Origin of the sequence: Xaviernesmea rhizosphaerae, from assembly GCF_001938945.1 — a bacterium.
GTDB classification, from domain to species: domain Bacteria; phylum Pseudomonadota; class Alphaproteobacteria; order Rhizobiales; family Rhizobiaceae; genus Xaviernesmea; species Xaviernesmea rhizosphaerae.
Genome location: NZ_MKIO01000027.1, coordinates 56,782 through 114,452, shown reverse-complemented (window position 1 = coordinate 114,452; position 57,671 = coordinate 56,782). Strand labels below are relative to the sequence as shown.

At 65.5% G+C, this 57,671-nt stretch carries 47 protein-coding genes and 1 riboswitch (1 of these 48 running past the window's edge); of the genes, 19 read left to right on the top strand and 28 right to left on the bottom strand.

The features are described from left to right. The 5 genes from BJF92_RS10150 to BJF92_RS10130 form a co-directional block, all read right to left on the bottom strand. A protein-coding gene (locus tag BJF92_RS10150; protein WP_075634637.1) for an efflux RND transporter permease subunit crosses the window boundary here: on the bottom strand, nt 1-2,345 show its 5' portion. Its footprint begins 790 nt before the window's first position; only the first 2,345 of its 3,135 coding nucleotides appear in the window; it begins with the start codon at nt 2,343-2,345; its stop codon lies off the left edge, out of view. Then, entirely contained in the window at nt 2,342-3,520 is a 1,179-nt protein-coding gene (locus BJF92_RS10145) for an efflux RND transporter periplasmic adaptor subunit (RefSeq protein WP_078057967.1), read from the bottom strand. Before BJF92_RS10145 ends, BJF92_RS10150 begins: the two co-directional genes overlap by 4 nt. A gap of 173 nt (nt 3,521-3,693) precedes the next feature. Then, a complete protein-coding gene (locus BJF92_RS10140; RefSeq protein WP_078057966.1) occupies nt 3,694-4,446 on the bottom strand; it encodes a Crp/Fnr family transcriptional regulator in 753 nt (250 codons plus the stop codon). Nucleotides 4,447-4,641: 195 nt separating this feature from the next. Further along, a complete protein-coding gene (locus tag BJF92_RS10135; RefSeq protein ID WP_075634636.1) occupies nt 4,642-5,319 on the bottom strand; it encodes an energy-coupling factor ABC transporter permease in 678 nt (225 codons plus the stop codon). A 118-nt stretch (nt 5,320-5,437) separates the two neighbouring features. Then, nucleotides 5,438-5,712, bottom strand: a riboswitch (cobalamin riboswitch). A gap of 123 nt (nt 5,713-5,835) precedes the next feature. Then, complete coding sequence (locus BJF92_RS10130; RefSeq protein WP_078057965.1) at nt 5,836-6,459, bottom strand: hypothetical protein; 624 nt, start codon at nt 6,457-6,459, stop codon at nt 5,836-5,838. 226 nt (nt 6,460-6,685) lie between these two features. Between BJF92_RS10130 and BJF92_RS10125 the strand changes: the two genes are divergently transcribed. From BJF92_RS10125 to BJF92_RS10085, 9 genes are all read left to right on the top strand, one after another. Further along, nucleotides 6,686-7,159, top strand: a complete 474-nt coding sequence (locus BJF92_RS10125) for a DUF2946 family protein (protein WP_075634635.1) — start codon at nt 6,686-6,688, stop codon at nt 7,157-7,159. Between the two features lie 379 nt (nt 7,160-7,538). Then, the gene (locus tag BJF92_RS10120; protein WP_245294717.1) at nt 7,539-8,219 is read left to right on the top strand and encodes a copper chaperone PCu(A)C; all 681 of its coding nucleotides are present in this window, start codon (nt 7,539-7,541) and stop codon (nt 8,217-8,219) included. Next, nucleotides 8,216-8,965: an SCO family protein gene (locus BJF92_RS10115; protein ID WP_075634634.1), complete on the top strand. Its 750-nt coding sequence runs from the start codon at nt 8,216-8,218 to the stop codon at nt 8,963-8,965. Before BJF92_RS10120 ends, BJF92_RS10115 begins: the two co-directional genes overlap by 4 nt. Before the next feature lie 388 nt (nt 8,966-9,353). Continuing rightward, nucleotides 9,354-11,270 carry a HAMP domain-containing methyl-accepting chemotaxis protein gene (locus BJF92_RS10110; protein WP_075634633.1) on the top strand — a complete coding sequence of 639 codons (1,917 nt, stop codon included), beginning with the start codon at nt 9,354-9,356 and terminating at the stop codon, nt 11,268-11,270. 750 nt (nt 11,271-12,020) lie between these two features. Beyond that, entirely contained in the window at nt 12,021-14,327 is a 2,307-nt protein-coding gene (locus BJF92_RS10105) for a sensor domain-containing protein (RefSeq protein WP_075634632.1), read from the top strand. Nucleotides 14,328-14,672: 345 nt separating this feature from the next. Continuing rightward, nucleotides 14,673-15,446: a L,D-transpeptidase family protein gene (locus BJF92_RS10100; protein WP_075634631.1), complete on the top strand. Its 774-nt coding sequence runs from the start codon at nt 14,673-14,675 to the stop codon at nt 15,444-15,446. 537 nt (nt 15,447-15,983) lie between these two features. Then, complete coding sequence (locus BJF92_RS10095) at nt 15,984-20,000, top strand: Pls/PosA family non-ribosomal peptide synthetase (RefSeq protein WP_245294721.1); 4,017 nt, start codon at nt 15,984-15,986, stop codon at nt 19,998-20,000. A 31-nt stretch (nt 20,001-20,031) separates the two neighbouring features. After that, nucleotides 20,032-20,814 (top strand): 4'-phosphopantetheinyl transferase family protein, encoded by a 783-nt coding sequence (locus tag BJF92_RS10090; protein WP_075634630.1) that lies wholly within the window; start codon nt 20,032-20,034, stop codon nt 20,812-20,814. A 200-nt stretch (nt 20,815-21,014) separates the two neighbouring features. Continuing rightward, nucleotides 21,015-21,641 carry a LysE family translocator gene (locus BJF92_RS10085; protein ID WP_075634629.1) on the top strand — a complete coding sequence of 209 codons (627 nt, stop codon included), beginning with the start codon at nt 21,015-21,017 and terminating at the stop codon, nt 21,639-21,641. Between the two features lie 412 nt (nt 21,642-22,053). Here the strand turns inward: BJF92_RS10085 and BJF92_RS10080 are convergent, their stop codons facing one another. The 11 genes from BJF92_RS10080 to BJF92_RS10030 form a co-directional block, all read right to left on the bottom strand. After that, nucleotides 22,054-22,458 (bottom strand): curlin, encoded by a 405-nt coding sequence (locus BJF92_RS10080; RefSeq protein WP_075634628.1) that lies wholly within the window; start codon nt 22,456-22,458, stop codon nt 22,054-22,056. 229 nt (nt 22,459-22,687) lie between these two features. Beyond that, nucleotides 22,688-23,098 carry a curli-like amyloid fiber formation chaperone CsgH gene (gene csgH, locus BJF92_RS10075; RefSeq protein ID WP_075634627.1) on the bottom strand — a complete coding sequence of 137 codons (411 nt, stop codon included), beginning with the start codon at nt 23,096-23,098 and terminating at the stop codon, nt 22,688-22,690. Nucleotides 23,099-23,246: 148 nt separating this feature from the next. Beyond that, a complete protein-coding gene (locus BJF92_RS10070; protein ID WP_075634626.1) occupies nt 23,247-23,684 on the bottom strand; it encodes a curlin in 438 nt (145 codons plus the stop codon). A 218-nt stretch (nt 23,685-23,902) separates the two neighbouring features. Then, nucleotides 23,903-24,979 carry an ABC transporter ATP-binding protein gene (locus tag BJF92_RS10065; protein WP_075634625.1) on the bottom strand — a complete coding sequence of 359 codons (1,077 nt, stop codon included), beginning with the start codon at nt 24,977-24,979 and terminating at the stop codon, nt 23,903-23,905. 4 nt (nt 24,980-24,983) lie between these two features. Beyond that, nucleotides 24,984-25,814 carry a carbohydrate ABC transporter permease gene (locus BJF92_RS10060; RefSeq protein WP_075634624.1) on the bottom strand — a complete coding sequence of 277 codons (831 nt, stop codon included), beginning with the start codon at nt 25,812-25,814 and terminating at the stop codon, nt 24,984-24,986. A 5-nt stretch (nt 25,815-25,819) separates the two neighbouring features. Beyond that, nucleotides 25,820-26,752 (bottom strand): carbohydrate ABC transporter permease, encoded by a 933-nt coding sequence (locus BJF92_RS10055; protein ID WP_075634623.1) that lies wholly within the window; start codon nt 26,750-26,752, stop codon nt 25,820-25,822. A gap of 154 nt (nt 26,753-26,906) precedes the next feature. After that, nucleotides 26,907-28,166 (bottom strand): ABC transporter substrate-binding protein, encoded by a 1,260-nt coding sequence (locus BJF92_RS10050; RefSeq protein ID WP_075634622.1) that lies wholly within the window; start codon nt 28,164-28,166, stop codon nt 26,907-26,909. 41 nt (nt 28,167-28,207) lie between these two features. Next, nucleotides 28,208-29,383, bottom strand: a complete 1,176-nt coding sequence (locus BJF92_RS10045; protein WP_075634621.1) for a PLP-dependent transferase — start codon at nt 29,381-29,383, stop codon at nt 28,208-28,210. Next, nucleotides 29,380-30,099: a FadR/GntR family transcriptional regulator gene (locus BJF92_RS10040; RefSeq protein ID WP_075634620.1), complete on the bottom strand. Its 720-nt coding sequence runs from the start codon at nt 30,097-30,099 to the stop codon at nt 29,380-29,382. The genes BJF92_RS10045 and BJF92_RS10040 overlap by 4 nt, the downstream gene beginning before the upstream one ends. A gap of 320 nt (nt 30,100-30,419) precedes the next feature. Beyond that, a complete protein-coding gene (locus BJF92_RS10035; protein ID WP_075634619.1) occupies nt 30,420-31,199 on the bottom strand; it encodes an SDR family oxidoreductase in 780 nt (259 codons plus the stop codon). After that, entirely contained in the window at nt 31,196-31,525 is a 330-nt protein-coding gene (locus tag BJF92_RS10030; protein ID WP_075634618.1) for a nuclear transport factor 2-like protein, read from the bottom strand. The genes BJF92_RS10035 and BJF92_RS10030 overlap by 4 nt, the downstream gene beginning before the upstream one ends. A gap of 138 nt (nt 31,526-31,663) precedes the next feature. On the opposite strand from BJF92_RS10030, the gene BJF92_RS10025 reads away from it, so the two are divergent. Continuing rightward, on the top strand, nt 31,664-32,560 hold the full coding sequence (locus BJF92_RS10025; protein ID WP_075634617.1) for a LysR family transcriptional regulator: 897 nt from the start codon (nt 31,664-31,666) through the stop codon (nt 32,558-32,560). Nucleotides 32,561-32,680: 120 nt separating this feature from the next. On the opposite strand, the gene BJF92_RS10020 is transcribed toward BJF92_RS10025, so the two are convergent. From BJF92_RS10020 to BJF92_RS09970, 11 genes are all read right to left on the bottom strand, one after another. Beyond that, nucleotides 32,681-33,928, bottom strand: a complete 1,248-nt coding sequence (locus BJF92_RS10020) for an SfnB family sulfur acquisition oxidoreductase (protein WP_075634616.1) — start codon at nt 33,926-33,928, stop codon at nt 32,681-32,683. A gap of 34 nt (nt 33,929-33,962) precedes the next feature. Then, nucleotides 33,963-34,739, bottom strand: a complete 777-nt coding sequence (locus BJF92_RS10015; RefSeq protein ID WP_075634615.1) for an ABC transporter ATP-binding protein — start codon at nt 34,737-34,739, stop codon at nt 33,963-33,965. A 108-nt stretch (nt 34,740-34,847) separates the two neighbouring features. Further along, the gene (locus BJF92_RS10010) at nt 34,848-36,191 is read right to left on the bottom strand and encodes an ABC transporter substrate-binding protein (protein ID WP_075634614.1); all 1,344 of its coding nucleotides are present in this window, start codon (nt 36,189-36,191) and stop codon (nt 34,848-34,850) included. A 108-nt stretch (nt 36,192-36,299) separates the two neighbouring features. After that, nucleotides 36,300-37,349 (bottom strand): branched-chain amino acid ABC transporter permease, encoded by a 1,050-nt coding sequence (locus tag BJF92_RS10005; RefSeq protein ID WP_075634613.1) that lies wholly within the window; start codon nt 37,347-37,349, stop codon nt 36,300-36,302. A 3-nt stretch (nt 37,350-37,352) separates the two neighbouring features. Then, nucleotides 37,353-38,249, bottom strand: a complete 897-nt coding sequence (locus BJF92_RS10000; RefSeq protein ID WP_075634612.1) for a branched-chain amino acid ABC transporter permease — start codon at nt 38,247-38,249, stop codon at nt 37,353-37,355. Next, entirely contained in the window at nt 38,249-39,166 is a 918-nt protein-coding gene (locus BJF92_RS09995; RefSeq protein ID WP_075634611.1) for an ABC transporter ATP-binding protein, read from the bottom strand. Before BJF92_RS09995 ends, BJF92_RS10000 begins: the two co-directional genes overlap by 1 nt. 235 nt (nt 39,167-39,401) lie before the next feature. After that, nucleotides 39,402-40,505 (bottom strand): dimethylsulfone monooxygenase SfnG, encoded by a 1,104-nt coding sequence (sfnG, locus tag BJF92_RS09990; RefSeq protein WP_075634610.1) that lies wholly within the window; start codon nt 40,503-40,505, stop codon nt 39,402-39,404. 50 nt (nt 40,506-40,555) lie between these two features. After that, nucleotides 40,556-41,164 (bottom strand): NAD(P)H-dependent oxidoreductase, encoded by a 609-nt coding sequence (locus tag BJF92_RS09985; protein ID WP_075634609.1) that lies wholly within the window; start codon nt 41,162-41,164, stop codon nt 40,556-40,558. 668 nt (nt 41,165-41,832) lie between these two features. Beyond that, complete coding sequence (locus tag BJF92_RS09980) at nt 41,833-43,095, bottom strand: cytochrome b/b6 domain-containing protein (protein ID WP_075634608.1); 1,263 nt, start codon at nt 43,093-43,095, stop codon at nt 41,833-41,835. Nucleotides 43,096-43,267: 172 nt separating this feature from the next. Next, nucleotides 43,268-43,873, bottom strand: coding sequence for a YceI family protein (locus tag BJF92_RS09975; RefSeq protein ID WP_075634607.1), 606 nt, complete (start codon nt 43,871-43,873; stop codon nt 43,268-43,270). A gap of 331 nt (nt 43,874-44,204) precedes the next feature. Next, nucleotides 44,205-45,128, bottom strand: a complete 924-nt coding sequence (locus BJF92_RS09970; RefSeq protein WP_075634606.1) for a LysR family transcriptional regulator — start codon at nt 45,126-45,128, stop codon at nt 44,205-44,207. 272 nt (nt 45,129-45,400) lie between these two features. Between BJF92_RS09970 and BJF92_RS09965 the strand changes: the two genes are divergently transcribed. The 4 genes from BJF92_RS09965 to BJF92_RS09950 all read left to right on the top strand — a co-directional run bounded on the left by BJF92_RS09965 (nt 45,401) and on the right by BJF92_RS09950 (nt 51,309). Next, the gene (locus tag BJF92_RS09965; RefSeq protein WP_075634605.1) at nt 45,401-46,567 is read left to right on the top strand and encodes an MFS transporter; all 1,167 of its coding nucleotides are present in this window, start codon (nt 45,401-45,403) and stop codon (nt 46,565-46,567) included. 353 nt (nt 46,568-46,920) lie between these two features. Then, a complete protein-coding gene (locus tag BJF92_RS09960; RefSeq protein ID WP_075634742.1) occupies nt 46,921-47,940 on the top strand; it encodes a GlxA family transcriptional regulator in 1,020 nt (339 codons plus the stop codon). Between the two features lie 277 nt (nt 47,941-48,217). Continuing rightward, complete coding sequence (locus BJF92_RS09955; protein WP_075634741.1) at nt 48,218-49,147, top strand: substrate-binding domain-containing protein; 930 nt, start codon at nt 48,218-48,220, stop codon at nt 49,145-49,147. A 20-nt stretch (nt 49,148-49,167) separates the two neighbouring features. Continuing rightward, nucleotides 49,168-51,309, top strand: coding sequence for a methyl-accepting chemotaxis protein (locus BJF92_RS09950; protein ID WP_075634604.1), 2,142 nt, complete (start codon nt 49,168-49,170; stop codon nt 51,307-51,309). Between the two features lie 435 nt (nt 51,310-51,744). On the opposite strand, the gene BJF92_RS09945 is transcribed toward BJF92_RS09950, so the two are convergent. Continuing rightward, nucleotides 51,745-52,668: a helix-turn-helix domain-containing protein gene (locus tag BJF92_RS09945; RefSeq protein ID WP_075634603.1), complete on the bottom strand. Its 924-nt coding sequence runs from the start codon at nt 52,666-52,668 to the stop codon at nt 51,745-51,747. A gap of 243 nt (nt 52,669-52,911) precedes the next feature. On the opposite strand from BJF92_RS09945, the gene BJF92_RS09940 reads away from it, so the two are divergent. From BJF92_RS09940 to BJF92_RS09920, 5 genes are all read left to right on the top strand, one after another. Further along, on the top strand, nt 52,912-54,342 hold the full coding sequence (locus tag BJF92_RS09940; RefSeq protein WP_075634602.1) for an extracellular solute-binding protein: 1,431 nt from the start codon (nt 52,912-52,914) through the stop codon (nt 54,340-54,342). A 130-nt stretch (nt 54,343-54,472) separates the two neighbouring features. Next, complete coding sequence (locus BJF92_RS09935) at nt 54,473-55,351, top strand: carbohydrate ABC transporter permease (RefSeq protein ID WP_075634601.1); 879 nt, start codon at nt 54,473-54,475, stop codon at nt 55,349-55,351. Then, a complete protein-coding gene (locus tag BJF92_RS09930) occupies nt 55,348-56,181 on the top strand; it encodes a carbohydrate ABC transporter permease (RefSeq protein WP_075634600.1) in 834 nt (277 codons plus the stop codon). The genes BJF92_RS09935 and BJF92_RS09930 overlap by 4 nt, the downstream gene beginning before the upstream one ends. A gap of 4 nt (nt 56,182-56,185) precedes the next feature. Next, a complete protein-coding gene (locus BJF92_RS09925) occupies nt 56,186-56,389 on the top strand; it encodes a DUF2160 family membrane protein (protein ID WP_075634599.1) in 204 nt (67 codons plus the stop codon). A 4-nt stretch (nt 56,390-56,393) separates the two neighbouring features. Then, complete coding sequence (locus tag BJF92_RS09920) at nt 56,394-57,434, top strand: NAD(P)-dependent alcohol dehydrogenase (RefSeq protein ID WP_075634598.1); 1,041 nt, start codon at nt 56,394-56,396, stop codon at nt 57,432-57,434. Nucleotides 57,435-57,671: the final 237 nt, after the last annotated feature.

Here is a 57,671-nt window from a genome sequence, read left to right as displayed (position 1 = left end):
AGCGTGGCGATATCGCGCTGGAGATTGGGCAGCACCTCCAGCACCACATGGAACGTATCGGTCTGCGTGGAATAGGAGGCCACCTGGCGCTGGCCGAAGGCGTCGTACAGCGTCTCGTCGATGGTGGCCGGCAGCACGCCATAGAGGCTGGCGGCGGCACGGTCGATGCGGATGGCAAGGGTGGGCGCTTCCGCCTGCCGGTCGCTGCCGACATCGCGCAGCTCCGGCATGGCCTGTAGGGCCGCGGTGATCTTGCCGGACCAGGCGGCCAGTTCGCTGATATCGCCATCCTGCAGCGTATATTGATACTGCGTTTTCGCAGGGCGTGCGCCGATATTGATGTCCTGCGCCGACTGCATGAACAGCTGGATGCCCTGCTGCGCGTTAAGCGCCGTGCCCAGCCGGTCGATCACCTCCCGAGCGCTGGCGTCGCGCTCGCCGCGCGGCTTGAGCGTGATGTTGACATGGCCCTGGTTCATGGCATTGCCGCCATTGCCGCCGCCGATATCCATGAACACGCTGTAGACAGCAGGGTCTTTCAGGATGATGGCGCTGACCTTTTCCTGAAGCTTCGCCATCTCGCTATAGGAAATGTCCGGCGAGGCCTGGGAAAGCCCCGCGATGAAGCCGGTGTCCTGTTCGGGAAAGAAGCCCTTGGGGATGGTGACGAAGAGATAGGCCGTCAGCCCGATGGTGGCGAGGAAGATGGCGAGCGTCACGTAGCGATAACGGATTGCCGGCGTCAGGCTGCGGGCATAGAGCGAAAGCAGCCCGTCGAAGAAGGCCTCGCCCATCCGGTAGAGCCGGCCATGCGCCTCCTTTGGCACCACACGGATGAAGCGCGCGGCGAGCATTGGCGTCAGCGTCAGCGACACGAAGGCGGAGAGCGCGATGGCGACCGTCAAGGTCAGCGCGAACTCGCGGAACAGACGCCCGACAATGCCGCCCAGCAGCAGGATGGGGATCAGCACCGCGATCAGCGACAGGCTGATGGAGACGATGGTGAAGCCGATCTCGCCCGCGCCGCGCCGCGCGGCCTCCATCGGGGCCACGCCCTCCTCGATATGGCGGCTGATGTTCTCGAGCATGACGATGGCGTCGTCCACCACGAAGCCGACCGCCACCACCAGAGCCATCAGCGAGAGATTGTCGAGACTGAAGCCGAGCAGCCACATGGGCGCCAGCGCGCCCACCAGCGCGATCGGCAGGGTGACGGCCGGGATCAGCGTCGCCCTGACATTGCGCAGGAACAGGAAGATCACCAGCACCACCAGGCCGATGGTCAGCACGAGGGTGAACTGCACGTCCTCGACCGAAGCGCGGATCGTCGTGGTGCGGTCCGTCACCAGCTCCAGCTTGATCGAGGGCGGCAGCGCGGCCTGGAGCGCCGGCAGCTGGGCCTTGATGGCATTGACGACCTCGATGACATTGGCGCCCGGCTGGCGGAACACGTCGAGCGCAATGCCGCGCTGTCCGTTGGTCCAATGCGCCATCTTGGCGTCCTCGGCGCCGTCCACCGCCCGGCCGATATCGCGAATGCGCACCGGCCCGCCATTGCGATAGGCAATCACCGCATCGTTCCACTCGGCCGAAGAGGTAATCTGGTCGTTGGTGGTGATGGGAAAGGTGCGCGTCGGGTCGTCGATATTGCCCTTGGGCGCGCTGAGGCTCAAATAGCCGATGGCGGTGCGCACATCCTCCAGCGTCACGTCGGCCTGGGCCAACCGGCCGGGATCGACGGCGATGCGGATCGCCGGCTTCTGCTTGCCGCCGATATTGACATAGGCGACGCCGGAGACCTGTCCGATCCGGGTGGCGACGTTGCGCTCGATATATTCGTCGAGCTGCGGCAAGGTCAGGAGATCGGAGGTGGCCGAAAGCTGCATGACCGGCGCATCGGCCGGATTGACCTTATGCACGGTCGGCGCCGACGGCATGTCCTTGGGCAGCGAGCCCGAGGCCTCGCTGATCGCCGTCTGCACGTCGCTCGCCGCGGTCTGGATGTCCTGGTCCAGCGCGAACTGCACGGTGATGGAGGTGGTGCCGAGCGAGCTGTTGGAGGTCATTTCGGTGATGCCGCTGACGCGCGAGAGCGCCTGCTCGATCGGCTGGGCAACGCTTGCCGCCATGGTATCGGGCGAGGCGCCCGGCAGGCTCGCCTCGATCTGGATCGTCGGAAAATCGATCTGCGGCAGGGCCGAGACCGGCAGGAAGGGATAGCAGACCGCCCCGATGACGAAGATGCCGACCATGATCAGAAAGGTGGCGACGGGATGATCGATGAAGAAGGCGAAGAAGCCGGAAGTGCGCGCGCCCGAGAGCTTGTCCTGCGCCGTCGAGTTCATGGGGAGACCCCCGCTTGCGGCGCGCCCGCTGGCAGCTCGCCCTCCGGCGTGCCTTTCCAAGGGCTGACGCTGACGCGCGCGCCGTCACCGATGCGCGACTGGCCGTCCATCACCACCTGCTCGCCCGTCGCGATGCCTTTGGTCACCAGCGCCCGCGCATCCGTCACGAAGGCTGTGGTGACCGCGCGCTTCTCCACCCTGCCGTCCTTGACCACATAGGCGTAGAGACCGGCGGGGCTGCGTGCCAGCGCCTTGTCCGGCACGACCACGCCTGCGCGCCGCTCGACGGTCAGCCGTGTGGCCACGGGCAGGCCGGGCCACAGATTCTGCCCGGCATTGTCGAACTCCGCGCGCAGATGGATCGAACCATTATCGGCGTCCACCGCATTGTCCATGATCTTCAGCTCGCCCGTGGCAAGCCGGCGGGTGCCATCGGTGGTGGAAACCTCGACGGTGGCGATCCCTTCGCGCATGGCCTCGCGGATTTCGCCGAAGCGGTCGCCCGGCGCGACGAAGGACACGCCGATCGGGTTCATCTGGGTGATGGTGACGATGCCGGTGGAGGCGCTGGCGCTGATGACGCTGCCGGGATCGACCTGACGGAAGCCGGCGCGGCCGGTGAAGGGCGCGGTGACCGTAGCGAAACTCAGCTGCGTCTCGGCATTCTTGATGATGGCATCGTCATAATCGACGGCGGCGGAATATTGCTGCAGGGAGGCGCGCTTCTGGTCGAGCGTCGCGGCCGCGGCCACGCCCTTCTGCGCCAGCATCTCGTAGCGCTCGGCATCGGCTTGCGCATTCTTCAGCTGCGCCTCGTCCTGCGCGCGCTTGGCGCGGGTGGAATTCAGCTCGGAGCGCAGCTGGCTGTCGTCGAGCCGCAGCAGCACCGCGCCCTTCTCGACGATCTGCCCTTCCGAAAAAGGGACATCGAGCACGAGACCGTCGATGCGCGGGCGCACGGTCACCGACTGGAGCGGCGCCACCGTGCCGATGCCGTCGATCACCCGCGCAAGCGTCTCGTTCGTCGCGGCGATCGCGGTCACGGGAATGGCCGGGGGCTCGGCAGCCGTCTTGTTCTCCTCGTGGGCCGCAGCCAAAGGCGCAAGGCAGACAAAGCCCGAGAGAAATATCGGCCATCCCCGCGAGGATGACCTGTTGCGTGACACAAAGCCCATCAATCAATCTCCCGTGAGCGGCGAGAGAATGAATCTCACGTAATTTTGTTCCAAGGCATGAAAGAAAATTCTGAAATAGGGGCTGACGGTGTCCCCCGCGCGGTGCGCCGACCCGCCTCATCCAAGTGTCGACGAGAGACCCCTGGGACAGGCGGACCAGGCGACGTCAGCTGTCAGAAGGCGCCCAGCAGCCGGCGATATTCCGCCTCGGCCTGGCCGTAGATATCACCAGCGAAGGTTTCCAGCGCCGCGCGGTCGCGCATCAGGATCACGCCGCGCTCGGCGCGGATCCAGCCGCGCCCCTCCAGAATATGCAGCGCGGTGGTCACGCTTGGCCGGCGCACGGCCAGCATCAGCGCGATGAAGTCGTGGGTCAGGTGCATCGCCTCGCCCTCCAGCCGGTCATGGCACATCAAAAGCCAGCGGGCGAGGCGCTCCTCCACCGGCGCGCTGGCATTGGCGAGCGCGGTGAAGGAGACCTGCATGGCCAGGTGATGCGCCGCCCGCATCAGCCGCGCGGTCAGATGCGGGCAGGACGGCAGGACCTCGCGAAAGACATCGATCGGCAGGCGCCAACCATGGCCGGCGATCTGGGCGATCACCCGGTGCAGGCTCACCTGCGCGCCCGCCAGCGGCGCGACGGGGGTGAAGCCCTCGCGCCCGATCATGCCGGCTTCCGCCTTGCGGCCGCCGGGAGACACGGCAATGACCGAGGCCAGTCCCTGATCGGGAAAATAGACATGCTCGATCACCTCGCCCGCCTCGATGAAGACGAAGCCGCGCGGCAGATCCACATGTTCGAGATGGGGCTTGAGCAGGGCGCGCTCCTCTGCCGGCAGCGGCGCCAGCATCCGGTTGACAATTCCGGCACCCTCGTCCGGCCCGTCGAGATCGGCTGGCTTGAGCGGCAGGGCGGATATGGTCATGAACTCTCTCCTCGAAACGTCAAACACGCGACTGTCCGGCAGCGGACCGAGCGGCCGCATCGAGAGGAGAACTGGGCCAGAGCCGAAAGGATGCCAGAGAGCCGGAGAAAAGAGGGCAGAGAAAAGCGTCGGGAGAAAGCGGCCGGAGAAGGAAGACCATGCGCCGGCCGGCGTCTTGCGCCGGCCGGCATGTCCTTACGCTTTCAGATGCAGGCGGGGCGTGAAGAGCGGGCCGCGCGTGGCGCCCGCTGCCGCCTTGGCGGCGGCCAGCACCGCGAGGTCGATCAGCGGTTCGACGAGCACGACGCTCATATAGGCCGCACCGAAGGCGCCGACGCTGGCGAGATTCTCCGCGCTGAAGCCATGGCCGTAAAGCGCCCAGAAGGCGACCCAGCCGACGATGCCGCCCTGATAGGCGACCGACAGGGCAAGCGCCTGGCGATAGCGGAGGTCGACATAGGCGGTGCCCGCCGGCACGATGCGGGCGGCGAGCCGGTGGATGGCCCAGAGCGGCACCAGGAGCGTGGTGACGTTCATGCCATATTGCGGCAGGTCGAAGGGCGCGAAGAACAGGCCCTGGATCAGGAGCCCCAGCGCCAGGCCGATGGCCGCCGGCCCCGCGCCGAACAACAGGAGCAGCGTTGAGCCGAGGATCAGATGTACCTCGGAAACGCCGACCGGGTGATGCGGCAGCACCTCGAAGAAGCAGAAGACCAGCGCCGTCGTCGCCAGGCTGCGCAAGGCGAGCGGCACTGCGCCATCCCGCCGAACGGTTTGCCGGGCCATGCCGCCCGTCAGCACCAGGGCGCCCGCCGCCGTGGCATAGCTCAGAATGATCTTGGCGCCGTCCACGACGCCGGGTTCGATATGCATGAAAGTCCCTCCCCGCGCCCACCGCGCGGTTCATCGGCTGAAGAAAGGCATCAGCGCGGCCCCCGGCGATGCGCGGCAGGCCGAAAGGACGGGCCGCAGGCGACGAGACCGGCGCGTTCCGCCCGGCTTGTCGATGGCAGGTCTCCTGGCTTGCGGGTCAACACGGCATCCGCCTTCCCGGCGTCCTGTCCTTCCCGGTCGAAGCGGCAGCGCTTCGGCGTCGATAAGGCGACGCAAACCGAAAAAAGACGCCAGTGGCCGTCTGGATGTCGTTCACCGCTCACAGTTGCGGGGGCAGCTGCGGTTTCGGCCCCATCAGGGTCATCCTCACCGCATTCCCTTTTCATCCCGCGGCACGTCATGACCGCAGGAACCATCGGCCCTCAGCTAAGCGCAAGGCAGGGCGCGGCGCAAGAGGCGCCGGGTCGGGCGGACGCGGGTGGTTGTGGAAACGGTCCCTGTCGCGGGACCCCGTCGCTGCGGCGCGACGGATGCAATTTCGTTCCCGCCATTCCTCTACTTACGCGCTTCGCGGCGGTTTCTCTCCCGCCACCAGCCATTCTGCGCCGGACTATAGCCGAGCAGCAGGCCCTCGATCTCCTCGGCAGCCTCGCTCCAGGGGCGGGCTTCAGCGCGCAGCGCGCCAAGCACCGGCACGCGCCAGCCTTCGCCCGGCAGGTAATAGAACAGGTCGACCATCGTGATCGACCGGCCGTCAAAGGTCATCGTCCGCCCCTGCTCGACAAGGACGATCCGCCCTTGCGCGACGAAGGGCGCGAACCGCGCTCTGGTATCCGTGATGACCGCGCTGTCGGAAAGGTCCGAGAAGACGGCGAGCGGCTTGAGGCCATCAAGCATTAGGGGAAGCTCGAACCCTGTGTGGATGAGATAAGGCACATCCCGGAGGGGAGAATGCGCCTCGACCCGCACGCAATAGTCTTGCGGCCTCTGTTCGCAAACACCGAAGGCCGCGTCGAGAAGTGTGGCATGCTCGGCATAATCACAGGGCGCGAGGCAGCGGCGCTGGCGCAGATGCACGAGATCGTCGGGATAGCGCTCAAAGAGCGGATGCTCAGCGCCGATCCGCGTTTCGAGCACGGGCCGTTGCTCGTGCAGCTCGATCTTGATCAGGTAATACATCGCGCTTCCCAGTGGAATGAATTTGACATTTGATATCCACCTGCAGCGATCTTGAGGATCGTATGTCAAAATGCCCTTGGCGCGCGGGGGGGCGCCGCGCGACCACAGCGAAGCCATGGCAAGATGGCCGCGCCGGGGCAAGCGCGATAGGCTGCGTGGAAATATGTCGCATTGCGGCAGCGCGCATGGCTCTATAGGCGGGAGAGGAGCGGATCTGGAGAGGGCAATGGCGAAAGCGAGGGTCGACAGGTTTTCGACCAGATGCTGGCACCGTCTGGCGCTGCGCCTTGTGTGCGCGCTGGCGCTGATCTGCGTCGGGCTGTCCCATCGCGTTCCGGTCCTTGCGGGCGAGAGCCTTCAGGCGGCGTCCTCCATCCTGATCGCACCGGCGGAGCGCTTCGCCTATCTCCTGCCGGATGGCAGCCTGCCGCAGCTCTGCCATGAGACGGCCGCTTCCGCAGCCGGGCCGGCCGATGCCGGTCACGAGCAGGATGGTCGGCACGGCCCGTGGCATAATTCCGCTCGCTGCGACGCCTGCCGCCTCTGCGCGGCCATCCTGCTTCCCCCGCCACCCGATCTAATCGGCCAGCGCCTGCGTCCCGCGCTGGCGGCGCCGCTGCCGGCAATGACCGCGCTGCCCGAGATCCGGCGGATTCCGCGCGAAAGCCAGCCGCGCGCCCCGCCAGTACTGCCGGCCTGAGCGCAGGCCTCCGGCGGGCGACCCGGCACCCACACAAGCGAGCCGGAACGCGTGACCGAAGTGGCTGACCGGGACGCTCGACAGGACAGGCGCCCGCGCGCGGGCATGCCCGGCAGGCATCCTCCCGGCGCCGCCTGCAGCCAGGTCTGCCGATCGTCGCCCGGTCCTCTCCCGATCCTCTCCGGGGCCGCGGCCTGCCCGAGCCCGGCGAGCTCTCCCCTTACCCGCCAGACCTCTGCGGCTCATCCGCGGCATGGCTTGGCAGCAGGGCGCGGCAGAGGGCGCCGCTCGATCCCGTTCCATATTGGCCGGCGCAGGACATGCGCCGCCCTCCCGCCCTTCGATCTTGCTCCCTTTCGTCTCCAGAGGAGATTTCGCCATGACGCTGTCCAAAACCCTTCGCGCGGCCTTCACCGCACCCTCCCTGCCTTCGGCTGCCACCCTTGCGGCCCCTTGCGCTACGCTGATGCGCCGTCCCGTCCAGACCCTTGCTGTCGCCGGCGCGCTGCTCGTGGGCGTGAGCCTTGCCGCGCCGGCCTCGGCCGAGCCGCCGGTGACGCTCGGCGATCTGACGATCGAGCAGCCGGTGGCGCGCGCCATGCTGCCGGGGGCCAAGGTGGGCGGCGGCTATGTCACCATCGTCAACTGCGGCCAGACGGCCGACCGCCTCGTCTCCGCCGCCTCGCCCTTGGCCGGCAGCGTGCAGATCCATTCCATGACGATGGATGGCGGGGTGATGCAGATGCGCGAGATGAAGGAGGGCCTGGAGATCCCTGCCGGCGGCACGCTGGCGCTCAAGCCCGGCAGCTATCACCTGATGTTCGTCAACCCCAAGGCCCCCTTCAAGCAGGGCGATCACGTCAAGGCCAGCCTGACCTTCGAGAAGGCCGGGACGGCCGAGGTGGAGTTCCTGGTCGGCCCGGCGGCAGGCGCGCTGCCCGGCGCGGACGGCAAGACCATGGATCATAAAAGCATGGATCACGGGAGCATGGACCATGGGGCAATGAATCACGGGACGATGGATCACGGAGCGATGAACCATCAGGAGAACGGGCAATGACGCTCTCGCCGCTGGCAAAGCTGGCCGCCGCCGTCACCGCGCTGTTCGTGGCCGCGCTCGTGGGCGTGATGATCTGGGTCTCGGCCGACGATGTGCGCCCCGGCCGCTTCCAGGCACGCTTCGCGCTGGTCAATGATCGCGGCCAGCCCGTGGACGAGACGATCTTCCACCGCGCGCCCTCGCTCGTCTATTTCGGCTACACCCACTGCCCGGAGGTTTGCCCGACCACACTGTTTGAAATGGCGGACTGGCTCAACGCGCTTGGGCCTTCGGGCGAGAGCCTGCAGGCGCTGTTCTTCACCGTCGACCCTTCGCGCGACACGCCCGAAGTCATGAATGGCTATGTCAATGCCTTCACCGACCGCATCACCGGCATCACCGGCAGCGACGCCGAGATGAAGAAGGTGGTGGAGGGCTGGATGGTGCATGCCTCGCGGCTGCCGGGCGAGATCGACGATTACCACATGAGCCACACCACCGCGCTGCTGCTGATCGGCGCCGACGGGCGGCTGAAGGACATGATCGCCTATGGCAGCGACCGCGACGAGGCGCTGGAGAAGCTGCGCCGCCTGCTGCGGCAGTCCGGCGGCGCGACATCGCGCCCTGCCCCATCCGCCAGTGCCCCATCCGCCAGTGCCCCATCCGGCAGCGCGACATCCGGTCGCGCCGCACAGGCGGGCGGCNCCAGTGCCCCATCCGGCAGCGCGACATCCGGTCGCGCCGCACAGGCGGGCGGCGACGCCTGAGCGTCGACCGGGACCGCAGCGCTCCGGATTTCTCTCCTGCATCGGCTTTTTATAAGAGCTGATACCGGGGGGGGGGGGTCGGTCCGGCGCTTAAAGATGTCGGACCAGCAGGCGGAAGCCAATTGCGGGCAAATCCTGCCGGGAAACAAGAGAGTGGCTCATCGCGCCGCCGGCGGTCTGCGGCGCGATGGCTCCTTCATCGTCTGTCGGCGCTCGGCCGCGGCAAGGCCGGCGGCGCCCAAAGGGCACGGCGCGCATCCTGCGGATGAAAAACCCGCACTCCCCTCGAATGTGGCGGGTAAATGTAAGATTTTCTTCAGATAACTCGGTCCATTTATTGCGACGCAATAGGGAGGAATTGCGGTTTTTTTAATCGAGATCCTGACCCATGTTTTCCAGTATCCGCACCAAAACACTGCTTGTCCTCCTCTTCGGGCTGATGACGGCCCTGGCGCTCCTGCAGGGAAGCTTCGCGATCTATTCCGTCATGGGCCTTCGCGAGCGGACGAGCGATATGAGCTTCCGCATCGACAGGGCGCATCAGATGGCGGAATTGGACCGCCTGTTCGGCGATGTCAGGCGCGGCTATGCCCTGCTCGCCGGTGCAAAGACGGACGAGCAGCGCACCGCCATGCTTTACACGCTGCAGAAGAGCCGGGACGACCGTCGCAAGGCCTTTGACGCCTTCGGCGCCACGATCAAGACGCCGGAGATGCGTGAGAAATTCGGGCCCGCCGTGACCGCCATCGACGAGTATGAGCGTCTTGGCGCCCAGCTGATCAGCGCGGCGATGGCAGGCGACACCGATGGCGTACAGAAAAAGGTCAGCGAGATGATCGCCCAGGGCGGACGCGCCGTCTCGCTTTTCAGCGCCGTTCTGGCCGTAAACCGGAACAATGCGGAGGTCGTGAAGAACGAGGCCATGGGGATGGCCGACAACACGTTGATGCTCACCTCCGTGCTCAGCCTGATCGTTCTTCTCATCGGCCTTGGCGCGGCCATCTACTGCTTCCGCCGCATCGCCCGGCCGATCGCCGGCATTACCGCCGCCATGACGACGCTGTCGCAGGGTGATCTGGCGCAAGAGATCCCCTTCACCGGGCGCAAGGACGATATTGGCGACATGGCCAGGGCCGTCGGCGTGTTCCGCGACAATGCGCTGGAGCGGAGCCGGCTGGAGCGCGAGGCCGAGGCCAATCGCAGCCTGTCGGAACAGGAGCGGCTGGAGCGCGAGGCGCAGAAGGCCCGGGAGGCCGACGACTTGCAATTTGCCGTGCGCAATCTCGGCGCGGCGCTGGACAGGCTCGCCCACGGCGATGTCGGACAGCACCTGCCGGAGCCTTTCGTCGGTCAGCTCGACACGCTGCGCGTCAACTTCAACCAGTCGCTCGAACGGCTGCAGGGCGTGCTGCGCGCGGTCGGCGAGACTGCCAGCACGATCGACGCGGGCACACAGGAGATCAGGTCGGCCACGGACGACCTCTCGCGCCGCACCGAGCAGCAGGCGGCATCCGTGGAGGAAACGGCCGCGGCGCTGGAACAGCTGACCACCACGGTCAAGGAAGCGGCCACACGCGCCGGCAAGGTCAGCGCGCTGGTCGACCAGACCCGCGAGGGCGCCGAGCGCTCGGGCGATGTCGTGCGCCGGGCGGTGAGCGCCATGACCGAGATCGAGAAGTCCTCCGCCGAGATCAGCGAGATCATCACCGTGATCGACGAGATCGCCTTCCAGACCAACCTTCTGGCGCTGAATGCCGGGGTGGAGGCCGCGCGCGCCGGCGAAGCCGGCAAGGGCTTCGCCGTTGTGGCGCAGGAGGTGCGCGAGCTTGCCCAGCGCTCGGCCAACGCCGCCAAGGAGATCAAGGGGCGCATCACCCGTTCCGGCGATCAGGTGCGCAATGGCGTGGCGCTCGTCGGCGAGACCGGCGCGGCGCTGGAAACGATCGTCACCGAGGTGCAGGAGATCAACCGCAACATCGCCGCCATCGTCTCCTCCACGCGCGAGCAGTCGGTCGGCCTGTCGGAGATCAACTCGGCCATCGCCCAGGTGGATCAGGGCACGCAGCAGAATGCCTCGATGGTGGAACAGACCACGGCGGCCACCCATGGCCTGGCCGGCCAGGCTGCGGCGCTGAACGAGCTGCTCGGCCAGTTCCAGCTCGGCGAGGATCGCGCCCCCCGCGCCGCCACCGAACGCACGCCGCCTGCCGCCTCGCCGGCCCGCACCCTGCACGGCCGCCTCGCCTCCGCCTTCGCCGGCAATGCGGCCCGGGCGCTGCCTCAGGAAAGCTGGGAATCCTTCTGAGCAGACGATCGCCTTGACGCAAACATCGGGGACGCAAACATCAGGCTGATCCCCTTTTCAGCCCCGTGATCCCTCAGTGATCCAGGACGCCCGCGGCCTCCCAGCCGCGGGCTTTTTGCCGCCATGGCGCGGGACTCGGCCATACCGGGCTTCCCCCTGCGATGCCGGAACATCGGCCGGAAATGATCCCCGGTCCGATATGGTTGTCTCTTCATCGGATTTTTCCAAAGACACGATTCGGCATTCCCGTGCGATGCTCCGGCCGGACCCGAAGCGGTGATACGGTTTCCGGTTGATCAGACCGGAAACCGTATTCCGTCCATCGAAAATCTGGCCTGCCGGCCAGAGATTTTCGTTGGTTCTTGTTTCCGGTTCGCGAAGCGATCAGCCGGAAACCGTTTGACAGGCCGGGCGAGCGGGAGAGACCTGAGCCGACGTTCGGTGCAGCACGCTCCGCCGCGCCGTCCCGCGCCCTTCTTCAGAGAAGGCTGTGAAATGGCACGAAAGCGAAAAAAATAGTCGGCTTGGCGCAATGAACCTGTGAAATGAAAGGATACGATCGAGTAACTAAGCCGAACGAGAAGTCGCGGCTGGAAATTATTGCCTGAGTGATGTGTGTCATACTCGTCAAGAGGCGGTCTCAGGCTTATCCCCTGCGCTGTCAAGGACAGGACATGCACGGTCCCCGCCGGGCAAACGAAAGGACAACAGGTGACGAAAGGCAAGCCATCGATAGACCGAACCGATGTCATGCGTTCGCGCCCGGACGAGACGAAGAGCCTTCTCGACGCCACGCGCAAGCTGGCGGCGCACCTGAGCCAGCGTGCCTTGGAGGAGAATGCCAAGGGCCATGACCTCGTCCAGCGGTTTTACTGGATGGAGGAGATGGTCAACCACATCCCCGACTATCTCTATGCCAAGGACCGTGAGGGCCGCTTTCTGATCGCAAACCGGGTGACGGCGCGCGACAACGGCTTTGAAGATGCCAGCCAGCTGGTCGGCCTGAGCGACCTCGACCTGCATCCGCGCGAGGCGGTCCAGGCGATCATCGACAGCGAGCGCCATGTGATCGAGACCGGCGAGGCCATCCTCGACATGGAGGAGCGCGGCCTGGTGGAGCCGCGGGGCGAGCGCTGGCTGATGACCTCGAAGGTGCCGCTGCGCGACGTCTCAGGCAATATCGTCGGCATCGTCGGCATCTCGCGCGACATTACCGACAAGCGCCGCGCCGACAAGCTGGTGCGCGACCAGAGCCGCCTTCTGGAAATGATCGCCAAGGGCGCCACGCTAACGAGCTTTCTCGATACGCTGCTGCTCACGGCCGAGGATTACGTGCCGGGGATCTACGGCTCGATCCTGCTCCTGAGCGACGATGGCCACAATCTTCTGACCGGCGCCGCCCCGTCGCTGCCCCCGGACTATGTGCAGGCGACCAGCTGCGTTCCCATCGGCCCGAAAATGGGCTCCTGCGGCACGGCGGCCTGGCGCGGCGAGCCTGTCGAGGTGAGCGACATCGCCACCGATCCGCTCTGGGACGATTTTCGCCACCTGGTGCTGCCGCTGGGGCTGCGCGCCTGCTGGTCGACGCCGATCATCAACCATCTGGGGCAGACGCTCGGAACCTTCGCCATCTATTCCAAGACGACCGGCCTGCCGACGACGGAGCTGCGCGAACTCATCAACATGACCGTGCATCTGTGCGGCATCGCCATCGAGCGGCACAGAACGGAACAGCGCATCGCCTATATGGCGCATCACGATGTGCTCACCGGCCTGCCAAACCGGATGATGTTCGACAGCGCGCTCAGCGAAACGCTGCTGCGCGCGCGCATGAACGACGATGTCGTCACGCTCGCCTTTCTCGATCTCGACGAATTCAAGCTGATCAATGACAGTCTCGGCCATCATGTCGGCGACCGGGTGATCGAGGCGGTGGCGCGGCGCATCCGCCGCTGCCTGCGCCAGGGCGACCTCGTGTCGCGCATCGGCGGCGACGAGTTCACCGTCATGCTGCGCAGCGCCGCCGACGAGCCGGCGCAATTGACGCTGCGCCGCACGGAGCTGATCCGCCGTGTCATCGCCCGTCCGCTGACGATCGAAGGCAGCCAGCTGCGCATGTCCTGTTCCATGGGCGTGGCCAGCTTTCCCGAGGGCGGCACCACGGCACGCGAACTGATCGCCAATGCCGACGTGGCCATGTATGCCGCCAAGCGGCGCGGGCGCAACACGCTGGTGCAGTTCCGCCCGTCCATGGCGCTGGAGGCGCAGGCCAAGCTGCGCAATATCGAAGAGCTGCGCCAGGCCATCGCCCAGCAGCAGTTCCAGCTGGAATATCAGCCGCTGATCGAGCTGGAGACCGGCCATATCTTCGGTGTGGAAGCTTTGCTGCGCTGGATGCATCCCTTGCGCGGCCGCATTTCGCCCGCCGATTTCATTCCGCTGGCCGAGGAGACCGGGCTGATCGTGCCGCTGGGCGCCTGGATCCTGCAGACGGCCTGCGCGCAGGCGGCGGCCTGGAGCGCGAAGGGCCTTCCGCCGGTCACCATGGCCGTCAATGTCTCGGCCCGACAGTTTCGCGAGAAGGGGCTGCAGGCCGACGTGGCGGCCGCGCTCGCCTCGAGCGGCCTGCCGGCCGAGCGGCTGGAACTGGAGCTAACCGAAAGCGCGATCATGGAGGATGTCGGCGCGGCGACGGCGACGATGAACGCGCTGCGCGGGCTTGGTGTGCATCTGGCCATCGACGATTTCGGCACGGGCTATTCGAGCCTCAGCGTGCTGAAGACCTTCCCCGTGCGGCGGCTGAAGATCGACCGCTCCTTCGTGCACGACATTCCCGCCGACCAGGACGACATCGCCATCACCGCCGCGATCATCTCGCTCGCGCGCACGCTGCATCTGGAGGTCATCGCCGAAGGGGTAGAGACGCAGGCGCAGTTCATGATGCTCAAGCAGATGGGCTGCATGGCGGCGCAGGGCTTCCTCATCGGCCGCCCCATGGCCGCCGCCGCCATGGCGGAGCGGCTGGCCTGCGACCACGCAAGCCTGACGCAGCGCTGATATGTCAGAAGCGCAGGCAGGCCGGGCTTTGCGGCGTGGCCTTGCTGCGCTATGTCCTTGCGCATCGGGCCGAAACGGGGCAACCGGTTTTCGCTCCGCTGCATGATACGGTTTCCGGCTGATCGCTTCGCGAACCGGAAACAAGAACCATGGAAAATCTCTGGCCGGAAGGCCAGATTTTCGATGGACGGAATATGGTTTCCGGTCTGATCAACCGGAAACCATATGACAGGGCGGCCGGCAGGCCGGACGCCCTGTCCGTCCGACAAGACCGACGACCATGTCCGGCGCCCGCTGCACCGGCCATGATGCATGGCTTCACCGCGTGAGCGAAACCAGGAATCGATGCGCTTGCCCAACACTCTCTCCCGCCGCCAGTTTCTGAGCCTTTCGGGCGTCACCATCGCCTCGGCCGGCCTCGCCTCCTGTGCCACCTCCACGGCCGAGTTCCGCCAGCAGACAACGCCCTATTTCCGGCCTGTGCCGGGACAGGTGACGATCACCTATCAGGAGCCGATGGCCACAGCCTGGCGCGGCGGCCCCGTCGATACCGGCCTGCCGCCGCAATCGGCCTATTATGCCGAGATCTACGGCCCCGTCTTCGATGGCGGCTTCGCGCTTCCGGCCATTCCCTACCAGCAGATCGATCCGCGCTTCTACCGCCAGCAGGTGGCCGATCCCTTCGGCGAGGCCCCGGGTACGATCATCGTCGACACCAAGGACCGCTTCCTCTATCTGGTCCAGCCGGGCGGGCGCGCTATGCGCTACGGCGTCGGCATCGGCCGCGAAGGCTTTGCCTGGTCGGGCCGCGGCGTGATCCAGTGGAAGCAGAAATGGCCGCGTTGGCGCCCGCCGAACGAGATGGTGGCCCGCCAGCCGCATCTGGCCGAATATTCCATCGCCAATGGCGGCATGGCCCCCGGCCTCAACAATCCGCTCGGCGCGCGCGCCATGTATATCTTCAAGAACGGCCAGGACACGCTCTACCGCCTGCACGGCTCCCCGGAATGGAAGTCGATCGGCCGGGCCGTTTCCTCCGGCTGCGTTCGCCTGATGAACCAGGACGTGATCGACCTCTATGATCGCGTGCGCGTGAAGTCGCCGATCCTGGTGGTCTGAGCGAACTCATCGCCCTGCACATTGCCTATCGGATTGACGACACGACGGGTCTCCCGTTGTGTCGTCCGCCCCATGAGGCTTGTGACATTCCCTCCCGGGCCGCCGGCAAGGCCCCGGATGCAGAGGCGATGGACGCGGGGGCGACGCATCCTTTCCCGATTTGCTTAAGGCCCCGCCGAACAAGCCAGCGCGCCAACCCCTCGCAACCGCCCCGATCCTGCCTTGTTTCAGCCGCCTTTGGCGCGGCCGGACCCTGCCGAAACCGGCAGAACCTGTCGCTTTGCGGTCAAGGGTACCGGAAAAAATCCCGGAAACGCAGCCCTTTGCGCGAAGGGCACTTGAACTTCATGATGAATCAATAAATTAAGGCAACCGCTCAAAATATTTGCAGCCGATGCCAAAAATTTGCATCTTTCCTACACAATCGAAGCGTAGACCCCGGCGCGGCAAGAGATTTCTTCCTTTGCCCGTTGCCGCCGCTCGCAAGAACGCGGCCCGCCGGGCAAAAACGCCATGCTGGACTCTATCATGACCCTGATGATGACGATGCGCGACGAGGCAGGTGCCGGCGCGAGCGCGAACGGTTTGCCGAACCTCCTGATCGGCGCCGATTTCCCCACCAAGCCACGCGCGGGCGAGCGGCTTTCCGGCCTGTTCGAGCGGCTGGCCGAGCAGCATGGCGCGACCACCGCCGTGATCGGCCCGGACCGGTCCTGGACCTATGCCGAGATGGACGCGCAGGCCAACCGCTTCGCCCGCCTGCTGGTGGCGCGCGGCGTGCGCCCCGGCCATCGCGTGGCCCTGCTGCTCGGGCGCTCGGCCGAGACCTATATCGCCATTCTCGGCGTGATGAAGGCCGGCGCGGCCTTCGTGCCGCTGGCGCCGGCCTTCCCTCCGGAGCGCATGGCGCTGATCGTCGAGGATGCGGGGGTCAGCACCGTCGTCACCATCGCCGATTATGCCGGGCGCGCCGCCGAGCTGTCCGTGCCGCATCTGGTGATCGACGCCAATGGCCCGGAGCTTGCCGCCGAAAGCGACCGGCCGCTCGACCTCGCCACCATCGGCGACGATCTCTGCTATATTCTCTACACCTCGGGAACCACCGGCCGGCCGAAGGGCGTGGCCGTGCGCCATGAGAGCATCTGCAATTTCGTGCGCGTGGCCGCCGCCTCCTATGGCTACCGCCCGGGAGACCGCGTCTATCAGGGCATGACGATCGCCTTCGACTTCTCCAGCGAAGAGATCTGGGTGCCCTTCGCCGCCGGCGCCACTGTGGTGCCGGCATCGGGCCCGATGACGCTGGTCGGCGAGGAGCTGAGCGACTTCCTGCGCGCCCATGCCATTACCTGCATGGCCTGCTCGCCGACGCTGCTCTCCTCCATCGAAAGCGACGTCCCGAGCCTGCGCACCATCCTGGTCGGCGGCGAGGCCTGCCCGCAGAGCCTGGTGGCGCGCTGGGCGGCCCCTGGCCGGCAGATCCTCAACACCTATGGCCCGACCGAGGCGACCGTCACCGCCACGATGACGGAGCTCGCGCCCGAGCGCCCGGTGACCATCGGCCGCCCCCTGCCCACCTATTCCATCGTGCTGCTCGACCCGGCTGCGCCGAAGCTGGTGGAAGCAGGCGAATTCGGCGAGATCGGCATTGCCGGCATCGGCCTGGCGGTCGGCTATCTCAACCGCGCGGACCTGACGGCCGAGAAGTTCATCGAGGACTTCATCGGCCTGCCGAACAATCCCTCAAAGCGGATCTACCGCACCGGCGACCTCGGCCGCATCAACGAGGCGGGCGAGATCGAATATCACGGCCGCACCGACATGCAGGTCAAGATCCGCGGCTATCGCATCGAGCTGGGCGAGATCGAGGCGGCGCTGCTGGATCAGCCGGGCATTGCCCAGGCCGCCGTCACCACCTGGGAGATCGAGCCCGGCCGCGTCGAGCTGGTCGGCTATTACGCGCTGAAATCCGGCTGCCAGCCGGTGGCCCGCGCGACCCTTGCCCAGGAGCTGCGCCGCCGCCTGCCGGATTATATGGTGCCGGCCTTCCTGGAAGAGCTGCCGGCTTTGCCGATGACGGTCTCCGACAAGATCGACCTGCGCAAGCTGCCCAAGCCCTCCAGCCTGCGCATCGAGACCGTGCGCCGCGAGATCCTGCCCTCCACCGATGACGAGCGCTTCATGGCTGAGGTGCTGGCCGAGGTGCTGAAGATGGAGGCGATCTATGCGGAGGACCATTTCTTCGACGATCTCGGCGCCAATTCGCTGCTGATGGCGCGCTTCTGCGCAAGGCTGCGCACCCGCAAGGGCTGGGCGACCACCTCGATGCGCGACATCTACATGCATCCGACCATCGCAGCGCTGGCGCGCCATCTGCGCGGGCCGGAAGAGGCGGTGGAAGCGGTGGCGGAGCCGGTGCTGACCCATCGCGCCTCGAACTTCGCCTATTGGGCCTGCGGCGCGGGCCAGCTCGCCTTTTACGGGGTCTACAGCTATCTGGCGCTGTGGTTCCTCAATACGGGGCTGAACTGGGTCTATGAAGCGCTTGACGAGCCGCTGAACCTCTATCTGCGCTGCGCCGGCCTGTCGGCTGCCGCCTTCTTCGGCCTGTCGGGCTTCTCGGTGGCGATGAAATGGCTGCTGATCGGCCGCTGGAAGCCGGAAAGCATCCCGATCTGGAGCCTGGGCTATTACCGCTTCTGGGTGGTGAAGACGCTGATCCGCGCCGCACCCGTTGTGCTGTTCCGCGGCAGCCCGCTCTATACGCTCTATCTGCGCCTGCTCGGCGCCAAGCTCGGCCGGGACGCGGTGATCGAATGCCGCGCGGTGCCTGTCTGCACCGACATGATCACCATCGGCGACCACACGATCCTGCGCAAGGAATCGCTGATTCTCGGCTATCACGCCCGCGCCGGCATGATCCATATCGGCCCGATCACGATCGGCCGCGATGCCTTTGTCGGCGTCGGCAGCGTGATCGACATCGACACGGAAATGGGCGACCGCGCCCAGCTCGGCCATGCCTCCTCGCTGCAGCGCGGCCAGAGCATTCCGGCGGATGCGCACTGGCATGGCTCGCCAGCCGTGCCGACCACGGCCGATTACTGCGCGCTGCCGCAGATGACGCTGTCGAAGACCCGCCATGTGATCTACGAGGCGATCCAGCTCTTCACGCTCTTTGCTGTGGTCACCCCGCTGCCCCTGCTCTTCCACAGCTTCTGGGAAAATGTCAGCGACAATTACGACGAGACCATCGGCATCGTCGCCATCGGCACCACGGTCACGCTCTTCGCCGTGATCGTGCTCGGCCTTTTCGCCGCGCTCGGCCTGCCGCGCCTGTTCCGCATCCTCTTGAAGCCAGGCGAGACGCACCGGCTCTATGGCCTGCATTTCTGGCTGCAGTCCGTCATCGAGGTCTGCACCAATTTCCGCTTCCTCAACGTGCTGTTCGGAGACAGCTCGGCCATCGTCCACTATATCCGCGCGCTCGGCTGGAACCTCAACACCGTGGTCCAGACCGGCTCGAACTTCGGCAGCAACCAGCAGCAGGACCATCCGCTGATGTGCGAGATCGGCTCGGGCACCATGGTCTCGGACGGTCTCTACATGATCAACATGCAGAAATCGGCCTCGGCCTTCCGACTGGAGCACACCAAGGTCGGTGAGCGCAATTATTTCGGCAACAACATCTTCTTCCCGCCGGGCGGCCGCACGGGCGAGAACGTCCTGCTCGGCACCAAGGTCATGGTGCCGGTGGACGGGCCGCTGCGCGAGAATGTCGGCCTGCTCGGCTCGCCGCCCTTCGAGATCCCGCGCATGGTCAAGCGCGACAAGGATCTGATCCAGGGCGTCAGCGACGAAGAACGCCGCGCCCGCCTGCCGCACAAGAACCGGCACAATTTCGTGACCATGAGCCTCTATCTGGTCGTGCAATGGGTGGCGCTGTTCGTCACGCTCGCCATTCTTGACCGGGCGCTGAACTACTACACCGAATGGGGCGCGACCGCGCTGTTCGGCGAGGTGGTGCTGACGGCCACGCTCACCATCCTGTTCTACATCATCGTGGAGCGGGCAAGCCTCGGCTTCCGCCGGTTGAAGCCGCGCACCACGACGATCTACGACCGCGACTTCTGGCAGCATGAACGCCACTGGAAGCTCGCCGACTCGCCGATCGTCCAGCTCTTCGCCGGCACGCCGTTCCGGCCGATGATCCTGCGCGCACTCGGCGTCAAGGTCGGCCGCCGCGTCTTCGACAATGGCGCCAACCTGACGGAACGCTCGCTGGTGGAGATCGGCGATGACGCCACGCTTAACGAAGGCTGCGTCATCCAGGCCCATTCGCTGGAGGAAGGCGCTTTCAAGTCGGATTACATCCGCATCGGCAATGGCTGCACGCTGAGCCCTTCCGCCTTCGTCCATTATGGCGTGGTGATGGGCGATGGTTCGGTGGCCGACACCGACAGCTTCGTGATGAAGGGCGAGATGCTGGAAGAGAACACGGTCTGGCGCGGCAATCCGGCGAAGCTGCACCGCTTCGTCGCCCCTGTCGAAGCCTGATCGCGAGCGACGTCATGGCCGGAGACAGGTCATGATCGAGGAGCAGGAGGCCGCGCTTGCCGCGGCCTTTCGCATGACGATCGACGGTCTTGGCCCCTGGTGGGGCCAGCCGATTGCCCTGCCCGGCCTGCGGCTCGGCTGCCGGGCGATCCGCCCCGGCGACGAGGCGCATCTTCTGCCCGGCGAGCGGGAGCGCGCCGGCGCCGCCCCTTCCACGCCCGGTTCGCCCGCCGAACCGCTGCCCGCAGCCGCCCCGCTTTCACCCCATCGCCGCGCGGCACTTCGGGCCAGCGGTGCCGCCCGCAGGCTGGCGCGCGAGATGATGGTGGCGTCAGGCCATCCGGCCGCGCCGATCCCGCGCGCCGCCTCCGGCGCTCCGCTCTTTCCCTCGGGCCTGATCGGCTCGCTTGCCCATGACGAAGAGATGGCCGTGGCGGCGCTGGCGCCGGCGGGCCCCGGCCTGTCGCTCGGCATCGATGTGGAACCCTTCGCGCCGCTGACGAACGAGATCGCCGCGCTGGTGCGCCAGCCGGGCGACATCATGCCCCGCGAGCTGGATCCGGCCCATGCCGCCCGCCTGCTCTTCAGCGCCAAGGAAGCCATCTACAAGGCGAGCTTTCCCCTGACAGGAGAGGTGCTGGGCTATGAGCACATTGCCTGCGATCTCACGCAGGGCACCGCGCTGATCGCCAGCGGGCAAAGGCTGCGCCTCGCCTTCCGCCTGTCGCCGCGCATCGTCGTTCTGGCGGTGGCGGGGATGGCGGAGGGGCCGGCGGCGAGAGGCTGGCGGCGGATCTTCCAGCGGGGCGGCTGATCCGGAAGCATCGGACCGCGCGGGATGATCCGTCCGGCGCGCCACAGGGCATGAAGGCCGCCAGCGGGAGATGAAGGCGAAACCCCATAGGCAGTCGCGCGGCAGCGGCCACATCGCGCTGGAAATTTTCGCCGGCATCGGGGAGACTGTGCGCGAGGCGGCAGAAGCAAAGGCCGCGCGCAAATCTTGATGGTGATGCCATGCCCTTGGAAACCCTGCTGCTCTTCGTTCCCGCCTGTTTCGCGCTCAACATGGCCTTCGGCCCGAACAACCTGCTGTCGATCACGCTGGGCGCGCGCCATGGCCTTCGCACGCCGCTGCTGGCGGCCACGGGCCGGCTTGTGGCCTTTACCCTGATGATCGCGATTGCCGCGCTGGGCATGGGTGCGGTGCTGACGGCCTCCGAACTCGCCTTCACGGTCGTGAAGATCGCCGGCGCGGCCTATCTCGTCTGGCTTGGCATCAAGATTCTCCGCGCGCCCGCCACTGTGGCGGTGGACCAGCCAGAGCCGGCCGGCCGAGGTCTGGCGAGCTTCATGCGGCAGGAATTCCTTGTCGCCATCGGCAATCCCAAGGCCATCCTGATCTTTACCGCCTTCTTTCCGCAGTTCGTCGTTGCCGGGCATTACTGGAGCAGCTTCGCCCTTCTGGGCGCGATTTTCCTTGCGCTGGAACTGGTCGCCATCGCGCTTTATGCCTATGCCGGCACAAGGCTTTCGGGCGTCATGCGCCATGCGCGCGGGTTGCGCTGGATCAACCGCATCAGCGGCGCCACGATGATCGCCTTCGGCGGGCTGCTGATGGCAGCACGCCGCCCCGCCATGTAATACCAAGGCTCGCTGATAGGAACCCATAGGACCGTCTTCCCATCGTTTCCGGCTAGGAGAGGTCCGAAGAGCGATGCCATCGCATCGGTCGAGGGCGTCGACACCGCCGGAAGCGTCGGGAAGACGGCCGGAGGTGTCACAGGCTTGACCGCTGGCGTTGTTGCGTCGCTTGGACGATGCGGCAGCATCGCCCTGCGCACCGCGCCGAGCCAGCGATCAAGCCTGTGCCATCCTATGGGTTCCTATCAGCGAGCCTTGGTATAGGATCGACAGAGCGCCTCGGCATCCGCCGCACTCGCATCAGCCGGGAAGCGCAGGGCGACCATGGCGAGCGTATCTCTGCCGCCCGCGGAGAGGCGCCGGTCCTCAAGGACCGGGCCCGAACCGGGCTGGCGAGGGTCTTGCGCCCCTCTCACCAGCCGTAGCTGAAGGTCGCGCCGCTGTTATTGTCGCCGGTCTGCACGATCGCGTCGTCATTGTTGCGGCCATATTGGAAGAGACCATAGGCATTGTCGTTGCCGGTCTGGCGCAGCGTGCCCCTGTTGCCGTTGCCATGCTGGCGGATGACGCCGAGATTGCCGCGCCCGTCCTGGGCAAGCCCCGCCGCATTGCGACTGCCCGACTGCCTGATCTCGCCATTCTTGATGCCGCGAAACAGCGAATAGACCCGCAGCCCGGTGGAAAACAGCTCGGCATCGCGTGCATTGGCGGGTGCGACATTGAACGAGACCTGGCCACCGGCCAGAGCCGGAACGGGCATGGCCATCGTCGCGGCGAGAAGGGCACCAGTGGCGAAGGTGAGCAAAGCGCGGGTCATGGTCGATCTCCAGAAAGGCCGTCTTCGGCGATGATCCAATCTCGCATTGCCAGGCTGAACACGGGAGGAATGCGCCATTCACCCGGCGTTCAGCCCTCCTGCCATGGCCCGGGACAGCGCGCCGACCATCCTCATCGGTCCGGGGCGCCGAAACGGCAAAGGGCGCCGGAATGCGGCGCCCTTGACGGATCGAGTGGGGCTGTGATGCCATGAAGGCCCGGCGGAGCAATCAGATGCTGCCGACCTGCTTGGCGCAGGTGACCGTCTTCGCGCCGATGCGGACATCGAGCGTGGCCTTGTAGCGCGCGCCGCCGGAGCCAAGCGAGACCGAGCCGAGCGTGGCGGTCTCGCCCGCCCGCGCATCGAACTGCCCGCCCTGGTTTATGGTGGAGCTGCCACCGCCGCCGCTCTTTTCGACGCGGAACGAATAGCTGCCGGAAAGCGCGCTGTCGGCATGGACCAGCGCATCGAGCTTGACCAGGCCGTCGTCGGACGTGGCGTCGATCTCGCAGAGCTGCGCGGGCGACAGCGACTTGGCGGTCGTCGGTGTGGCGGTCGTCATGGTGGCGACCGCGCCCAGGGGAATGAGGACCAGGGCGCAGGCCGCCGTCAGGCACTTGGCTGTGGTGAAATTCGGCATGGTGTCTTCCCCTTTCGCGCATCGGACCGAAAGCGCAAACCGTCTTTCGGACGATCAGATGCAAACAAACTCAGATCCAAACGAACACAGATCCAAACAGTCGCGGGGAGCATCGGACCGCGCCCGACGCTCTCGCGCGGACTTGCCGTTACGGGCAGGCCTGGACGAAGGCGGCGACATTGTCATTTCCGCCCTGGGTAACATTGGCGGCGCAGCCATGGCCGACCTGCACGCCGGCGGCGATGTTGCCGTTGCCGTCCTGGGTCAGAATGGTCGTGTGGTTGGAGCCGAACTGGCCGATGCCGGCGGTGTTGCGGTTGCCGCGCTGATAGGTCACGCCGTAATTGTTGTAGCCTTCCTGGCCGACGGCCGAGAGATTGCGACGGCCGTGCTGGCGGCTGCTCAGCCGGTTGTAATCGCCGTTCTGATAGGTGCGGATCCGGTTGGAATAGCCCTCCTGCGCCCCGCCGGCGGAGTTCCTCCAGCCATATTGTTCGATGCTGACATCGTTTGCCATGGCAGGGACGGCGGCGCTCAGGCCGACCAGCGCGACGAGTGCGGTTGCAACGAAAGAGGTGCGGAACATGGGTCTTATCTCCTGGGGCGGATGACACCGCCGTTGAACATCCTCCTTTTACGAGATCGCTTTCGAACGGGAGCTGAAGGGACCATTCAGCCGCGGTTCATGGGGCCCGCCATCCAGCGCGCACGGGCCACGAAAAAGGCTGCGGCTTCGCGCGGGAGCCGCAGCCTCGTCACCAGATTGGGAAGGCAAGGATGTTCAGCCGGGCAAGGCCCATGTGGTCAGAGCGCCGCCATGCGGTTTCCGGCCTGGTCGAAAAGATGCAGGCGTTCTCTCGGCAGGCCGATGCGCAGCCGCGCGCCCGAGCGGATCAGCGCGCGGTCGGTGGAGAACAGCTTGAAGGGTTCGCCATGCACGAGGAGATGCAGGATCACGCCGAGGCCCGTGGGCTCGACCAGTTCCACCGCCGCCTCGATCTCGCCCTGCTGCGCGTCCACCGTCACATGTTCCGGGCGGATGCCGAGCGTGACCTTTTCGCCATCGGCGGCGGGAATGCGCAGGGGCAGCGGCAGGCGGAAGCCTTTGGGCAGAACCACCGCGCTGGTGTCGGCGCCCTGCTCGCAGCGCCCTTCGAGAAAATTCATGCCCGGCGAGCCGATGAAGCCGGCGACGAAGAGATTGGCCGGGCGGTCATAGAGGTCGAGCGGCGCGCCGATCTGCTGCACCGCGCCGGCATTCATCGCCACGATCCGCGAGGCGAGCGTCATGGCTTCGATCTGGTCATGCGTGACATAGACCGAGGTGGCGCCCAGTTCGCCATGCATGCGCTTGATCTCGGCGCGCATCTGCTCGCGCAGCCGGGCATCGAGGTTGGACAGCGGCTCGTCGAACAGGAAGGCCTTGGGCTTGCGCACGATGGCGCGGCCCATGGCCACGCGCTGGCGCTGCCCGCCGGACAGCGCCTTCGGCCGGCGTTCGAGATAGGGATCGAGGCCGAGTTTGGCGGAGGCCGCGCTGACCGCCTGGGCGATGATCTCCTTCGACCGGCGGCGCAGGCGCAGGCTGTAGCTCATATTGTCGGCCACCGACATATGCGGATAGAGCGCATAGGACTGGAACACCATGGCGATGTCGCGGTCCTTCGGGCGGCGTTCGTTCACCCGCTCCCCGTCGATCGTCAGCGTGCCGGTGGTGATCTCCTCCAGCCCGGCAATCATGCGCAGAAGCGTCGACTTTCCGCAGCCGGAAGGGCCCACGAGCACGATGAACTCGCCGTCCTCGATCGCGAGATCGACCTCGTTGAGGACGGAGACGGTGCCGAAGGATTTGCCGACGCGGCTGAGCGCGATGGATGCCATGGGATTACCCTTTCACCGCGCCGGCCGTCAGGCCCTGCACGAGATAGCGTTGAATGAGCAGGAAGAACAGGCAGGCCGGTATGAGCGCCATCACGCCGGCCGCCATCATCTGCCCGAAATCGACCGAGAATTTCGACACGAAGGTCAGCAGGCCCACCGGGAAGGTGGCGCTCGCATTGCCCGAGATCAGCATCAGCGCGAAGAGCAGCTCGCTCCAGGCGGCGGTGAAGACGAAGCCAAGCGTGGCGGCGATGCCCGGCAGCGTCAGCGGCAGGATGATCTGGCGGAAGGCGACGAAGCGGCTTGCCCCGTCGATCATCGCCGCCTCCTCCAGATCCTTCGGGATGCCGTCGAAGAAGGACTGCATCAGGAAGGTCGCGAAGGGCACGTTGAAAGCGGTATAGACGATGACGAGCCCGGTCAGGCTGTTGGTGAGCCCGAGCGGCGAGAGCATCTTGAAGATCGGCGCGACCAGCATGACCAGCGGGAACATCTGGGTGATCAGCATCAGTGCCACCAGGGCATATTTGCCCCGGAAGCGGAAGCGCGACAGCGCATAGCCTGCGAGCGAGGAGAGCGCGGTGACGGCGACCGAGGTGGAGCCGGCGACGATCAGGCTGTTCTTGAAGAAGGTCGGGAAGGCGCTGTTCTCAAGGACGAAGCGGTAGTGATCCAGCGTCGCATGCGACGGCCACAGGCGCACGCCCTCGCTATAGAGCAGGTCGTTCGGCGTCACCGAGACCTTCAAAAGCCAGAACAGCGGAAACAGCGCGAAGACGATATAGGCGAGGATCGCCAGCCGGTGCGCGATGGTGAGGAGCAGTCTGCCGGTCACGGGGCTCAATCCTTCTCGATCAGGCGCTGGCGGATGATGACGATCACCATCGAATAGGCGAGCAGCAGGACGAGCAGCACCAGCGCGATGGCCGAGGCATAGCCGAAATCCAGCCGCCGGAAGGCCTGGGTGAAGATATAGCTCGCCACGATCTGGGTACGGTCAGCCGGGCCGCCATTGGTCATGACGATGATGAGATCGGCGAAATTGGCGATCCACACGGTTCTGAGCAGGATGGTGATGGCAATCGTCGGCGCCAGGAAGGGCAGCGTGATGGAGACGAAGCGCTGCAGCGGCCCCGCGCCGTCGATCTCGGCCGCTTCGTAGAGATCGCGCGGAATGGCCTGGAGCGCCGCCAGCAGGGTGATGGCGAAGAAGGGAATGCCCCACCAGACATTGGCGATGATCGGGCCCCACATGGCCAGATGCGGATCGGCCAGAATATTGTCGGGGGCGGAGAGGATGCCGAGCGCCGCCATCCAGTGCGGCAACGGGCCGATTACCGGATTGAAGAGCCAGGCCCAGTTGAGACCGGCCAGAAAGGTCGGCACGGCCCAGGGCAGGAAGACCAGCGCCTGGGCAATGCCGCGCCCGGCGAAAGGCTTGTCGAGCAGCAAGGCGAGGATGAGGCCGAAGAGGAATTGCAGGAAGACGGAGGCCCCCGTCCACCACAGCGTGTTGCGCAGCGCGCGATAGAAGGCCTGGTCCTGCGAGAGCGCCTGCAGGTGCTTCAGGCCGACGAAGCCGCCGGAGAAGGGATTGAGCAGCTGGATGTCGCGAAAGGCATAGGACAGGCCTAGGATGAGCGGCACCAGCATGACGGCGAGGATCAGGACGAGCACCGGCGCGCTGTAGAACCAGGGCTCGGCCGCATCGACGAAGCGGCGCAGCGCGGATTTGCCCGTGCGCGGGGATTGCACGGTCGGTGGATGGGACATGGAAGGCTCCTCGCGGGACGGTGACAGGCAGGGCCTCTGGATGCCGACCCCCGGCGCTTCGCCGCGCCGGGAGACGCCGCGGCCCGAAGGCGGCGGCGCAGACGGTGAGGCGCCCGGAGCGGCCATCGCTCCGGGCACGAGGGTCAGGCAATGCTTACTTGGAGGCCAGGAACTTCTGCTGGGCCTTCGTCATGTACTCGGCCCATTGCTTGGCCAGCTCCTCGGGCGTGATGTCGCCGAGCAGCGCTTCCTGCGAGGTCTTGATGACGAGCGAGTCCTTGAAGAAGGCGAATTCTTCCAGATAGGTCGGCATCTTGGTCGGCACGGCGTTCTTGTCGGCCAGCTCGTCGAACCAGCCCTTGAACTGCGGGCTGGCATAGAAGGGGTCCTTCTCGGCCGAGAGGTGCACCGGCAGCGCGCCGGTCTTCTTGTTCCACTCGATATTGCCTTCCGGCCCTTCCAGCGTCTCGATCAGCTTCCAGGAGAGATCCTTGTTGGCCGACGACGCCATCATCGACCAGCCGGCAAAACCAATGGTCGGGAAGGTCTTGCCGTCAGGGCCCTTCGGCATGGTCATGACGCCGAAATCCTCGGCCTTCATGCGCTGGGCAATGGCGATGAGCGCGTCCGGATCCTGATCGAGGAAGGCGCAGGTGCCGGAATAGAAGCCCGCGACGATCTCGTTGAAGCCCCAGTTGACGCTGTCCTTCGGGGCATAGCCGTTCTTGTAGAGATCGACGAGCCAGGTCAGGCCCTTGGTCCAGCCGGGGCTGTCGAAGGTCGACTTGCCGTCTTCGGTGAAGAAGGCGTTGGAGCCGGCCATGGAGGCGCCGAACATCACCCAGCCGTTCAGGCCCCCCGGGCCGCCGCGCAGGCAGTAGCCATATTTGCCCGGCAGGGCCGAGACTTTCTTGGAAGCTTCGGCAAAGGTGTCGAGCGTCCTCGGCGGCTCGGTCACGCCGGCCTGGGCGAGCAGCTTCTTGTTGTAGAACATGGCGCGCAGATAGAAGCCATAGGGCAGCATATAGGCCGTATTCTTGACGTCGCGGCCGAGCTCCAGCGCGCGCGGCGTCAGGCCGGCGGTATATTGCCACTTGGCGAGATAGGGCTCCAGGCTCTCCAGCATGCCGTTATTGGCATAGAGCGACAGCCAGGTGTCGGGCATCTCCATCACGTCCGGCACGTCGCCCGCCGAGACCATGGTCGCGAACTTCTGGAAGGCCTCGTTCCACGGCAGCGAGATGATCTCGACCTTGGTGCCCGGATTGGCCGCCTCGAACTTGGCAGTCAGGCTCTTCAGCGTTTCCGTACGCTCGGGGCTGGTGATGACTTCCACCAGTTTGAGCGTGGTATCGGCCAGTGCCGTCCCGGCCATCAGGGCGGTGAAGACGGCGGCGGCGATCAGTTTCTTCATTGTGCTGCTCCCGGTTTTTTTATGATGATGTCGTGAGGTAATCAGGCGGCCTTGCTTGCCGCCGAAATCGCGTCGGTGATGTCGCGCCACAGCGCTTCCGTGCCTTCGAGCCCGACGTGAAGGCGCACGGAGCGCGCGTCGATGCCGAAGGTGTGGGCGGAATTGGGCTGCGCCTTCTGCGCCAGCACCACCTCGCCCGGCACGATCAGGCTTTCATGCCCGCCCCAGGACACGCCCAGCTTGAAGAGCGTGAGGTGATCGGCGAAGGCGCGGATATCCACGCCGGGCTTGAAGATGAAGGAGAACAGGCCGGAGGTGCCGGTAAGCCCCGGCGGCAGGCGGTTGGCGAGGCCCGGATGGCAGACGGTCTCCACCACATCCAGCGCCTGCAGCCGGCCGGCAATCTCCAGCGCCGATGCCTGATGCGCCTTCATGCGCAGCGGCAGGGTGCGCAGGCCGCGAATGAGGAGCCAGGCATCGAAGGGCGACATTTTGGCCCCGAGATAGGGATAGGCCTCGGCCCTGAGGCGGTCGATCATTGCCTTGGAGCCGGCCACCACGCCGGAGACGACATCGCTGTGGCCGCCAAGATATTTCGAGGCCGAATGCAGCACGAGATCGACGCCGAGCGCGATCGGATTCTGGAAGATCGGGCTCGCCCAGGAATTGTCGATGACCGAGACGGCACCGTGCTTCCTGGCGATCGCCGCCAGCGCGCCGACATCATGGGCCTCCATGACCCAGCTGGTCGGGCTTTCGAGATAGAGCAGCTTGGCGCCGGCCATGGCCTTGTCCACCGCCGCCTCGTCGCGACCGTCGACATAGGTCACCTCGATCTGCAGGCGCTTCAGCAGCGTGCCGAACAGGCGGAAGGCATCGGGATAGACGTGGCGCACGGCCACGATCCGGTCGCCCGGGGCGACGAAGGAGAGCACGCTGGCCGAGATCGCGGCCATGCCGCTGGCAAAGCCCAGCGCATCCTCGGCGCCTTCCAGCTTCGCCAGCATCTCCTCGAACATGCGCACCGTCGGGTTGAGGCCGCGCGTATAGACCGGGCGGACTTTCTCGCCGCGATAGGTCGCCAGCATCTCTTCATAGCTCGAGAAGGTGAAGAGCGAGGTCTGCACGATCGGCGGCACCACGGCCTCGAAGGCGTGCGGAGCGTCATGCGCGACGATCAGCGAGGCGAGCTCTGAGGGGTCGAAGCCTTCAGTCATTGGGACATGTCCTTGATATCTTCCTCGACGATCGAGAGGATCTTGAGGGTTTCTTCCCGCGCGGCCTCGGCATCGCCTGCTACGATCGCGTTGAACAGCGTGCGGTGGAAGGGGAAGGAGCGGGCCGCGAAATCGGGGCGGTCGAACGGCTTGGACCAGAAGCGCTCGAAGCCCTCGCGCATCTGCTCCAGAAGCTGGCGAAACAGCGGGTTGTGGGTGGAATCATAGATGGAGAGGTGGAAGGCAAGGTCGGCCTTGCCGGAGGTGCCCTCGGCGAGGTGCACCGTCTCCATCTCCACCAGCCGCGCTTCCATGGTGGCGATATCGATCTCCGTGCGGCGGCGGGCGGCGGCCATGGAGGCCTCGATCTCGATGCCGCGGCGCACCTCCAGCGTCATCAGAAGCGCATCGCGCAGGCTCTGCGCGTCGATGGAGATCGGCATGTGCACGGTCGCCGCCGAAATCGGCTTCAAGAGATAGGTGCCGCTGCCCTTGCGGCTTTCGATGACGCCGAGCGCCTGGAACTTGCGCAGGACTTCGCGGATGGTCGAGCGGCCGACATTCAGCGCGACCATCATCTCCCGCTCGGTCGGCAGGCGCGATCCCGGCGCAAGACCGGCGCGCTCCACGAAATCCGACAGCGCCTTTTCCACCTGCACCACCCGGTCGGCCGGGGGAAGCGGCATGATCAACGCATCATTGGCGGATCTGGCCATGGCAGAAGACTCTCTGGAATTGGTCTGACATCTTACCTATGCATTGTTTTTCTCCGAGTTCAAGAGCCGGCTTTGAATGATGCAGGGATCGGGATCGGGCGGCCGCATGCGGGGTCCGCTTCGGTGATGTGGAAGCAAAGAAGATCGCAAAGACGGAGATGCGCGGGATCGCGCACTCACCCGCCGGGCACCTTCTGCCGTTTGCGGGCGAGCCGGCACCGCGCGATCCGCAACGAAAACAAGCACCTGACGAGCCCAGGAGGATCGTCAGATGCTTGCGCAATGTCAGGTGAAGGGCCGAAAGGCGGAGGAAGTCTCGTTCAGGCGGTCGGCACGGTTCCGCCGTCGATCACATGCTCGGTGCCCGTGATCGACGCGGCGCGATCGGAGGCCAGGAAGGCGATCAGATCGGCGACCTCTTCCGGCCGGGCCGGACGCCCCAGCGGTATGCCGCCAAGCGCGTTCATGATCACCTGCACTGCCGCGTCGTAGCTGATGCCGGCTTCCGCGGCGATGCGCAGGGCGAGGCCGTTCTGCCCGGGATCGGCGATCCAGCCGGGCGCCACCCGCACCACCCGGACCCCTTTCGGGGAAACCTCCTTGGAGAGGCTCTTGCTGTAGGTGTTGAGCGCCCCCTTGGCCGAGGCATAGCCGGTCGTCGCTTCCGGCAGCGGCAGGTTCCGCTGGATCGACGTGACGTGAAGGACCACGCCGCGTCCCTGCGCGATCATTCCGGGAAGCAGCGCGCGATCCAGCCGGACCGCGGGAAAGAAATTGAGCGCGAACTCCTTGTCCCATTCCGCATCGGTAAGCGCGGCAAAGCCACCTGACGGGGCAGAAGAGCCGCCGAGCATATTGACGAGGATGTCGAGCCCTCCGAATTCCGCCTGCACCGCCTCCACGACCGCCTGGACGCCGTCCGTCGTCGTCAGATCGGCGGCGACAAAAGCTGCGCCGGAGAGATCGGCGGGCTTTTTGCGCGCCGTGGTCAGCACGCGCGCGCCGAGCTGCCGGAACAGCGCGACCGTGGCAGCGCCCGCACCCGATGTGCCTCCGGTGATCAGGGCGCGGCGGCCCTCAAGGCTGAGAAACGGCGTCACAGGGTGATCTCCAGTTCGGCGATCCTGTCGCCCGAAAGGACGAAGGAGAAGCTGAAATCGAGCGGGCTGCCGGGAAAGGTGCCGGCGACATGGGCCATCACCCGGGTCCTGCCCTCGTCGCTCGCCAGCGAGAAGGGCTCGGCCGTGTAACTGTAGAGCTGGCCGGTCTCGACCCTCCATGCCCGGATCGCCTCGCGTCCGCGATGGATCTTGCGCTCGTCCTTGACGATTCCCGCCTCGGTGAAGACGGCCGCGACAGCGTCCGGACTGCCTTCCCGGTCTGCGGCGAAATAGGCCTCGATGGGTTTGGGTAACTCAATGGTCATGCGGCTCTCCTGTGGGTATCCCGGTCTTTTCGGCTGCGGTTCGGCCCGCATCCGCGATCGACTGGCCCAAAGGTAGATCAGCGCCATTGACGTGATAATCAGGATAAAACAGGATGAGGCGTTACGAAAAGAGGGACAATGGCCCGCGCCGTTCTTGCCGATCTCGATGCCGTTCTCGCCATCGCCCGTCTCGGATCCTTCCGGGCCGCGGCGCTCGATCTCGGCATGTCGACCACGGCGCTCAGCAACGCCATCGGCAAGCTCGAGCAGCGCCTGGGTATCCGCCTGTTCAACCGCACGACCCGAAGCGTTTCGCTGACAGAGGCGGGACGAACCCTGGTCGAGCGGGTCGGGCCAGCGATGACCGATATCCATGATGCGATGCAGGCGGCGCGATCCCTTCAGGAGGTGCCGGCCGGCACCCTGCGCATCAACGCCTTTGCAACGGCCGCCCGGGAAGTCATGGCGCCGCTCATCCTCTCCTTCCTCAGGCGCTATCCGCAGGTGCATATCGATCTCGTCACCGAGGGACGGATTGTCGACATCGTCGCGGCCGGCTTCGACCTCGGCCTGAGGCCTGCCGATCTCGTGCCCGCCGACATGATCGCCGTTCCACTGGGGCTGAGGCGCAGCAATGCGGTGGTCGCCTCGCCGGAGTTCCTGCGAGTCCATGGCGTGCCGGCCGTGCCGGCCGATCTTCACCGCTTTCGCTGCATCCGCGCCCGCCTGCCCAACAATGCGCTGTTTCGCTGGAAATTCGAGAAGGACGGGGAAGCCCTCCAGATCGACGTCCAAGGCGCGATTACGCTGGACGAGTCGAGCCTGGTGCGGATCGCCGCGCAAAGCGGCATCGGCATCGGCTATGTGATGGAGGCGGATGTGCGCGAAGACATCGCGGCCGGACGGCTGGTGCGCGTGCTGGAGGACTGGACGCCCGAGCTGGCGCCGCTGGCGCTCTATTATCCGGGCCGGAAAAACCCGCCGGCCGCCTTCACCGCCTTCCTTCAGGCAGCGCGTGCCTTTGCAAATCCCTGATCGCACGGACAGGAGGGCTTCAACCTAAAAGCGGAAGCGGTTTTCGGTCCGGCGCACAAACGAAAATCCGGCCGGGAGGACGACGCCGTCTCCCGGCCGGGGGTTCGCTCTCGCTGCCGATCAGCTCCAGGCGTGCAGCGGCGGCTTTTCGCCGTTGAGGAAATAATTGCCGAGGATGGCATATTTCCAGCGGACCGGATCGTGCAGCGTGTGGGTGCGGGCATTGCGCCAATGGCGGTCCAGCTGATGCTCGGCGAGCGTCGAGCGGGTGCCGGCCAGTTCAAAGAGCTTGTTGGTGGCGGCAATGGCGATCTCGGTCGAGAGCACCTTGGCCTGCGCCGTGACGATCTGCGCCTCGGCCACCGTCTCGGCATTGGGATCGAGGATCGCGCGGTCGATCGCGTGCCCGGCCTTCTCCAAGAGCGCCTGGGCGGCGTGCAGCCGCAGCGTCAGGTCGCCGATGGCCTGGATCGTGTAAGGGTCCTGCCAGGCGTGCTCCAGGCCGCTGTCCACCCAGGCGCGGCTCTTGCTGCGCACGAAGGCGATGGTCTCGTCGATGGCGGCCTGGGCGATGCCGGTATCGACCGCGACCTGAATGATCTGGAAGATGGCGCCGTCGGCCGTCGGCACCTCATAGCCCTTGTAGCCGGGCACCAGATGCGTCTTTGGCACACGGACATTGTCGAGAATGACGGTGCCCGACAGCGTCGTGCGCTGGCCGAAGGAGGACCAGTCGTCGATCACGGTCAGGCCCGGCGCATCGCGCTCGGCGATCGCGTACCAGGCGCGGCCCTGATCATCGAGCGCGACGATCGGCACGAGATGGGCGAGCAACGCCCCGGAAGAGTAGAATTTCTGCCCCTTGACGATGACATGGTCGCCATCATCGATGAAGCGCGTCTCGAAATCGACCGCGCGCTTGGAGCCGAATTCGGAGAAGGCATTGCCGAAGCGCACGCCCTTCAGCACCTCGCCGAACAACAGCCGCTGCTGGGCCTCGTCGGAAACGGTGCGGATGGCCGCGACCACGCCGAGATGGTTCTGGGCGATCTGGCCGATCGAGCTGTCGGCAGCCGAGACGATCTCGATCACCTTGGCGAGCGTGGCATAGGAGACCTCCGGCCCGCCAAAGGCCTTGGGCACGTTGATCGACCACAGCCCGCTCTGGGAGAAGGCATCGAGTTCCTTGAACGGCCAGATGCGGTCGCGGTCGCGCGCGGCGGCACCGGGGGCGATCTCGCTGGCGAGCTGTCTGGCGACCGCGATCGCCTCGGCATCGTCGCGGATGATATGGGCCGGCGTCACCGGCTTGGGGAAGGCCGGCACGCCGACGGCGGCGTCCTTGGTGTTGACGGTGTTCACGGTCATGGCATCGCTCCTTGGGTGGTTTCGATGGATGGGGTCAATGGGCCGCAAGGCCGGTCGGGGCGGCCTTCTGGCCGAGATAGAAGGCGCGCACATCGCCGCGCGCCTTCAGCTCACGGGCGTCGCCCTCCAGCACGGTCCGCCCGTTTTCCAGGATGACGGCGCGGTCGGCATAGGTGAGCGCGATCGCGGAATTCTGCTCGGCGACGAGGATCGACAGGCCCTCTTGTGTGTTGAGCCGGCGCAGCGCGCGGAAAATGTCCTGCACGACGATGGGGGCGAGCCCCATGGAGGGCTCGTCGAGGATCAGCAGGCGCGGGCGCGCCATTAGCGCCCGGCCGATCGCCGTCATCTGCTGTTCGCCGCCGGAGGTGAGGCCGGACAGCGCCCGCCGCTTGTCCCTGAGGCGCGGAAACCAGCTGTAGACCCGCTCCAGATCCTCGGCGATCTCGGCCCGGCTCGCGCTGCGGCCAAGACCGCCGGAGACGAGGTTTTCCTCCACGGACAGCGATTTGAAGCAATGGCGCCCCTCCAGCACCTGCACCAGGCCCGCGCGCACCAGCGCCGCCGGACTGCGGCTCAGCACCGTCTCGCCCTGGTAGCGCACCGCGCCTTCCGTCACTTGCCCGCGCTCGGCCGGCAGCAGGTTGGAGATGGCCTTGAGCGTCGTGGTCTTGCCGGCGCCGTTTCCGCCGAGAAGCGCGAGGATCTCGCCCTCGGCCAGCGACAGGTCGACGCCGTCGAGCGCGGTGATGGAATGGCCGTAGGTGGCCTTGAGGCCGGTGACCTCGAGAAGCTTGGGTGCTCCGGTCATGCCGACGATCCTTTCTTCCGTAAAACGGCGGGGAATTTAGGCGCCGGCAGGAGAGAAGACCCTGCCGGCTGCCTCTTCACGCGGAACCTCTCCGCGCGGAACAGGGCGTCAGTTGACGGCGCCTTCCGCGTCCGCAGCCGTGCGGATCTTGATGCCCTTCTCGGCGGCATAGGCCTCGGAGGATTTCTCGATGATCGGGCGCAGCAGGGCCCAGTCGGGGGCGATCCAGTCGGAGACGACGTTCCACTTCTTGCCGTCCCATTGCTGGAAGGTCACGTAGCCATTGCCCTCGTGATTGTCCCAGGTGACGTTGATGGAGTGGAACAGGTCCTTGGCGCCCAGCGCCTCGACGCGGGCCGGATCGAGCTGCAGATGCTCGAAGCCCCAGCGCACCTCGTCGCCCGTCAGCGTCCGCTTGCCGAACTTCGCCTGGGCGATGCGGATCGCCTCGACATTCAGGATGCCGTTGACGATGCCGAGATTGTGGTAGACCGAGCCAATGCGCTTCTTGTCTTCCAGATTGCCCTTGCCCTGATCGTAGAGCGTCTTCACGATCTCCTTGACGACGGGATATTCGGCGCCGGAGGCCTGGGTGGTGATGGCGGTATAGCCCTTGGCGGCATCGCCGGCCGGGATCACGTCTTCCTCGGAATTCGACCAGACATTGCCGATGATGTGATCGACGGGGAAGCCGGTCTTGGCCGCCGTCTTCAGCGCCACCGGGTTCATCACGCCCCAGCCGCGCAGCACCACATAGTCGGGCTTGGCGCGGCGGATGGTCAGCCATTGGCTCTGCTGCTCGTTGCCGGGATGCGGCACCTCGATCTGCTGCAGGGTGAAGCCGTATTTCTGCGCGAGCAGCTCGTAGATCGGGATGGTTTCCTTGCCATAGGGCGAGCCGTGATAGAGCACCACGATCTTCTTGCCCTTCAGCTTTTCCAGGCCGCCTTCCTTGGAGGCGATGTAATTCACGATGCCGGAGGTCTCGCTATAGGGGTTGAGCAGCAGCGGAAAGACGTAAGGAAAGACGCGGCCATCGGTGGAATCGGTGCGGCCGTGGTTGATGGTGATCAGCGGCACCTTGTCGGCGGTGATCCGGTCGATCATGGCATAGGCGATGCCGACCGAGAGCGGGTTCCAGGCGGCGATGCCCGGATGGCTCTTCAGCCGCTCATAGGCCTCCACCCCGCGCTCCACCTCATATTGCGTCTCGGCCTCCGACCAGGTCAGCTTCACGCCGTTGACACCGCCGTCGCGGGTGTTGATCAGGTTGAGATAGTCGATGAAGCCGCCGAAGAATCCGGTGCCGCCGGCCGCATAGGGGCCGACGCGGTAGCTCTGCAGCGGAAAGTGCTGCTCGTCGGCGAGCACCTGCGGCGCGGTCACCGCCAGGGCGGAAAGGCTGATGCCGGCGGCCAGCGCGGCGATCTTGATCTTGGACATCAGGCTCATGTCAGGCAAGGCTCCTCTGTTCGGCAGGGCGGTGCGCGCCGCTGCCGTGGGGTGTTAGGGTTTGGATGTCGGTCTGTCGGTGGGGCGGCGCTTTGACGCCCCTCTTTCTCAAGCCCGTCCGAAGACGGCCGCGAAACGGTGCCTGAGCCGGTCCAGAAGGGCCGAGAGACCATCCGGCTCCAGGATCAGGAAGGCGATGATCAGCGCGCCGAGCACGATGCGCTGGGTCATGTCGAGCACGCCGGAATCGAAGATGTCGCCGAAGACAAAGGCGCCGGCCCGCGACAGGACGAGCGGGAAGACCACGATCAGCCCGGCGCCGAGAAAGGCGCCGCGAATGGTGGCAAGGCCGCCGATGATGACGATGAACAGGATCTGGAAGGAGCGGTCGAGATTGAAGCCGGCCGGCTCCACCGTGCGCAGATAGGCGAAGGCCCAGAGCGCGCCGGCGACCCCGATGATGAAGGAGGAGACCGCGAAGGCGAGCAGCTTGGTCTTCAGCACCGGCACGCCGATAATGCGCGCCGCCGTCTCATTGTCCCGCACGGCGATCAGGTTGCTGCCGGTCTGCGAGGTCACCAGGCGATGGGCGAGGAAGGTCAGCACGGTGACAATCGCAAGCGCGAAGAGATAGCGCCCGACCGGCCCCTCAAAGGAGAGGCCCGCGATGGTCAGCGGCGGCGCATCGATCACGCCGGAGGCGGAATTGTTGGAGAACCAGGAGAATTTCGTCAGCACCCATTGAACGAAAAACTGCGCGGCCAGCGTCGACACCGCCAGATAGAAGCCGCGCAGGCGCAGGCTCGGCAGGCCGAAGACGATGCCCACCGCCGCCGCTGAGAGGCCTGCCAGCACCAGGCTGACGATCAGCGGCAGGTCCTCGACCCGCAGGTTGAAATTATAGGCCGCAAACGCGCCGACGGCCATGAAGGCGGCGGAGCCGAGCGAGACCTGGCCCGCATAGCCCGTCAGGATATTGAGCCCGACGCCGGCGAGGCTGAGCGCCAGGAAGGGCAGGAGCAGCGCCTCGAACACATAGGACGAGCCGACGAAGGGCACGACGCCATAGGCGACGACGAGAAGCGCGGCGATCCCCAGCGCCTTCGGTGTCAGGACAAGGCCGGCGGACGACGGAAGAGGAAGCGTGATGATGCTCATGGGTCACACTCTTTCGACGAGCTTCTGGCCGAACAGGCCGGAGGGACGGATGAGGAGGAAGGCGAGCGCCACGACATAGGCGAACCAGCTTTCGATGCCGCCGCCGAAGTAATCGCCGAGATAAACCTCCGCGAGCTTCTCCGATGCGCCGATCAGCAGGCCGCCGAGGATGGCGCCGAGGATGCTGTCGAAACCGCCGAGCACCAGCACGGGCAGCGCTTTCAGCACCACCAGCGACAGCGAGAACTGCACCCCGAGCCGCGCGCCCCAGAGCAGGCCGGCGACGAGCGCGATCAGGCCGGCGGCCGCCCAGACGCTGGCCCAGATCCAGGGCAGCTTCAGCCCCACGGCGAGCGCCGCCAGCTGGTCGTCGGCCACCGCGCGGAAACCGAGCCCGATGCGGGTATAGCGGAAGAAGGCCGAGAGCAGGCCGACCATGGCCGCAGCCGTCAGCGCGGCAAAAACGTCGAACTGGCTGATGAAGACGCCGGCAATGTCATAGGGCACATCCTCGATGCCGAGATCGAGCGCATGGACCTGCGTGCCCCAGAGCAGTTGCGCCGCGCCTTCGATGATGTAGGAGAGGCCGAGCGTGGCCATGAACAGCGTAATCGGCGGCTTGTTGGTCAGCGGACGCAGCACTGTGCGCTCGATGGCGATGCCGATCACCACCATGATGGCGAACGTGACGAGGAAGGCGAGCGCGAAGGGGACGCCGCGCTCGACCAGGCTGACAAAGGTCAGCGCGGCGAAGAGCAGCAGCGCGCCTTGCGAGAAATTGAGCACGCCCGAGGTCTTGTAGATCAGCACGAAGCCGATCGCGACCAGCGAATACATGACGCCGGACAGGAGCCCGCCGACGAGCACCTCGGTGAAGAACAATCCGTCGAAGCCGGCCATCAGATCCCGTCCCCGTTTTCGTTTTCCGGCGCGACGCCGAGATAGGCGTCGATGACCTTCTGGTCGGCGGCGATCTCGGCCGGCGCGCCATCGGCGATCTTGCGGCCGTAATCGAGCACGGCGATGCTGTCGGACAGCGCCATGACGATGCCGATATCATGCTCGATCAGCACCACCGTCAGGCCGAATTCGCGCCGCGCGGCGGCGATGAATTCCGCAAGCTCGTTCTTCTCCGTCACCGTCATGCCGGCCATGGGCTCGTCGAGCAGCAGGAGGCGCGGTTCGGCGGCCAGCGCCCGGGCGAGCTCGATGCGTTTGAGCACGCCATAGGGCAGCGCGCCGGCCAGACGGTCGGCATAGGCGTCGAGATGCAGGAAGGCGATCAGCTGCCGGGCGCGTTCGCGCGCCGCCTCCCGCTCGCGCCGGGCCGCCGGCAGGCCGGCGATCTGCGACAGGAACGAGGTGCGGCTGCGATAGGCGCGGCCGGTGGCGATGTTGTCGATCACGCTCAGCCCCTTGAACAGCGCCAGATTCTGGAACGTCCGGGCAATGCCGAGCGAGGCCAGACGCTCAGTCGGCACCGAGCGCAGGCGCCTGCCATCGATCGCCACCGAGCCACGATCCGGGCGGTAGATCCCGCTGATGACATTGATGAGCGAGCTCTTTCCCGCGCCGTTGGGCCCGATGATCGCCTTGATCTCGCCGGAACGAACCGAAAGATCCACGCCCGACAGCGCGGTGACACCGCCGAAGGACAGGGTGATGTCCTCAAGCGCCAGCACCGGCGCGGGGCCGGTCGCTGCCTGCCGCTCGCGCTGAGCGCTGCGCTCGGCCGACCTGTCGAGCAGATGCTCGACGATCTCGGACGGCAAGGGCAGGCTGCCGAAATGCGAAAAGGCGGGCAGAAATGGGCTCATGTTTCGCTCAACAGTTCTGGTTCGGTTGCTCATGTCCCGCCGCTCGCCTTGCGTGAGGGCGCAGGGGCGAGCGGGCCTCGATCGTTTGCGGCTATGCGGCGCCCCGCAGGCAAGCCGCGCCCGGTCGCGGCATCGGGTGATGCCACGTCGTTCGTCGCCTTTCCTGTCTTTGACTGTGTTGGGGGGTGCCGGTCCTGGGCGCCAGACGTTTGCCAGCGCCCGGAAGGTCCCGGGCCTATTCGGCCGCGATCGCCGCCGTCGCTTCCTGCTGCTCGAGCTCGCGCACCAGCGGAATGACATGCTCGCCGAAATAGGCGACTTCCTCCTGGAAGTGCAGGAAGCCGAGCAGGATCAGGTCGGCGCCCGCGCGCTTCAGCGCGACGATGCGTTCGGCCACCTGGCGCGGCGTGCCGATCAGGTTGGAGCGGAAGCCGTCATTATACTGCACCAGATCCTCGAAGGAGGATTTCGCCCAGTTGCCTTCGCCCTCGGGCGAGGCCTTGCCGGCATTCTTCACCTCATGGCCGAAGGCGTTGACCGCCTCGGGATTGGCCTTCTCGACGATTTCGTTCAGAACGGCGCGGGCCTCTTCCTCGGTCTCGCGCACGATCGCGAAGGCATTGACGCCGATCTTGACGGCGTGGCCGTTTTCCTTCGCCTTTTCCCTGATATCGTCCACCTGCTTGGCCAGACCCTCCGGCGTGTTGCCATTGGTGAAGTACCAGTCGGAGACGCGGACCGCCATGTCACGCGCGGCGCGCGAGGAGCCGCCCTGGAAGATTTCCGGCTGCGGATCGATCGGCTTCGGCTTCAGCGAATAATTGTCGAAGCGGTAGAAATCACCGCGGAAGGTGAAGTTGTCTTGTGTCCAGATCCCGCGCAGCGCCCGGATGAATTCCTCGGAGCGGCGGTAGCGCTCGTCATGGTCGAGCCAGTGCTCGCCGATGGCCTTGAACTCGCCGCGGAACCAGCCGCTGACCACGTTGACGGCGATACGGCCATTGGTCAGATGGTTGATGGTGGCGATCTGCTTGGCGGCCAGCGTCGGGTTCCAGGGGCCCGGCAGGATGGCGGCAATCACCGTCAGCTTCGTCGTTGCCGCCGCCAGCGCATGGCTGAAGGAGACCGACTCGTGCTGATACTCCGCGCCATAGCCGGCGGTGAAACGGATCTGGCTCAGCGCATAGTCGAAGCCCGCCTTTTCGGCGATCCGGGCCAGCTCCCTGTTATAGTCGATGGTCCAGGAGGTACGCTGCTCGATGTTCGAGATCACCAGGCCGCCGGAAACATTCGGCACCCAGTAAGCGAATTTCAGCGCGTCTCGATTGCTCCAGGTCATGTCAGATTCTCCCTTGGATAAAGAATGGGCGGGCTGCGCGGGCGGCCGGCCTATGGATGCACCAGATCTCTGCTGTCCTTCTGGACCGTCCCGAAAGGCCGGACCGGCTTCCCGTCGGGCTGCGCGGCCGGACCCAGCCGCCCGGCGAGCGCCTGCACCTCTTCCGCGACGCGCTCGACACGGGCGGCGACGGCGTCATTGACGAGGCGGTGATCGACGAAATCGGCGACCGTCGCATAGATCGAGGTTGGGACGACGATGGTGTTGAAGAAGGCGAAGAGCGGGCGCAGCTGATGGTCGATCATCAGCCCGTGCAGCGGCGTGCCGCCGGTGGCGGCTAGCACCACGATCTTGCCGGAAAACAGCCGGTAATCCACCAGATCGAACAGATGCTTGAGCGCTCCGGTGTAGGACGCGCGGTAGACCGGCGACGCCACGATCAGGACGTCCGCCGTCTCGACCTTGTCGATGATCGCCCGACCCTCGGCATCCAGCCCGTCGCTTTTCAGCGCCCGAAACAGCACGGGGGCCGCATCAGCCAGATCCACCCGATCGACCGGGGCGGACAGACGCCGGCTGACGGCATCCGCCAGGATGGTGACCACATCCCCCGTGCGCGATGGCTTGCTTGTGCTGCCGTTGATGGCGACAATGTTCATGAGCGTCTCCTGTTGTGACAATTATCTATAGATTTTGTGGTAAAACAAATTCGGCCGTTCTAAATCGACGGCGCGGCCCGCGTTTATTTTTCGCGACGCGGCGTCCGCGTGAAAAATGCAGGCTGCCGATGGCGATCGGGCGTCATGGCGCGTGGGCATGGCGCGGCGGGACGGGGCTCTGGGGGGGGGGGGGGCTTTGGAGGCTGCGGCGGCGGTCACCGGCTCGCCCCAGCAGAGGGCCTGCGCCAACGGCAGGCGGCCGCAGGGTCACGGCGGTGCTCCAGGTCAGTTTGGCTGTCGGGAGAGGCGCAACAAGTGGCCGTAGCGGCCATGCAAAGCCACTGGCGTCAGGTCGGGCCGAAAGAAGGACGCATCGGTTCCGGCGCTTCGCCCGGTGCGATCAGGCCGGCATTCTCCGGCGCTGGGGCACAATCCATGCGGACGCTTGCCAGCAGATGCGGTGGCCGAAACGGCCTTCGACGATCCGCAGGTTCAGCGGATCGTCGATAAGCGGCACCTAGGGCCACCTGCGACCGGAGGAATCGCGCGGGCGCAAGCCTGACCGCGCCGAGCCTCGGACCAAAAAGTGGGAACCGCTTTTCGGAGAACGCCGATGCAAAAACGAGATGCTCTCGGATGTGCGCGGCGATCCGGTTGAGGTCGGAGGCTCACGCCCCCGCCCCTGCCCGGCGGGCCTTCAGCGAAAGCTCGACCTTGATGGTCGGCGCCAGCCATTCGCCCTTGGCGTCCTGCTGCTGGCCGAGCTGGAAGGTGGCGCGGTCGAGCTCGGCCGTGCCGGTGACGGTGGCGGTGCCGTCGGGGGCCTGCTCGAAGGTAAAGGGCAGCGCGATCGGAGCGGTGACAGATTTCAGCGTCAGCGTGCCCTTGGCGAGATAGCCCGTCTCCGTCTTCGCGAAGCTTGTGAGCTCGACACGCGCCTTCGGGAAGGCGGCCGTGTCGAAGCCATCGGCCCCGGCGAGGTTGGAGCGGATAAACGCGTCGTCGATGGTGATCGAGGCCGTGTCCACGGTCACCTCGGCGCGAGCCTGGGCAAGCTGGGCGGGATCGAAATTGACGGCGGCGTCCCAATTGCCGACCGTGCCGGTGACGGTCTTGCCGGAGAAGGTGACGGAATAGCCGAGCTTGGAGGCGGCCTTGTCGATGGCCCAGCCGGCAGCGGAGGGCGCGGCGGCTGCCGCAGGGGCTTGGGCCGGGGCCTGCGCAAGCTGGGCGGCAGGCGCGGGGGCAGCGCCCGAGCGGCCGATGGCGACGCCGCCGCTGAGGAATGCCACGGCGGCAGCGGCGGCGACCGGCAGGGCGATCAGCGCGGCCTGCTGGCGGTGCAGCCCGCCAATCGGCAGCATGCGCGAGAAGGAGGGCGCGCGGTCGATGATCGAATGCTTGAGCGCGCCGGCGACATGCAGGCCGATCAGCACCACGAAGGAATAGGCCAGCACCGCATGCGCGGTCTCGATGACTTCATGGCCCTGATGGTTCAGCAGGAAGGCCGGCAGCGGCAGGTTGGGCCAGGGCAGCGCGTCCGACAGCATCAGCAGCGTCGGGATCTTGGTGGTGGACCCCGAGACGAGAATCCAGCCGGAAAGCGGCACAGCGATCATCAGCGCATAGAACAGCCCGTGCACAAGGCCGGCCAGCGCGGCTTCGGCGCGCGGCATCGGCCCATGGGCCGGCGGCGGATTGAACAGGCGCCAGGCAATGCGCGCCAGCGTCAGCGCGAGGATGGTGATGCCCACCGTCTTGTGCCACTGGATCAGGCTGAAGCGCATGTCGCGCGGGAAAATCTGGAGCTGGCTCATCGAAAAGCCGACGGCCAGCTGGAAGAAGATGGCGAGCGCAATGGCCCAATGCAGGATCATCGCCCCGGCATTGTAGCCTTCGATCCGGCCGCTCGTCGGATGGGAAGAACGCATCGGTCTCTCCTGGAGCTTGTCCGGCCGCGCGAGGCATCGGGCGGGGCAGCGGACGGTTCGTGAAAGGATGGGGATGGAGGCCGCGCAGGCCCGTCAGACAGGCCGCGCGTCGGCGCGGCGGAGGGCAGATGCCCCGGCCTGTCTCACGACCGGGGCATCTGTCATTTCAGGCTTACTGAGCGACGAATTCCGATTCGATCGTCAGCTTGACGTCGTCGCCGACCGGGCCGACCAGCGTGGTGACGCCGAAGTCGGAGCGCTTGATCGTGCCGGTGGCGGAGAAGCCGACGGTGGGCTTCTTGCTCATCGGATGCGGGTTCAGCGCGGCGTTCAGCTTCACGTCGAGCGTGACGGGCTTGGTCACGCCGTGGAAGGTCAGGTCGCCGGTCACCGTGCCGGTGTCCTTGCCCGTCGTCTTGATCTCCTTGGAAACGAAGGTGATCTTGTCGAACTTGGCGGCGTCGAAGAACATCTCGCTGGCGATTTCGGCGTTGAAATCCTTGCCGGCGGCGCCGTCATTGGTGTCGACCGACTTGGGATCGACGGTCACTTCCAGCTTGGACTTGGCCGGGTCCTTCGGGTCCAGCTGCAGCTTGGCGTCGATGCTGTCGAAGCGGCCGATATAGTGAGACAGGCCGAAGTGGCTGACGCTCCACAGGAGGTTGGTGTGGGCCTTGTCGGCGACATAGGTGCCGGCCGGAACGTCGATCGTCTGCGCGCTGGCGGCAGAAGCCGTGAGAACGAGCAGGGCGGCGGCGAAGGCGGTTTTCAGGCGCATGAGGTCTTTCTCCGTTAGGGATAACTGTCCCGACGAAGGCCTACGCCATTTTGTCGCAGCGCAAAACCGGCCGCAGCGCAACGCACTGTTCACTCCATGAAGACGATGACCGGAATAAGGTCATCTATATCACGACAGTCTCACGCCTTCGTGTAGAGCGGCAGAAGCCCGGTTTCAGGCCGGAAACCGGGTTTTCGGCGGCGATAAGCCAAGCGGAGGCAGGCGGATCGCAGCCTTCCCGACAGGATGCGCGCAGGGTGCCGGCATGCGCAGAGCGACAGGACCTCACAAATCTTTGAACGCCGCCCGCCTGAAACGCGATGGACGGCGCTTACCCAGGCTGGCCGCGCGCTGCCCTCCGCCCCATGCGCGCGGCAAGGAAATCGATCAGCACCCGCAGCCGCGCCGGCATGGAGGGACCGCCGAGGAAAACGGCCTGGATCGGCTCGCGGTCGCCGGGGTTGAACGCCTCCAGGAGCGGCACGAGCCGGCCGGCGGCCAGGTCTTCCTCGATGTGGAAGTTGCCGACCCGGGTGATGCCGACGCCCTGAAGCGCCAGCTGCACCAGGGTCTCGCCATTGTTCGCCAGAATATTGCCGCTCACGCTCAGCAGCCGTTCTCGACCTTCCTCGCGAAAGGGCCAGCCAGGCTCGGCGCGGCGGAAACTGAAATCGAGGCAATTGTGCCGCGCGAGATCGGCCGGCACCTCCGGCCGCCCATGCCGGGCGAGATAGGCGGGAGAAGCCACCACGGTGCGGCCCGTCTCGTCCAGCCGCCGCACCGTCAGCGGGCCATCCGGCAGCGGGCCGAAGCGGATGGCGAGATCCGCCTGCCCGCCGATAATATCGGCCACCTGGTCGCTGAGGTCGATTTCCACGGTGATGCCGGGGTGCTGTTCGGCAAATTCGCCGAGCAGCGGCACCACCACCAGCCGTCCATGGGCGGATGCGGCGCTGACCCGCACGCGGCCGCGCGGCGCGGCCTGATCGGCAATCGTGCTCTCGGTCTCCTCGAGGTCGGCGAGGATGCGCCGCGCCGCCTGGGCATAGGCCTCGCCCTCCGCAGTGGGAGTGAGCCGGCGGGTGGTGCGCAGCAGGAGCCTGACGCCGAGCCGCGCCTCCAGCCGCGCCACAATGCGGCTGACGGCCGACGGCGTCAGCGACAGCGCACGCGCGGCGGCCGAGAGATTGCCCGTCTTGATGACTGTCAGGAAGACATGCATGTCGCCTGCCCGGTCGATCCTGTCCCGCTGCATTTATGATCTCCACGCACAGATGCTGGTCCGATTATCCCACTACTGCGCCCTGTTGCAGCGCGCCATATGCTGGGACGGAATAAATCATGCGCCGCCTGCATAGACATCATCGTCCGGGCGGGCGGCGCGTCTCCATCTGGATCCGCAGCGGCGCGGCGAAAGCCGCACACCGTTTTCGCAACCCCGCTCCGGGCCCTCCCCCTCGGAGGCGGCTTCCCGCTCCCGGCATTTCGCCCGGCGGGGCCTGCCTCCCTCTCGAGAAGGATCATTCCATGATCAATCCCTCCCTCTTGGCGCTGGCCATCGGCGCCTTCGGCATCGGCGTCACCGAATTCACGCCCATGGGCATGCTGCCGCTGATCGCGGGCGATCTCGGCGTATCGATCCCTGCCGCCGGCCTGCTGGTCAGCGCCTATGCGCTGGGCGTGCTGATCGGTGCGCCGCTGATGACGCTCGCCTTCGCCCGCACCGGCCGCCGGCGCCTGCTGGTCGGGCTGATGGGCATCTTCACGCTCGGCAATCTCCTGGCGGCGCTGTCGACATCCTACGAGATGCTGATGGTGGCGCGCATCGTCACCTCCTTCAATCATGGCGCCTTCTTCGGCGTCGGCTCGGTTGTGGCCGCCAGCGTGGTGCCGGCGGAGAAGCGGGCCTCGGCCGTCGCGGCAATGTTTTCCGGCCTGACCATCGCCACCGTCGGCGGCGTGCCACTGGCGGCATGGGTGGGCGAGGCGCTGGGCTGGCGCGCCGCCTTCTGGGGCATTGCCGCCATCGGCGCGCTCGCCATGCTGGCGCTGCGCCTGTCGCTGCCCGTTCTGCCGGCCGAAAAGGGCGGCGACATCAGGCGCGAGCTTGCCGTGGTCACCCGCGGCCCGGTTCTGGCCGCCCTTGCGCTCACGGTCCTTGGCGCCAGCGCCATGTTCACGGTGTTCACCTATATCGTGCCGATCCTGACGACCGAAACGGGCGCCTCCGCCGGCTTCGTCACCGCCATGCTCGTGATCTATGGCCTGGGGCTGACGGCGGGCAACTGGGTGGGCGGGCGCTTCGCCGACCGCTCGGTGGATGGCACGCTGGCGGCGTCGCTGGCCGGGCTGGTGGTGGTGCTCCTGCTGTTTGCCGGGCTGGCAGGCTCCGCGGGTGCTGCCGCCGTGCTGATCTTCCTCTGGGGCATTGCCAGCTTCGCTCTGGTGCCGCCCTTGCAGATGCGGGTGATGGAAGAGGCTGGCGCGGCACCGAACCTCGCCTCGGCGCTCAACATCGGCGCCTTCAATCTCGGCAATGCCGTGGGAGCAGCCGCCGGCGGGCTGGTGATCGATGCCGGGCTCGGCACCGCCATGGTGCCCGTCGCCGGCGCGGCCATGGCGCTGGCCGGCCTCCTGTTCCTCGCCCTCTTGCGCCGCCGCGCGCCGGCCCGGGTCGCGGGGCAGGCCTGCTGAGTCTATCCTTTCCGACAGCGCTTCGCCCTCCGGCCGGACGGAGACCGGAACCGTATTTGACAGTGCCGCGCCTGCGAGATCAGGCGCGGCACTGTCACGTTTGGGAAGAGGCGAGTACGCCATCCCACAGCCCCATGCCGCCCTTGTGGCCAAAGGCAAGGAATGTCGTGGCGAAGACAGGATGACGCCTGCCGCGTTCGCGCCTTGACGGTGGCAGGGCGGACATGGTCGAACCAGAGGGCCCAACCGACGGCGCGGGGTGAACCACCCTGGCGGGTTCGCCATGCTGGCAGGAGATCGGCGGGGAGAGATCAGCAAGGGAGGCGCGCTTGGCGCATCTTCTTACAGCCGCAGTGCCGGGCGCGGGACGCAAACCCGTCGTCGGCGACGCCGCGGTGAAGCTCAAGGTCGGCTTCATCCTGGCGAAATCCTTCACGCTCTCGGCCTTCTCGCTGTTCGTCGACACGCTCCGGCTCGCCTCCGACGAGCGCGACCGTTCCGGCCGCGTGCTGGCCGACTGGGAGGTGCTGGGCAGCACGCGTCTCCTGATCCGCTCCAGCTGCGGCGTGCAGGTGGCGCCCACCTGCGATTTCGTCGCGCCCACGCGCTTCGACGTGCTGGTGATGTGCGGCGGTCTGTTGAGCGTCGAGCGGCCGGTGGACGAGGAGACCCTGCGCTATCTCAAGGACGCGGCGCGCGCCCGCGTGCCGCTGATCGGCCTGTGCACCGGCACCTTCATCCTGGCGGAAGCGGGCCTTCTGCGCCAGCACCAGACCTGTGTGAGCTGGCTGCATCACGACGAGTTCCGCCAGCGCTTTCCCGATCATCAGGTGCGCTCCGACCGGCTCTATAATTTCGACGGCCAGCGCGGCTCCTGCGCCGGGGGCAGTTCCTCGGCCGACATGGCGGCCTTTCTCGTGCGCGCCAAGATCAGCCGCAAGGCGGAGCTGAACGCGCTGGAAGTGCTGCAGATCGACCGGGCGCGCAAGCCCACCGACACGCAATCGCGCAAGCCGCTGGAAGACACGCTGGATACGAGCACCGCCGATCCGCGCATCCGCGCCGCGCTGATCACCATGGAGCAGAACCTTGCCGATCCCCGCTCGATCGACGAGATCGCCGAGAGCATCGGCATGTCGCGCCGGCAGATGGAGCGCATCTTCCAGGTGAGCCTCGCCATGTCGCCCGCCCAGGCCTATACGCTGATGCGGCTGAAGAAGGCGCATGCGCTGATGACGCAATCGCAGGCCGCGCTGATCGACATCGCGCTGGATGTCGGCTTTCGCAGCGCCGCCCATTTCGCCCGCGCCTTCAAGCGCGTCTACGGCATCGCCCCCTCGCGCCTGCGCCAGACCAGGCCGCCTCTGCCCTGAGAAGACATCGCCGGACGGCAGGAAAGAAGGCCGCCCGCCCGCGGCGGCAGACGCTCCGTCGAGACTCAACATCTGGAGAAGCCCCCCCTAAAATCCATGTATTGCCGGTTTACGAAGTCTCAACATCTCCGTCATGCCGGAACGATAGTTCGTCCGTTCTCTGCCTTTGAATCGGATTTCTGTAAAATTAAGACCAATTGGCGCGCCGATAAACCGTTACTTAAAAGATAACTGAAAAACATTCGCACAGAGATGACGATGGAGAGATCGGAGCGTGGTGCGGATGAAACTTGTAATAGCCTTGGCAGCGCTGCTGTCGGCGACGGCGGCCCATGCCGGAACAATCGTCGTCTCGACATCCAAGCTCGACAAGTTCCGCGCCCTGCTGGTGGACGCGATGAAGGCGGCCGCGCAGGCGAAGCCCGGCGTGACGCTGATCGTCGAGAGCGCCAATGGCGACCGCGAGCTCCAGCTGGAGCAGATGCGCAAAAGCGCGGGGCAGAAGATCGACGCCATGATCGTCATCTCCTCCGATGGCGACCAGGGTCCGCGCATGACCGAGATCGGCAAGCAGGCCGGCGTGCCGCTGGTCTTCGTCAACACCAGCCCGGCCAATCTGGCGGACCTGCCGGACAGCCAGGTTTACGTCGCCTCCGACGAGAAGGAGTCCGGCACGCTGCAGGCGCAGGAGGTCTGCCGCCAGCTTCACGGCAAGGGCAAGGCGGTGGTGCTGATCGGCGAGCCGTTCCACTTCGCCGCCCGCACGCGCACCAATGACGTCGACGCCGTTTTCGCGCAACCCGACTGCAGCGGCATCCAGATCGTGGAGCGTCAGGCGGCGTACTGGTCGCGCGACTATGCCAGCCAGCAGATGCAGGAATGGCTGAAGGCCGGCGTCACCTTCGATGCTGTCATTGCCAACAATGACGAAATGGCGCTGGGCGCCATCCAGGGACTGAAGCAGGCCGGCCGTGCGCCCAAGGACATCGTCATTGCCGGCATCGACGCCACCAATGACGCGCTGATGGCCATGCAGGCCGGCGATCTCGACATGACCGTGCTGCAGGATGCGAACGGACAGGGCAAAGGCGCCGTGGAGGCCGCGATCAAGCTCGCCGCCGGACAGAAGGTTCCCCGCGAAACCTACATCCCCTTCCAGCTGGTGACGCAGCAGAACCTTCCCCAATATCTTCCGAAGAGCCAGTGAGAGCGCGAGGAACCACCGCCATGCATTTCTGGAACAGACTGGGCATTCGCACCCAGATCACCCTCGGCTTCCTGCCCCTGATCCTGCTGATGAGCATCCTGTCCGCCAATGCCATTTCCGGCATGAACGGGCTTTCCTCGATCTTCTCCTCCTATCGCGACACCGCCGGCCAGACCATGGCGATCGCGGGCTCTTCCAACAGCCTGCATGAGATCCAGATGGCGGCGGAGCGTTTCCGCGTCGCGCCGGGCGATGAGACGGTCAGCCAGTTCCGCACCGGTCTGGACGCCTTTCTGAAGGGCGACCCGCGGCTGTCGAACGACCCGAAGCTGGCCTCCGGCCTCCAGGCGATCAACGCGGACATGCGCGCTTATGGCGAAGCCTTCGCCGAAATCATCAGCCTGCAGGCCCGCCGCGACGCCCTGCTCGGCAAGGTCACCGAATATGGCCCCTGGACGGTCATCGCGCTGAAGGATGTGCTGCGCAGCGCCTGGCGCCAGAACGACATCGCCCTGATGCATGCGGCCGGCGACACGCTGGACGCGCTCAACCGCAGCCTCTATTTCTCGGAGCGCTTCGTCCATGCCGACGATCTCGACGCCTATGACAGCGCCCAGGCCGCGCTGAGCCAGGCGCTGGCGCTGAATGCCGAGGCCGCCAAGGTGGCCAGGAACGAGCTGCAGAACAAGCGCGTGCTCGGCGCGACGCAGCTGATGCAAAACTACACCGCCCGCATGGCGGAACTGCGCGACGTGCTTCTGGCCAGTGGCAAGATCCGCAAGGAAAAGCTCGATCTGCTCGCGCCGAAGATCAGCAGCGGCTTTGCCGGTCTGCAGGCTGCGGTCAGCACCTCGCAGACGACGCTGGACGGCTCGGTACAGGATATGGTCGCTTCGGCCACGACGACCACGCTGATCATCAGCGCGCTCCTGATCGTCATCGGCCTGGTTCTTGCCTATTTCACCGGCCGGCTGATCTCGGGCGCCGTGCGCAAGATGGCGGCGAGCATGGAACGCCTCGCCCATGGTGACGAAACGATCGTGATCGAAGGCGCGGAGCACCGTCACGAGCTGGGCGCCATGGCCCGCTCGCTGCAGGTCTTCCAGGAAACCGGCCGCGCCAAGCTGGTGGCCGAAGCCAATGCCGAGCGCGCGCGCCTCGCCGGCGAGGAACAGCGGCTGCGCCAGGAGGCCGAGCGCCTTGCCGACGCCAAGACCATGGAACAGGCCTTCCAGGAAATTTCCAAGGGCCTCGACGCGCTGTCGCACGGCGACCTCACCCTGCGCATCGGCGCCGTCGATCCGCGCTATGCTCCGATCCGCGACCACTTCAACAGCTCGATGGACAGCCTGGAGCAGGCGCTGGGCTCGGTCATCGGCACGATTGCCGCCATCCGCTCGGGCCTTGCCGAAATCTCCAGCGCCTCCAACGATCTGGCCCACCGCACCGAGCAGCAGGCCGCCTCGCTGGAAGAGACCGTGGCCGCAATCAGCGAGGTGACGCGCGGTGTCAACGGGACGGCGGAAGGTGCCGGCCAGGCCCAGCAGGCCGTCGCCGCGGCGCGCGACAATGCCCAGAAGGGCGGCGCGATCGTCAACCGCGCCATCGAGGCCATGGCCGAAATCCAGGGCTCATCGGCCAAGATCGGCAACATCATCGGCGTGATCGACGAGATCGCCTTCCAGACCAACCTGCTCGCGCTCAATGCCGGCGTGGAAGCCGCCCGCGCCGGGGAGGCCGGCCGTGGCTTCGCCGTCGTCGCCCAGGAAGTGCGCGAACTGGCCCAGCGTTCCGCCCAGGCGGCGCGCGAGATCAAGAGCCTGATCTCCACCTCCACCGCCCAGGTCGAAACCGGTGTCAATCTGGTCAGCCAGTCCGGCGTCTCGCTGGCGGAGATCGTCCAGCAGGTGGCGGACATGAGCAGCACCATTTCCGACATCGCCGCCTCGGCCCGCGACCAGGCCAACAGCCTGCGCGAAGTGGCCGCCGCCGGCGACCAGATGGACAAGGTGACCCAGCAGAACGCGGCCATGGTGGAAGAAACCACCGCCGCCGCCCAGAGCCTGAGCCAGGAGACCGAACGTCTCGCCGACATGGTCCAGCGCTTCCGCGTTGGCGGCCGCCCCTCCGCCCACCGCCAGGAATACCGGATGGCGTCGTAAGCGAAGGCTTTCTTACAGGCTTGAGGACGGGAGGGGCATGGCCTCTCCCGTTTTGCCTTGAGCCTCTGGCTCGCCCCTTGTCTCTCGATCGCGTTGGTGGTGAGCGATTTAAACAATCGGATCCTCGACCGTGTGGCCACCCGCTCGAAGGCGTGACGAAGTCGCCCGTTCCCGCTGCGGCGACAACCGTTGGGGAGCCTGGGATCTTCGCCATCGCCACGCATGACGGAACAGCAGGCTCGCGGCCGACACCGTCGTCATCCGCCCGGCAACGACCTTCGACAACACCTCAATGCGCTGCAGGTCAAAGACGACCGAAGCGAGGAGAGTGGCGCAAAGCAGGGCCCATTCCCGTCCGCCGGTCGCAAGGAGACGTGAACGTGTGCACATCAGAGGATTGCTCTTTCTACGGGTCCTTACACTAGAGTCCTGACCCTAGACTGGCAGAGGACCTGCCGTCGTCTGCGGGAGCGGAACGGTCCTTCGGTTGGTGGAGAGCTTGCGATATCGCGAGGGGGTCAGGTTGTGGTGCCGCAGGAAGACGCGATTGAAATTGGAGAGATTGCGAAATCCCACCTCGAAGCAGATGTCCGTTATCGGCATGGACGTGTCCGTCAGGAGCTGACCCGCTTTCCAGATGCGAAGCTTGTTGACGTGATCGGTAAAGCTGTTGCCGCTGTTCTTCTTGAAGAACCGTGAAAAGGAACTGTCGCTCATATCGACCATGCGGGCCATGTCAGGCAGACGAATGTCCTCCGAGAGGTTTGCGAAGATATGCGCGAAGACCATTTGCAGCGCCTCGAGGGAGCCAGAGCTCAGGTCGGGCACATAGGCTTCCGACGACAATATATCGACCTCATCCGTGTCGCGCAGCAGCGAGAGCAGGGACAGGAAGGTCGAAAGCCGGACCGAGCCGGTCTGAAACTCCATGTCGAGGATCAGCGCCTCCGCCCTTTCCCGCGCCTGTCCCTTGAACGAAAGCCCACGCTGGGCGCGGGTGAAGAACTCGCGGAATCCCGCCAGTTCCGGGAGAAAGGCAGAGGCCTGCTCCAGCTTGGATGGCAGGAACTGGATGACGATGTCGCGTCCCGCAATGCGCTCGCCGGGCTTGAGGGGCGTCACCCAGTCATGCGGCAGATTGCTGCCGATCATCGAGATATGGCCGGGCGTAAATGCGCCGACATGATCGCCGGCCAGTAAGACCCCGCTGGCATTTGAAACATAGTGGATTTCAATCTCAGGATGGAAATTCCAGACATTGCGCTCCCAGGGATAATCATCGCGGCGCCAGAGGAATGTCTCGTCCGCGCCGGTCAACACATATTCAAATCTCGCGATCTTCGGCGAAATGACGGACATGCCCACCCCCTCCGGCGTGATCCGACACGCGCTCTTGCTTTCTCAACACATATTGAATTGTGCAATGCACACAGAAATTCATGCGTTTTATGGCCAATATGCGCATGAGAGTATCAGTATGACGCAACGGCGGCGCTTGTGTCTACCTGTTCTATCCACAAAGATTAGTCCCTGTTGAGCGTGTCGGAGGAGAGTTGAACACGCTTGACCGAAATAGATTTTTCGATGGGATGGAGGACAACAATGAACAGTTTCATCAAAGCCGTAGGCGTGGGCTGCCTTTCGCTCGGCCTATGGTGCTCGACCGCCCTGGCGCAGGATTCCTGGTGGAAGACTGCCGCGCAGCCCTATCAGGGCGCGACGATCCGGGGCATCTCGGAATCGACGCCTGCCTCGAAATATGTCGAGCAGGTTCTCGGTCCCAAATTCACGCAAGAGACGGGCATCAAGGTCGAATTCGAGGCCACGTCCTGGGACCAGATGTACGACAAGGCGATCAAGGACATGGAGGCCAATACCGGCATCTATGACTTCGTCTATATCGAGCAGGACATCGTCTACACCTATCTGGCCCGCAACTTCCTGGTCGATATCACCAAGTCGCTCGCCGATAATGCCAAGATCGCGTCCCCCGACTTCAAGCCGGAGAACTTCACCACCTTCCTGAACTACTTCAAGGATCCGAAGTCGGGCGATGTCATGGGTGTTCCCATGGAAGCGTTCATCAAGCCTTACCTGTACCGCAAGGATCTGTTCGACGATCCGGCGATCCAGAAGTCCTACAAGGACAAGACCGGCGCCGATCTGAAGCCGGCCACGACCCATGAGGAATACACCCGGATCGCCAAGTTCTTCGCCGAATATGGCGCGGACAAGGAGCTCTGGGGAACGACGGTGCAGGCTTCGTCCAGCCACCCTGCCGCCTTCTACGAGTTCTTCGAATCGGTCGCGCCGACCTTCGGCGTGTACAACTGGGGCATCGACGGCAAGACCTTCGCGGCAACGGAAGCCCATGGCGGCCAGATGAACTCCGCCGCTTCGAAGAAGGCGCTCAACTACTGGGTCGACCTGCTGAAATACGCGCCGCCGGAATCCACCTCCTCCACATGGGATGAGGTCGCCGGCACCTTTGCTGCGGGACGTGCGGCTCAGGGTCTCGTCTATGGTGAGAACGCGGCCTGGATCGCCACCGACGAAAGCAAGTCGACCGTTGTCGGGAAGGTCGGCGTGGCGCTGCCGCCGGTCGAAGCGGGCGTCATGGAGGCCGCCAAAGCCGGCAAGGGCTATATCGGCTATTATGATGGTGGTGCGTTCGGCATCCCGCATTCGTCGAAGAACAAGGACGCATCGCTCCTGTTCCTGCAATATATCGGACAGACGTCCGTTCAGACCGACTGGGCGCTGGCCGGCTCCCGCATCGTGATGAACTCGACCTATGACGATCCGAAGATCGTCGAGCAGGACAAGAAGGTCAGCGGCTACTACACGCTGATGCGTGATGACGGCAAGTTGTTTGCCGGCGCTCCGCCCTTCCCGTTCCACGCGCAGGTCCTGCAGGTCGTCGCCCCGTTCATCTACAAGGCGATCGTCGGCGAGATCAAGCCTGATGACGCCCTGGACCAGGCCGCCACCGCAGCCGAGGCCGAACTCGTGAAGCTCGGTTACCGCAAGTAACGGACCGCACTCTCCCAGCGGCGGGCGGCCAGCTTTGCGAAGCTGGCCGCCCTTCACCGACCGTGGGTCGCGAGCTCTCTCGCCGAGCCCTTGTCAAACATCTTTCAAGACTGATTTGTCGGAGCGTAGGATGAGACGATCCAACATCGGATGGCTGTTTCTCGCACCAGCCACGTTAATCCTCTTCGTGGTCGGGTTCATTCCCTTCCTCTACATCCTCTATGTCGGCTTCTTCGACTGGAACAGCAATGCCGTCGATCCCACGCTGCGCTGGGCGGGACTGCAGAACTATCGAAACCTTGTCTTCGACGCGACGTTCCTGAATTCGCTGGCGCGCACGCTCGTCTTCGCCTTCATCGTCGTCGTCAGCGAACTGCTGCTTGGCTATGTTCTGGCCCGTGCGCTGATGGCCGACCGGCTGTGGGGCCGCCAGTTCTTCCGCACCATCCACACCCTGCCGATCGTCGTCGCGCCGATTGCGGTCGGCGCCACCTGGCGGCTGCTCTGCGTTCCGGGCTTCGGCATCATCCCCTATTACCTGAAGCTGTGGTTCGGCATCGACTACAATATCTCGACCAATGCCTATCATGCCTTCGGCACGGCAATCGTCATGGACCTGTGGCACTGGACACCCTTCGTGACACTGTCGCTGATGGCGGGATTGACCGCCCTGCCGAAGGAACCGCTGGAGCAGGCGCAGATCGACGGCGGCAACAAGCTGCAGATCTTCTGGTACGTGATCGTGCCGATGTTGAAGCCGGTGCTGCTGACAACCGTCTTCATCCGCCTGATGGACGCGCTGCGCTCGGTCGACGAAGTGTGGATGCTGACCAAGGGTGGTCCCGCCGAGGCGACACGCTTCATCGGCCTTCATATCTGGATCAACGTGTTTCCGAAGACGGATTACGGCTACGGCGCGGCCATGTCGCTGCTGACCCTCTATGTCACGATTGTTTTGAGCTGGCTCCTGTTCGTTGCGATGACGGGCCGCAAGGGAGGTGCCCAATGAGACGCTCCGGTCTTGCCTCTTTCCTCCTGTGGATAGGCCTTACCCTTCTCACCTTGCTCCCGGTCTGGTGGATGCTGGTGGTCTCCATGCGCCCGCGCGTGAAGCTCTATTCGAAGTCCGTCCTGATCGACGCCGTCTACTGGGACAACTTCCTGGCAGTGCTGAACAGCGCGACATTCCTGCGCTATCTCTGGAATTCGATGCTCGTGGCGACATCCAATGCCGCCCTGGTCTGCGCGCTCGGCCTGCTCGCCGCGTTCGGGCTCTCGCGGTACAGGATCAGCGGCGGCGACAACGTGTTCTTCTGGCTGATCACCAACCGCATGGCGCCGCCCGCGGTGTTCCTGCTGCCGCTGTTCCTGCTGTTCACCAAGTGGTTCGTGTTCGGCGACGCCATGCTGTTCGACACGAAGATCGGCCTGATCCTGCTCTATTGCGTATTCAACCTGCCTTTCGCCATCTGGCTCCTGAAGGGCATGCTGGACGGCATCCCGCTGGAGCTCGACGAAGCGGCACGGGTCGATGGCGCGACAACCGCGCAGGTGCTCTCCAACGTCATCCTGCCGCTGGCGCGGCCGGGCCTGGCCGTGACGTTCATCCTCACCTGGATCTTCGCCTGGAACGAATATCTGTTCGCGGCGACCCTGACCTCCTCGGCCAATGCCAGAACCGTCACGACAGCGCTTGCCGAATACGTCTCGGTGACCGGAACGAACTGGGGCGAGATGGCGGCGATGGCCTTCCTGACGACGCTTCCGGCGCTGATCGTGCTCGGCTTTGTCCAGAAGCACATCGTGGCCGGCCTCACCTTCGGTGCATTGAAAGGGTAAGACGATGGGTGGCTTTCAACCAGAGCAAAGCGAACGCGACGGCTTCCTGCCGATCCGAACCAATGGCTTCGACAGGGGCTTCATCTCGGTCGTGATCCTGATCCTGGTGCATCTGTTGTGGATGCGCTTCCTCGAGGGCCTGTTGCCGCTTTGGGTGGCGACGGTGCTCTGCCTGGCGCTGGCTGTATTCATTATCCGAAAGGGCTGAAAAGATGAGATCGCTCGTCCTCGAACGTAAAAACGAACTGCGCATTCGCGATCTGGACCCGAAGGAAACGCTGGGCCCCACCGATGTGCGCATCGCCATCAAGACCGTCGGCGTCTGCGGGTCGGATGTCCATTATTACACCCACGGCGCGATCGGCCCCTTCGTGGTGCGGGAACCGATGATCCTCGGGCATGAGGCTGCCGGCGTCATCGAGGAGGTCGGCAGCGCGGTCGACACGCTGAAAGTGGGCGACCGCGTCTGCATGGAGCCCGGCATTCCCGATGCGAACAGCCGCGCCTCGCGCCTTGGTCTCTACAATCTCGATCCCGCCGTGCGTTTCTGGGCGACGCCGCCGGTGCATGGCGTGCTGAGGCCGAGCGTGGTGCATCCTGCCGCCTTTACTTTCAAGCTTCCCGACAATGTCTCCTACGCCGCCGGCGCCATGGTCGAACCGCTGGCCGTCGGATTTCACGCCATTTCCAAGGCGAAGCTGACGCCGGGCGCGATTGCGCTCGTCACTGGCGCCGGGCCGATCGGCATGGTGACGGCCATCGCCGCGCTGTCGGCCGGCTGCGCCAAGGTGATCGTCACCGACATCGTCGATGAAAAGCTCGACGTCGCGCGCAAGCTCGGCCCTGCCATCATGACGGTCAACATCCGCTCGCAGGATCTGAAGAGCGTCATCGCCCGCGAAACCGATGGCTGGGGTGTGGATGTCGTCCTCGAATGCTCCGGCGCGGCCGAAGTCATCGCGGACAGCCTGCACCATGCCTGCCCTGGTGGCGCCATCGTGCTTGTGGGAATGCCGGTAAAGCCGGTGGCCTTCGATGTCGTGATCGCCCAGACCAAGGAGCTGCGCGTCGAACACGTGTTCCGATACGCGCATGTCTATCCGCGCATCGTCGCGCTGCTTGGGTCGAACCAGATCAGCGTCGATGCCTTGATCACCGACACCTATGCCTTCGAGCAGTCTGTCGAGGCTTTCGACTATGCCGTACGGCCGAAACCGTCTTCCGTGAAGATCCAGATCGAGCTGGGACGCTAGCCCATCGGACCGAAAACGGGAACCCGTCTTCGGAAAATCCGATTTGAAAACAAAAACATAGAGCATTGGACTGTGGATGACTTTCAGTCCGATGTTCTCGCACGCCTCCGCGGAGCGCAGAGCGCAGGGCAAGAGTCGTGGTCGCGCCGATCGACCGACCCCGCTGAAGCAGCCTGCACCGATCGCTCCGCACGGATGCCTTACCGAATGATCAGCGGCCAGACCGCGCAAGCGACT

What these genes read in the sequence shown, in the direction of transcription:
- BJF92_RS10145 (WP_078057967.1), bottom strand. Translation starts at nt 3,520, where the DNA reads ATGGGCTTTGTGTCACGCAACAGGTCATCCTCGCGGGGATGGCCGATA.
- BJF92_RS10140 (WP_078057966.1), bottom strand. Translation starts at nt 4,446, where the DNA reads ATGACCATATCCGCCCTGCCGCTCAAGCCAGCCGATCTCGACGGGCCG.
- BJF92_RS10135 (WP_075634636.1), bottom strand. Translation starts at nt 5,319, where the DNA reads ATGCATATCGAACCCGGCGTCGTGGACGGCGCCAAGATCATTCTGAGC.
- BJF92_RS10130 (WP_078057965.1), bottom strand. Translation starts at nt 6,459, where the DNA reads ATGTATTACCTGATCAAGATCGAGCTGCACGAGCAACGGCCCGTGCTC.
- BJF92_RS10125 (WP_075634635.1), top strand. Translation starts at nt 6,686, where the DNA reads ATGGCGAAAGCGAGGGTCGACAGGTTTTCGACCAGATGCTGGCACCGT.
- BJF92_RS10120 (WP_245294717.1), top strand. Translation starts at nt 7,539, where the DNA reads ATGACGCTGTCCAAAACCCTTCGCGCGGCCTTCACCGCACCCTCCCTG.
- BJF92_RS10110 (WP_075634633.1), top strand. Translation starts at nt 9,354, where the DNA reads ATGTTTTCCAGTATCCGCACCAAAACACTGCTTGTCCTCCTCTTCGGG.
- BJF92_RS10105 (WP_075634632.1), top strand. Translation starts at nt 12,021, where the DNA reads ATGCGTTCGCGCCCGGACGAGACGAAGAGCCTTCTCGACGCCACGCGC.
- BJF92_RS10100 (WP_075634631.1), top strand. Translation starts at nt 14,673, where the DNA reads ATGCGCTTGCCCAACACTCTCTCCCGCCGCCAGTTTCTGAGCCTTTCG.
- BJF92_RS10095 (WP_245294721.1), top strand. Translation starts at nt 15,984, where the DNA reads ATGATGACGATGCGCGACGAGGCAGGTGCCGGCGCGAGCGCGAACGGT.
- BJF92_RS10090 (WP_075634630.1), top strand. Translation starts at nt 20,032, where the DNA reads ATGATCGAGGAGCAGGAGGCCGCGCTTGCCGCGGCCTTTCGCATGACG.
- BJF92_RS10085 (WP_075634629.1), top strand. Translation starts at nt 21,015, where the DNA reads ATGCCCTTGGAAACCCTGCTGCTCTTCGTTCCCGCCTGTTTCGCGCTC.
- BJF92_RS10080 (WP_075634628.1), bottom strand. Translation starts at nt 22,458, where the DNA reads ATGACCCGCGCTTTGCTCACCTTCGCCACTGGTGCCCTTCTCGCCGCG.
- csgH (WP_075634627.1), bottom strand. Translation starts at nt 23,098, where the DNA reads ATGCCGAATTTCACCACAGCCAAGTGCCTGACGGCGGCCTGCGCCCTG.
- BJF92_RS10070 (WP_075634626.1), bottom strand. Translation starts at nt 23,684, where the DNA reads ATGTTCCGCACCTCTTTCGTTGCAACCGCACTCGTCGCGCTGGTCGGC.
- BJF92_RS10065 (WP_075634625.1), bottom strand. Translation starts at nt 24,979, where the DNA reads ATGGCATCCATCGCGCTCAGCCGCGTCGGCAAATCCTTCGGCACCGTC.
- BJF92_RS10055 (WP_075634623.1), bottom strand. Translation starts at nt 26,752, where the DNA reads ATGTCCCATCCACCGACCGTGCAATCCCCGCGCACGGGCAAATCCGCG.
- BJF92_RS10050 (WP_075634622.1), bottom strand. Translation starts at nt 28,166, where the DNA reads ATGAAGAAACTGATCGCCGCCGCCGTCTTCACCGCCCTGATGGCCGGG.
- BJF92_RS10045 (WP_075634621.1), bottom strand. Translation starts at nt 29,383, where the DNA reads ATGACTGAAGGCTTCGACCCCTCAGAGCTCGCCTCGCTGATCGTCGCG.
- BJF92_RS10040 (WP_075634620.1), bottom strand. Translation starts at nt 30,099, where the DNA reads ATGGCCAGATCCGCCAATGATGCGTTGATCATGCCGCTTCCCCCGGCC.
- BJF92_RS10030 (WP_075634618.1), bottom strand. Translation starts at nt 31,525, where the DNA reads ATGACCATTGAGTTACCCAAACCCATCGAGGCCTATTTCGCCGCAGAC.
- BJF92_RS10025 (WP_075634617.1), top strand. Translation starts at nt 31,664, where the DNA reads ATGGCCCGCGCCGTTCTTGCCGATCTCGATGCCGTTCTCGCCATCGCC.
- BJF92_RS10020 (WP_075634616.1), bottom strand. Translation starts at nt 33,928, where the DNA reads ATGACCGTGAACACCGTCAACACCAAGGACGCCGCCGTCGGCGTGCCG.
- BJF92_RS10015 (WP_075634615.1), bottom strand. Translation starts at nt 34,739, where the DNA reads ATGACCGGAGCACCCAAGCTTCTCGAGGTCACCGGCCTCAAGGCCACC.
- BJF92_RS10010 (WP_075634614.1), bottom strand. Translation starts at nt 36,191, where the DNA reads ATGAGCCTGATGTCCAAGATCAAGATCGCCGCGCTGGCCGCCGGCATC.
- BJF92_RS10005 (WP_075634613.1), bottom strand. Translation starts at nt 37,349, where the DNA reads ATGAGCATCATCACGCTTCCTCTTCCGTCGTCCGCCGGCCTTGTCCTG.
- BJF92_RS10000 (WP_075634612.1), bottom strand. Translation starts at nt 38,249, where the DNA reads ATGGCCGGCTTCGACGGATTGTTCTTCACCGAGGTGCTCGTCGGCGGG.
- BJF92_RS09995 (WP_075634611.1), bottom strand. Translation starts at nt 39,166, where the DNA reads ATGAGCCCATTTCTGCCCGCCTTTTCGCATTTCGGCAGCCTGCCCTTG.
- sfnG (WP_075634610.1), bottom strand. Translation starts at nt 40,505, where the DNA reads ATGACCTGGAGCAATCGAGACGCGCTGAAATTCGCTTACTGGGTGCCG.
- BJF92_RS09985 (WP_075634609.1), bottom strand. Translation starts at nt 41,164, where the DNA reads ATGAACATTGTCGCCATCAACGGCAGCACAAGCAAGCCATCGCGCACG.
- BJF92_RS09980 (WP_075634608.1), bottom strand. Translation starts at nt 43,095, where the DNA reads ATGCGTTCTTCCCATCCGACGAGCGGCCGGATCGAAGGCTACAATGCC.
- BJF92_RS09975 (WP_075634607.1), bottom strand. Translation starts at nt 43,873, where the DNA reads ATGCGCCTGAAAACCGCCTTCGCCGCCGCCCTGCTCGTTCTCACGGCT.
- BJF92_RS09970 (WP_075634606.1), bottom strand. Translation starts at nt 45,128, where the DNA reads ATGCAGCGGGACAGGATCGACCGGGCAGGCGACATGCATGTCTTCCTG.
- BJF92_RS09965 (WP_075634605.1), top strand. Translation starts at nt 45,401, where the DNA reads ATGATCAATCCCTCCCTCTTGGCGCTGGCCATCGGCGCCTTCGGCATC.
- BJF92_RS09950 (WP_075634604.1), top strand. Translation starts at nt 49,168, where the DNA reads ATGCATTTCTGGAACAGACTGGGCATTCGCACCCAGATCACCCTCGGC.
- BJF92_RS09945 (WP_075634603.1), bottom strand. Translation starts at nt 52,668, where the DNA reads ATGTCCGTCATTTCGCCGAAGATCGCGAGATTTGAATATGTGTTGACC.
- BJF92_RS09940 (WP_075634602.1), top strand. Translation starts at nt 52,912, where the DNA reads ATGAACAGTTTCATCAAAGCCGTAGGCGTGGGCTGCCTTTCGCTCGGC.
- BJF92_RS09935 (WP_075634601.1), top strand. Translation starts at nt 54,473, where the DNA reads ATGAGACGATCCAACATCGGATGGCTGTTTCTCGCACCAGCCACGTTA.
- BJF92_RS09930 (WP_075634600.1), top strand. Translation starts at nt 55,348, where the DNA reads ATGAGACGCTCCGGTCTTGCCTCTTTCCTCCTGTGGATAGGCCTTACC.
- BJF92_RS09925 (WP_075634599.1), top strand. Translation starts at nt 56,186, where the DNA reads ATGGGTGGCTTTCAACCAGAGCAAAGCGAACGCGACGGCTTCCTGCCG.
- BJF92_RS09920 (WP_075634598.1), top strand. Translation starts at nt 56,394, where the DNA reads ATGAGATCGCTCGTCCTCGAACGTAAAAACGAACTGCGCATTCGCGAT.